The organism is Blautia sp. MSK17_66, assembly GCF_020538025.1.
In the GTDB taxonomy this organism is placed as follows: domain Bacteria; phylum Bacillota; class Clostridia; order Lachnospirales; family Lachnospiraceae; genus Blautia_A.
In genome coordinates this window covers 1-46,120 of the sequence record NZ_JAJBNQ010000032.1, presented here as the reverse complement: position 1 = coordinate 46,120, position 46,120 = coordinate 1, and the positions used below count along the sequence as shown (strand labels likewise).

Sequence of the window (46,120 nt, the reverse complement as noted above, 5' to 3'; positions counted from 1 at the left end):
CAATTCATCTCCCACCTGTAGAGGAAGGAGAATTCTTGCTATATATTATGTTAAAACCTGCAAGAAATTTAAACTTGACCAGGAAGCTTCTGTAAAAAATATAATGGAAGAGTTTTCCTTATCTGAAGAAGATGCCAGTAATTATGTGAAAAAATACTGGTAAGAAGGATATTAATACACAAATATGCCCCCTGAGGGATTTGTTTTATATTGCAGGTGAGTATCAGAAACTGGTGGATAATAAGTCTCTCTATTCCTCAGCATTGCAGAAAATACCGGCACCGAATTTTATTGTATTTTATAAAGGAAGAGGGAAATGCTATATCGGAAATGTAACGGGAAATAAAAAATATCAGATATCAGGTATTAGTGTTTCTTTTTTGCCGAGTTTGTAGTACAATTGAGACTAACTAATACAAAAGGAGGAAGGGTATGAAAAAGCTGATAACGATTACTCTGGCAGCAACGCTCAGTGTGGGAAGTGTAATGTCTGCATCGGCTGCGGATTTTACGGATTCTGCGGTTGTTACACAGGAGGAGACAGATTCCTGGTCAGAGGAGGGAGAAACAGATCTGAACTCTGAAATGGAAGCAGAGGAAACGGAGACAGAGGATCCTGCCACGGAAATTGAAGAGGATACGGAAGAGCCGGAAATTCTGGATGAGGACTTTGCATCAGAGGATGCACAGGCAGAGATTCAGGAGGAAGATGCAGATGAGACAGCGACTGAACTGGAATCAGGGGAAATTTCCGCGGAGGAGGAATTTACAGATTCCGAAGAAAGTATGGATGCTGTAGGGGCGTCTTCCGGAACCTGTGGAGACAATGTCAAATGGAAAATCAACGGAACGACTCTGACACTCAGTGGATCTGGTGCGATGTATAATTACTGGGGCAGTTCTTCTACTCCATGGAGTGATCAGAGAGAATATATTTCCAGGGTTGTGATCAGTGATAATATTACAACTATTGGAGATTGTGCATTCTATGAATTTAAAAATATTCGTTCCATCACAATTGGAAATAAGGTGACAACCATTGGCGAACGTGCATTTGAAGACTGCTATAATCTTCAGAGTGTTCGAATCGGAAATAAAGTTTCTATAATTAAACGTGCTGCATTCAGCGATTGTCAGAACTTATCTCAGCTTACTCTGGGAACATCCCTGGTCACTATTGAAAATTATGCGTTTGCAAATTGCAGTAATCTTCGGAAACTGACAATACCGGATAAGGTAGCAACGATTGGTTATGAAGCTTTTGCAGGTGCAACGAATCTGACATCTGTGAAACTGGGTGCATCTCTTAAAGAGATTGGAGGCTACGCTTTTGATGGATGTACTAATCTGGAAAGTCTTACGATGGGAAACAAACTAACAACCATCGGTTATCATGCTTTCAGAAACGCAGGTGCTTTGAAGTCTCTGACGATTCCGTCATCTGTTACAAGTATCGAATATGATGCATTTAGAAATTGTGTAGGTCTGGAAAAAGTAAGTATTTCTGGAGGCTGTGAAATCGGAAATCAAGCGTTTGAAGGCTGTATCTCATTAAAGACACTTTCTCTTGGAAGTAAAGTGACCAGTATTGGGAATTATGCGTTTAATGAATGTAATCTGACTTCTGTTACCATACCGAATAGCACTACGGTAATTGGAAATTATGCATTTGCAGAAAATGTGAATCTCAGTAAGCTTACGATCGGAAATAAAGTAGCAACGATTGGAAATTATGCATTCAATAATTGTAGTTCTCTTACAGAGGTAACAATCCCGGGCAGTGTGACAGAAATCGGAGAAGCTGCGTTCAGGGGTGCATCTAAGTTAAAAAAGGTATCTTTGAATTCCAGACTTGTAACGATTGGTTACAGTGCATTTCGCGAGTGCGTTTCACTTACATCGGTCAATATTCCGAGTAGAGTGAGCACTGTCAAGGATTCTGCGTTCCGTGACTGTAGTTCTCTTACATCTGTAAAGATTGGAAATTCCTGTACAAGCATTGGCGATTATGCATTTTCGGGAGACGCTGCACTGGAGAGTATAAGCTTTGGTGAGCACTTAAATTCTATTGGATATGAAGCGTTTTATAAATGTGCTTCACTGAAAACACTTTCTTTCAATGATAATCTTCTCAAAATAGGAAGCTATGCATTTCAGGACTGTAAAGGTATTACCAGTGTCCGTATGGGAAGTCATCTTACCAAGATAAGTGATGGTGCATTCCGGGGCTGTGATTCTCTTACGAAAGTTACGATCCATGCCAAAAATGTGGATATCAGTAATTACAATGTTTTTAACAAGGGTACGCAGCTTACTCTTCGTGGGTATGAGAATTCTACTGTGCAGAAGTATGCGGTTTCCAACAACAACCGTTTTGAGAAGATCACTACTTCTAAATTGGATGCGAAGGCCTTCTCGCTTAAGACTACTTCCTATACCTGGACGGGTGGATACTTCTATCCGCAGGTTGCCTGCACGAATGGTCTGCTTCAGAATGTAGATTATAAGGTGGAATACGATTACAACAGCAATGCGGGAACGCATACGATTGAGGTTTACGGAATCAATGATTATACGGGCAGTGTTTTTCTGAAGTATACAGTTGCCAAGTCAGGACAGACTCTGACGGGTTCGAATACAGCCAAAAAGACTGGCGCCACAAAGCCTTTTAAGCTGGATGTGAAACGTACCAAAGGTGATGGTAAACTCACGTATTCTTCCAGCAATACGAAGGTTGCAACAGTCGATAAAAATGGACAGGTTACGATCAAGGGCAGTGGCAAAACCATCATCACAGTCAAGGCAGCGGCTACCAGAAACTGCAATGCGGCAGCCAAAAAAGTGACTCTGACTGTGACGAAAGCATCTCAGAAGATTTCAGGGGTGGCATCTTCCTATACTAGAAGATATTCTTCCAAAAGTCTGACGATCAGACCAAAGGCAGCAGGAAAAATCACCTATGTTTCCAGCAACAAAAAAATTGCCCAGGTATCTTCCAAAGGAAAGATCACATTCCGAAGAAAAGGTACTGTAAAGATTAAAATTAAGGCGGCTGCAACTTCTAAGTACAATGCCACATCAAGAACCATCACAATAAAAATCAAATAACGTTTATAACGGAGACAGGTACCGGATTTTTTTCTTATGGAAGAATCCGGTACGCTTTTTTATTATTAAAAATCCAGTGAATTCCATTGACATTGCAGGATTAAACGACTATCATTAAAACAGTATGTTTTTCAGCAGGTACAATCCTATCACCGAAGGTGACATGGAATGGATTTTGACCAAGTTGTTGTGAACGGAGTGAACAGTAACGTAAATGAGGCTGTTTTTTGTAACAATATTGCAGAAAAAGATACAGGAGGAACACAAAGGAGTAAAATATCATGACAATATCCATGATAGGGATAGATCACGACAGAGCACCGGTAGACGTCCGTGCCCTGTTTGCATTTACAAAGAAAAATGCCGGAGAGGCAATGGAACAACTGAAAGAGAGAGCAGGCATTCATGGCTGCATTATTTTATCTACCTGTAACCGTCTGGAAATCTGGGCGAGTCATGAGGATGATCAGGAGTTTTCACTGTATCGGTGTCTTTGCGAACTCAAGAATATACAGGATCCTTCTTACGAAGAATATTTTATCTCAAGACAGGATAAAGAAGCAGTCGAGCATCTTTTTTATCTGGCAGGAGGTCTGAAGTCTCAGATTCTTGGCGAAGACCAGATCCTTACGCAGATCAAGGATGCCCTCAATCTGGCGAGAGAGCACTTTACGACAGACGGCGTTTTGGAAGTTCTTTTCCGTATGGCAGTAACAGCAGGGAAGAGGATCAAGACAGAGGCACCGATGGCACATGGAAATCCATCTGTGATCCATCAGGCGGTCAGTACTTTGAGAGAACAGGGATATGACATGCATGGAAAAACCTGCATGGTTATCGGAAACGGAGAAATGGGCAAGGTTGCGGCACAGACACTTCGGGATGCCGGAGCAAATGTCACAGTGACAGTCCGTCAGTACAGAAGCGGTATGGTGAGCATTCCGATCGGGTGCAGCCGGATCCATTATGGCGAGCGTATGGGATTTCTGCCGAAATGTGATGTGGTAGTCAGTGCGACAGCCAGTCCGAATTATACGCTGCGCAGGGAACTTTTTCAGGATATTACCCTGACGAAACCGCTGCTTCTTCTGGATCTTGCTGTGCCGAGAGATATTGAACCGGCACTTGCGAAGGAAGAGGGAATTACACTGTATGATATGGACAGTTTCCGCACAGAAAGGATTTCACCGGAATCTATGGAAAGCATCACAAAGGCCGGTGAGATCGTCAGAGAACAGATGGATGAATTTTTTCAGTGGCTGGATGGCAGGGATGTAATCCCGAGGATCCAGGAGATCAGAGAGGAAGCGGTGCAGGATCTGAACCTTCGTATCCACAAGATTCTTAAGAACACACCGATGGAGGATTCTGACCGTACAAATCTCTTAAATGCAGTAGATACTGCAGCAGGCAAGGTAGTCAATAAACTTATTTTTGGACTCCGGGACAGTCTGAATCAGGATACTTTTCTGGAGTGCGTGGCAGGACTGGAGAAATTATATGAAGAATAAGCGTTTTTTTCCAATGTTTGTAGATCTGTCAGATAAAAAGATTGTAGTAGTAGGTGGTGGAAATATAGCAACCAGAAGGATCAAGACTCTGCTGCAGTTTACCAGAAACATTACAGCAGTAGCTCCAAAGACAACGATGGAGCTCCATGAACTTGGCAAGGCGGGTTTTGTAAATCTGATCAACAGACCGGTGAAGCGTTCTGATTTCACTATGGCGTTTATGGTGATCGCTGCGACAAATGACTGGAAACTGAATGATGAGATCTACCGTGTCTGTAAGGAAGAGGGAATCTATGTCAACGTTGCAGATGACAAGAGTAAATGTGATTTTTATTTCCCGGGAATTTATATGCAGGACGAGGTTGTTGTGGGAATTACAGCAAGCGGACTGAATCACAAAAAAGCAAGGAAAGTCCGTGTGGCAATTCAGGAGGCAATGGAGGCATCTGATAATGAAGAATAAGATTACGATCGGAAGCAGAGAAAGCAAGCTCGCGGTACTGCAGAGCGAGATGGTCCGGGATTACATAAAAAACCATGATCCGGAACTTGAGGTAGAAATTCTGACCATGAAGACAACAGGGGATAAGATTCTTGACCGTACACTGGACAAAGTCGGCGGCAAGGGCCTTTTTGTAAAAGAACTTGATCATGCTCTTCTTGATGGAAGAACGGAGCTTTCCGTACACAGTCTGAAGGATATGCCGATGGAAGTTCCGGCAGAACTCCCGCTTCTGGCTTTTTCAAAAAGAGAGGATCCGAGAGATGTACTGGTGCTTCCAAAGGGGGTGACAGAACTGGACAGATCCAAACCTCTTGGCTGTTCCAGCCTCAGAAGAACCCTTCAGCTTCGGGAATTGTATCCGGATATGGAGATAAAGAGCATAAGGGGAAACCTTCAGACAAGACTTCGTAAACTGGATGAAGGACAGTATTCAGGACTGATCCTGGCAGCAGCAGGTCTGAAACGTCTCGGACTGGAAGAGAGGATCAGCCGGTATTTTACAGAAGAAGAAATGCTCCCGGCAGCAGGGCAGGGGATTCTGGCAGTGCAGGGACGGACCGGTGTGGACTATGCATTCCTGGATGGTTACTGTGATGCGGATGCGTGGAGTGCAGGATGTGCGGAGAGAGCCTTTGTACGTTGTCTGAATGGCGGCTGTTCTTCTCCGGTAGCTGCCTTTGGAACGGTTGAAGGAGAGATGCTGTTTCTCCGTGGGCTCTATTATAATGAAGAAACAGGAAACTGGTTTAAGGACAGTATCCTTGGAAACAGGAAGGATGCAGAGGAACTGGGAATTACACTTGCAGAACAAATGAAAGAATCCGACAGAACAAAGCAGGATAAAGGTGAGGCAGAATGAAACAGGGAAAAGTATGGCTTGTAGGAGCAGGGCCGGGAGATATCGGTCTTTTTACACTGAAGGGAATGGAAATCCTCTCCCAGGCAGATGTTGTTGTCTATGACAGTCTGGTGGGACAGGGTGTGCTTGCGAAAATACCTCCTTCTGCAAGACTCATTAATGTAGGGAAGCGTGCGGACAGGCATACCATGAAGCAGGAACAGATCAATCAGGTGCTTCTTGAGGAAGCGCAGAAGGGATACCGGGTAGTAAGGCTCAAAGGCGGAGATCCGTTTCTGTTCGGAAGAGGCGGAGAGGAACTGGAACTCCTGACTGCGAATGGGATTCCTTATGAAGTGGTCCCGGGAGTGACTTCCTCGATCGCTGTGCCGGCATACAACGGCATTCCGGTGACACACAGAGATTTCTGTTCCTCTGTCCATATCATTACAGGACACAGAAGAGCAGGACGAGAATATGATATTGATTTCCAGGCACTTGTCAATACCAGGGGTACTCTGGTATTTCTGATGGGAATCGCAGCACTGAACGATATCTGTCAGGGACTTCTAGATGCAGGAATGGATCCAAAGATGCCGGCGGCTGTGCTTCAGAAAGGGACGACCTCCGACCAGAAGCGGGTGGTTGCGACCGTTGCGACGCTTAAGGAAGAGGTGGAACGACAGGGAATCGAGACTCCGGCAATCATCGTGGTTGGCAGAGTGTGCCAGCTTTCTGAGGAGTTTGGCTGGTATGAAAGACTTCCGCTCGCGGGCTGGAAGGTTCTTGTGACACGACCGAAGGGGAGAAGTTCCCGCACGGCGGATGAACTCCGAAGAAAGGGAGCGGAGGTACTGGAGCTTCCGTCCATCCGGACAGTTCCTCTGGAGGACCAGAGCAGACTGCATCAGGCACTTGAGAAGATGGAGCAGTATCAGTGGCTGGTGTTCACAAGTCCGACAGGTGCAGAGGTTTTCTTTGAGAAAATGTTTGCAGAGAAAAAGGACATCCGTTGTCTTTCTTCTCTTAAAGTAGCTGCGATCGGACAGGGAACAGCCAAAACACTGGAGCAGAGAGGAATCCTGGCAGATTTGATCCCGGAGGTTTACGATGGAGATTCTCTGGGAGAAGCTCTGGCACAGAGGCTTGACGGTGGTGAAAACATCCTGATCCCGCGTGCCTCAAAGGGAAATGCGAATCTGGTTAAGATTCTCATGGAACGTGGAGCACAGGTGGATGATATTCCGACCTATGATACTGTATATGAGAAAAATCCGCTGATCGATGTGGCAGCAGAAATAAAAGCGGGCGGAATCGACTGTGTGGTATTTACCAGTGCATCCACGGTAAAAGGCTTTGTGGAAAGTACGGGACTTTCTGATTATTCACATGTGACAGCAGCATGTATCGGCAAGCAGACAAAAGCAGCGGCAGACAGCTATGGAATGAAGACATATATGGCTGCAAAGGCTACGATCGATGATTTGACGACACTTGTTGAAAAAATAAAGACAAACGTAACTGATTCTTCCACAGACTGAGTGTACAGAACAGTTACAGATAGGAGTGACAATAATGGATCTGATTCAAAGACCAAGAAGACTGCGTGGCAGTGAAACTCTGCGAAAAATGGTAAGGGAGACAAGAATTGATAAATCTTCTCTGATCTATCCTCTTTTTGTTAAGGATGGACAGAATATTGAGGAAGAAATTCCGTCCATGGAAGGACAGTTTCGATACAGTGTGGACCGTCTTCCATATGAACTGGAACGTCTGACAAAAGCCGGCGTCAGCAGTATCATGCTGTTTGGAATCCCGGATCATAAGGACGAGGTCGGAAGCGGAGCCTACGATGAGAATGGTATCGTGCAGAGAGCTCTTCGTGAAGCCAGAAAACAGTTTCCGGATCTCTATTATATCACAGATGTATGCATGTGTGAGTACACTTCTCATGGACACTGCGGTGTTCTCTGCGGACATGAAGTTGAGAACGATGCAACTCTGGAGCTGCTTGCCAAAACAGCTCTCTCCCATGTAGAGGCAGGTGCAGATATGGTAGCACCATCTGATATGATGGACGGACGTGTTCGTGCGATCCGTGAATGTCTGGATAGAGCAGGACATAAGGAAGCACCAATCATGTCCTATGCAGTGAAATATGCATCCGCTTTTTACGGACCGTTCCGTGATGCGGCAGGCTCTGCACCGTCTTTTGGAGACCGCAAGAGCTATCAGATGGATTATCATAACCGGAGAGAGGGAATGAAGGAAGCACTGACAGATATTGAGGAAGGTGCAGACATCATCATGATCAAGCCGGCAATGTCCTATCTTGACATGGTTTCAGAAGTATATAAGGCAACCAATGTCCCGATCGCAGCTTACAGTGTCAGCGGTGAATATGCGATGGTCAAAGCGGCAGCCAAGATGGGATGGATCGATGAAGACAAGATTGTCTGTGAGATGGCAGCAAGTGCTTATCGTGCAGGAGTTTCTATCTATCTGACCTACTATGCAAAAGAATTGGCACGTTTCATTGATGAAGGGAGAATTGGATGATGACGAAATCTGAATCTTTATTTGAGAGAGCGGTCAAAAGAATTCCGGGCGGTGTAAACAGTCCGGTAAGAGCATATGGAGCCATCGGTGAGGCACCTCGTTTTATTGAGCGTGCAGATGGATGTTATATTTATGATGTTGATGGCAATAAATATATCGATTACATAGATTCCTGGGGACCGATGATTCTTGGACATAACTTCCCGGCTGTACGTGAGAGCGTTCTGAAGGCCTGTGAGAAGGGGCTCAGCTTTGGCTGTGCAACAGAGATAGAAGTTGAGATGGCGGAATTTATCTGTGAGCGCATCTCTCATGTTGAAATGGTGCGTATGGTCAATTCCGGTACGGAGGCAGTTATGAGTGCGATCCGTACTGCAAGAGGATTCACAGGAAGAGATAAGATCATCAAATTTGCAGGATGCTATCACGGACACAGCGATGCGCTTCTGGTAAGTGCAGGTTCTGGTGTGATGACAAGTGGTGTTCCGGACAGTGCAGGAGTTCCGAAGGGATGTACTAGGGATACCATGACAGCTGTTTACAATGATCTTGACAGTGTCAGAGCTCTTCTTGAAGAGGCACCGGAGCAGGTTGCAGCGGTGATTGTGGAACCGGTCGGTGCAAATATGGGTGTGGTTCCGCCGAAGAAAGGATTCCTTGAGGGGCTTCGTACTCTGTGCGATCAGTATGGTGCACTTCTGATCTTTGATGAGGTGATCACAGGTTTCCGTCTTGCATTTGGCGGAGCGGCAGAATATTTCGGAGTAAGACCGGATATGGTGACCTATGGTAAGATCATCGGAGCCGGAATGCCGGTCGGTGCTTACGGTGGAAGAAAAGAGATCATGGAGATGGTTTCGCCGGCAGGCCCTGTATACCAGGCAGGTACCTTAAGTGGAAATCCGATTGCTATGGCAGCAGGACTGACTCAGCTTAAATACCTCTATGAGCATCAGGAAATTTACAAAGACCTGGAGGTTAAAGGACAGAAATTATATGGAGGTATCGAAGAAATCCTGAAAGAAACAAACAGTCCGTATCAGATAAACCATGTTTCTTCTCTTGGAAGTATTTTCTTTGCAACAGAAGAAGTCAAAGATTATGCATCTGCCAAAACTTCTGATACCAGGGCATTCTCAGAGTATTTTCTGTATATGCTCAAAAACGGAATCCATCTTGCACCGTCACAGTTTGAGGCAATGTTCCTTTCTGTGGCACATACGGATGCCGTCCTGGAAGAAACGCTGGATAAAGTAAGGGCATTTTTTGTAAAATAAATACATCAAGTATAGGATAAAATAAGCAAGCATTCGAAAACACACGCAAAATGCGGAAAAAGCCTGTAAAATCAATGGTTTGCAAGTGACTGATAGGACGATTTAGAGTGAATAAATGCAAGATAAACAGGAACGGTTAGTCACAGTTAGTCACAAAATGGAACCCTTATTTTTTCGATTTCCGTGCGGAGTTCTTCCAGAGTCCTATGCCCATATACGGCGTTTGTGATATCATTTCCAAAAGAATGCCCAAGCATTCGTTTACGATCATTTTCACGAACGCCGTATTTTTCACATAAAGCAGAAAAAGTGTGCCGGCAGTCATGAGGAGTGTGCTTCGGGTTTCCGACAATTCCCAATCGTTCCAATGTTGGATAGAAATGTGCACGCCGGTGATGCGTCTGTGTGTAAGGATAGAGTTTTCCATTTTGAGACAAAACTTTTTGCTTGGCAAAATCATAAATCGCAGGATGAATTGGAACAACTCTGTTTTTTCCAGACTTTGTCTTGATACCGCCCTGAAAATAATGTTCTTCAAGGTTAGTTGTTAATTTAAGGACTTCACCAATTCTCCAGCCAGAATAACACATAATGAGAATAAGCTGCACTTCTGGATCATCCGTATTGCACCACAGGATCTGCAGTTCCTGATCAGAAAAAGGCGTTCCGTGTTCCACGTCATCCTTTGAGTTTATAGTTACATACAATGCTTTATTTTCAGAGACGATTTCTGCATAGATGGCATATTTGTACATTTGCTTAAAAAGTATCAAGAGTGCGGAGAGACTCGACTTTTTCAGTGTGCAGTCATCAATCACCTTTTGCAGATCAGGGGCTTTCAGGTCTTCAAATATGCATTCGTGGATAGAGGCAGTTCTTTTGTATGCAGACTGGTAAGATGCTTTGGAACTACGGGATAATTCAGTATCTTCTGGAAATTTCCATGCCATAAACTGTTCGTATACTTCAGAGAATGTAAATTTATGTATTTCCGGATGCTTTTCTTCCACACCTTTAATTGTATTGTAATCTGAGATAATACGATGTATGAGAGAATCTACATCTGTTGTAGGAGATATTTCAAGGGTTTCTTCCATGCCTGGCTGATATGTTCCCGCTTTATAGGCAGTAAGAACCGTAAATCCTTTCAGATAATCATCCACATAACAGATTGCCGGTGGACGGACTGTTTTTCCGGTTTTATCAATGGTAGCTGGTGGATGCACGGCATAACAATTTCGCCGCCCTTTACCAAGATACCGGATGCTCCCGAAGTTATTTGGCAGTTTGGGATATTTCTTTCTTTTTGCCATAATATCATCTTCCTTTCTTAAAATTGGGTACAAAAATAGCAGACACACAAATGTTCTGGTTGTATGCCTGCTCCGAAGATGATACAATATGTTTGCGAAATGAGTATCTCTTCGGAGATCTGAGCCGGTTCCTGTTGGCGCGGGAGCCGGTTTTTTTCATTGCTTTTTATTTGACTGGAGCATTAAATATTGCTGAATATTTTTTATTATAGTCATTTCCAGCATACATATCCATATAGATTTTCAGATTACCTATGTGATCTACGCCGATACAAGATTGAGCATGACATTTAGCACCAACAGGAATCTCCTGAGGATAATAAGTTGGAGAATTCGGATATTCATATCCAATATATCCTTGAGAATCAATTATCTTGGAATCAATAGACCCTAAATCTATATACAAGCCATCCATAAAATTACTTGTATATCCAATATTTTCATAAGTGTAATCAATAAGATACACAGCAGCAGGATATAAATCAGAATAAGGGTTTCTTTCATCCATTTCAGAAACAGAATTAATGGTTAAACGCCATTGTCCAGGTACAGCCCAAGTTTGACCCAAGGTATATGTTTGGACAACCGGTTTTTGAGGTTGTGGTGTAGGAGTAGGAGATGGTTTAGGGACGGTTACTGATTGAGTAAATTTATAAGTAGAAACCCTGGCTGTGATAAAAACAGTACCAGATTTTTTAGCAGTAGCTTTACCACTAGAACTAATGGAAACTACAGATTTATTAGAAGAACTCCATCTTATTTTCTGTTTGGTTCCAGTTATTTTAAACTGAAAAGATTTTCCTTTAGTAATGAAACCAGTTTTACTAGATAATTTAGGAGTTTCTACAATTAATCTACATTTATATACGGTGCGTCCTTTTTGTGCAGTAATGGTAACTTTTCCATTTTTCTTGGCAGTTACGATGCCTGAGGAAGTAACTGTAGCTATTTTTTTATTCGAAGTTTTCCATTTGTATTTTGATCCGGATACTTTAAATTTTGCTCTTTCTGTTCTACATATATAGGCAGTAACGGTTTTCCCTCTTTTTAATGTGATAGCCGATCTGTAGCCTCCGGCTGAAAGAGAGCCGCTTGAGGAATAGTTTTGCGAATTGCCGCCTCCGTCACTGAAATCTGCATTCCCGGCGTAAACGGGGATGCATGATAAAATTATGCATAGAGTCAATAGTAACGAAAGACAAATACTTTTTCTTTTCATTGAAAATCCCTCCTAAGTATAGTGTTTTATTAAAACGCTGAAGCGAATTAATTTGTTGTAATCATTCGCATAACTGCGAACGGTTCAAAATAAATAACATAATTATCAATAGCAGTACACACGCCGTATTTAGATCTATAGCACTGTATAGCTTTTTTCAGATATTCTTCTGTAGCATCCAGAAAGTCTGCCATTTCATACAAATTCCTGCATCCAGCTTCATAAGCCCGGATAAGCCCGGCCAATCCAATTTTGAGGTTATAACCATATAATCTGGCACGATATTCCTGTTTCTGTTTCATAATATTATCCTGATCCAAAATATCCCCGGAACTGGTGTAATGGTGACCAAGTTCTTCAGCCAGAACACAGGATTTCTCGGCTTGTGTTTCTATATCTTTTCGGATTGCTATCCGTTTTCCTTTAAGCAGACCGTCATGATCTGTCAGAGGATGTTCTTTTACTGCCAGACCATTCTGATCGGCAGCAGTTAAAAGCTGTTCGTAGGTCAATAAGTATCACTCCTTAAGCTATTTGTTATAACAGATATCAGCAGAAAAAGCGAGTCTCCCCGAAACGTTCTATCCATTCATTGATAATTTCAGCACTGTTTGCCTCAACAACACGAATCAATCGTTTTAATACCTGTTCCGGAATTCGGGAATTGTTATTGCATACGATAACCTTGCCAGTACTTGTTATCCAGAATTTTGTAGCGGTAGGAGTAGCACGTCCTTCTGAAACGTGCACATGAACAGGTTCAAGAGGATCCCCTTCATTTGACCAAAAGTAGATACTATATGGACCGATTCTAAGAATTTGCGGCATTCAGAATTCCTCCCTCCTGAGAAAATTCAATAATAAGATGAGCGTTGTTTCGAATAAGCTGTTTAAAATATGTCATTTCCTGGTCGGAATATCCTTTTATATCTTCCCACTTATATTCTGGCAACCAGCAGGTGGCATTATGAAAACCACCAAAATCATCCGGCGTTTCAATATAAACTTTAACCTTGCCGTCTGGTTTCATTTCAGAATGCGTAATTTCTGTGTCATCATTAAGAGTCATAAATGGATACATCATAATAATATTCTCCTTCCTTTTAATCCCATCGGGAATCATCATTCATAATATCAATATCATGCTGTACACCCTCCGGTGTCTGCTCAACGTCTGTACGGGCATGGGCGGCGAGAACATCTTCCTCCATTTGCTGAGCGGAGAGAAGACTTTTTGAATAGGTGAGGACCTTACCTTGATTATGCGGAGATAATTGTTCATATACTGCAGTGAGTTCCCGCGTTTTTGAATAGGCACCTATAGTTTCTGGCAATAAAGTTGTTTGGCTGGTTCGACCAAGTAAAAAATCTGTATCTACATTGAAATAGTCAGCTATCTTTTCGAGAGTTTCAAAATCAGGTTCCCTTGCACCGGTTTCATACATTCCGATAGTGCTGCGAGAAATACCTATCTTTTCAGCCATTTCATTTTGCGTCAGGTTAGATGAAAGACGCAACTGACGGAATACGTTTTGGAAGTTTCCCATAATGCCCCTCCTGTGTAGTTTCTAAAATCATGTTATCACAGAACGTGATAAAAGTAAATACAAAAATGTCACGAATAGTGATTGACAAAAGACACAGATGGTGATATATTTCAATTAGTCACAAAACGTGACAGAAAGGAGGGGTAATGGTGATTCCATACGGAAAAAGGTTGATAGAATTACGGGGGAATAAAAGCCAGGCGGAAGTGGCAAAAGGCATAGGAATTGCTACATCTACGCTTGGAATGTATGAAACACAGCAAAGAACTCCTAGAGATTCTATTAAAATTGCAATTGCAAATTATTATGGAAAAACTGTGCAAGATATTTTTTTTACTCCGTAATGTCACGAAAAAGGACAAATAAATTTAATACCAGAAAGGAGTGAAATGAAAACGAATAAGGTAAGATACCAAGACATGACAGAAAGTGAGAGAAACGAGCTTATTGCCTACACAGCAGGAATGGAAGCGCATTCCAGTGAGAATATTGAGAAATTACGGAAGGCGCAGACATCCCTACAGGCTATTGTAGTTCTGGACACAGTGTTGTTATTAATTATTTTAACAATGATATTACTGCACATATAGCAGAAGTTCCAGCGAAAATAGTGTTGAGTATTAATAATCCTTTGATCCAGAACCATTCTGAGCGTTTTTGCCTTTTTAATTGTTTTTCACGTTCAAGAGTAGGAAGTACATATTTTTTGTAAGCTTCGGATTTTTCAAATTCTTTTAATGATTCTTTTGAAATTCCAGCGATTGAGGATGGATCAGGAAAATCGGGAAACTCAGGGATGAAATTAAAATGTTCAAAAGTTTTTTTATCCATGGACATTCTCCTTAGGTTAAGTATTAGGCATACCAATGCCTATATCACAAGAGTAGGAAAGTTGTGGTGAAATGTCAATAGTTTAATACCAGAAAGGAGTGAACAAAATGGACAGAGCAACACTGCGGGTTTCTACGTATATAAGACAAAAAGGATTTAATTTGTCGGATATATCACGGAAAACGAAAATTCCGTATATGGCATTATATGACAGCCTTTTTAATGAAAAAAGAAATCGCGATTTACGAGCGGACGAATTTCTGACACTGTGCAAACATCTTGATGTCAATCCGATAAGTTTTGCGGATAATTCGTACGAAAGAAGGGCAGTTTAGATGGACAATACGAAGAAAGAAATAGATCACCTGCGTAAGCAAATAAGAAGTTTGGGGACTGCTTTAGTGCTTACACAGGTGACTATGATAACTTTACTTATTATTTGGAGCTGTCAGTATCTTCAGCTTCTTCGGAACTATCAAGATCTTTTGCAGTCGATGCAGTTGTGTCTTGAATCTGTGAAAACTGTTTATTCTGTTCTTCAACAGCTTCTTTTAACTCCTTGATGGATTCGGCTTCACTGGAAGAAGAAACATCTACATTATGGAGAAGCTGCTGTAATAACTCGTTCTGGGAGCGTTGAAGCTGAAGCTGGGCTTCTTCGATTTGCATTTGCTTAGTCTGCGTTGCTTGTGATGACTTTGATTGGATAATAGAAAGCGAAATCGAGACCATTGCACTGAGGATTATTCCTATAATAGCAACGAAAGTGGATGTAGGAATTTTTATTCTATGATTTCCAAGAGGAATGTAAACAGAATCGGGTAATTCATATGTTTTGATGACAGATTCATCGGCGATTACAAAATCGTCTTCGGATAAATCGCTAAAATTATCAGGGCAGTTTGATTCCGGTGCGCTGTCTGCAAGCTGTTGTTGAAGATCTTGGAGTGAAATTATAGCTTTTAGAGATTCATTCAAACTGTTGTACATACCGGCTGTTATATTATCGCGTACACTGGCCGTTATAGCTTCGGACATTTGGGAAAGAGAGTCGGCAAGTGATGAAAACATAGCAGGCGTGTACGACTGAAGAAATTGCTTGTAAGGTTTGACTATTTCTTCTTGAAGCTGTTGTATTTGAGCAGTTAACACTTCAGGAGAAAAAACAGTTTGCAAATATTCAGAATATACACTTGAAAGTCTGTTCAAAGAATCTTGTAGTTCTGAACATATGAAAGGGTTGAATTTTTGAGAGTTTCCCATAGATACCTCCTAGAGTAAATATTCAGGCATGCCAGTGCCTGTGATTAAAAGATAGGAGATAAGCAAGAAAAAGTCAATGGTTTAAGACCAGAAAGGAGTGAGATGAAATGATGAGTGAAAAAACAATGGTACCTAAGTTAATGATTGCAGCAGTTGAACGTTCAACTTATGTATTTCTGGAAGGGAAATGTATTAGCGAAGGAGTTGAAGATCTAAAATACTCAGCGAGGGACGAAAAAGGAAACCTTTGTCCAACCTTAGATCTGAAGCTTGATGTTAAAAATTTTTCTTTTGAATCAGGAATGAGTATTGAAGAATTTATGAAAAAAAGTACAGAATTTCAGGAAATGTTCCAGCAGTCCGATCAGGAAAAGAAGGAACTGCTGGAACCAAAGGAAGAGGTTTAATCTTCTTCTTTCAGGACATCAAGGTTAATGGTTATAGTGCCGAGGATATTCTGAAAATCATCTTTCCAGGACACATATCCTTTAGCCATCAATTCTTCGAGCGCAGCTGAGTGATTAGGAACGCTCATGTATTCAATAAAATCGAAAGAATTGTTGCCGGTTGTTTTATACAATTCGGCAAGATGTTTCATGAAAGCCATAGCATCTGGACTTAACATACGTATTCTCCTTTCATATGTACTTGGGTATGCCAGTACCCTGTATTTGTAGGATAGAAGCAATGAAGAGGAGAGTCAATAAAGTTCATTCGACAATCTAATTAAATCTTTATAAAACCGCGAGAATCATGTCGTAAAACGAAAGGAGTGAGAGTACATGAGCGCAGTAGATGACTATATCAAACAGAATGCAGAACTTCACCAGTTTGCAGCAGAAGTCGCGAGAATCATTTCAGGAATCCCGCCGATGCCAGAATTTTCGACAGAACGTCTGACTGTAGATGATGTAAGCAAGATGATAGGGATTCCGACATCATCAGTTCGAGCAGGGATCGTATATGGATGGCTTCCGATCGGAACTGCCACTCGAAACAACAAGGTTGTAAAAAGTCTTACCGGAGAAAAAACATCTTTTTTTATATCGCCACGGAAGTTGTATGAAGAAACCGGCTATGTATGGAAAGGTAAGGCCGCATTATCAGGAAAGGAGACAACATGAAAGATTTAATGGATTCCGTTCTGATCGGAACCTTGACTACATACTTGCCCTTCTGGATCATCGACAGCACCGTCCAGAGAATCGTTTTGGCAATAGGGGTGTCCATGATGATCTATGCAGGAAAGTTATGGCAGATGGAGAGAAGGGAAAAACGGAAATGAAGCAGGGAAGACTTACCGTAAAGAATCCGAATGGCAAAACTTATCGTATCCCCGCCAGCAGAGCCGGATCAGTCAGAATGGAGTGGCAGCAGGACCAGACCGTTTTATACGGGAACATTGCTGACAGACTGGGGGCTTATGAAGATCTGGGATCACCGGAAGAATTTGCTGAATTGTTGAAACTTTACAGAAAATAAAAAATGGTTCGTGCATAGGCAGTGCACGAACCAAGGCTGTGTCCTCCGGACAAACAAAAAACCTAAATACACTATAGCATCCGGAGGTCATAGCGTCAAGAGTCTGCAGGAGAAATCCTGTTTTTATTTTACTTCATAACGGGGGATGAACCGCCGTATTACAACTCGATTAAGATATTAAAGTTAGGACATAAGCTATGGCGATAAAGAGGAAAGAGTATAAGTTCCAGAGAGGACGGATTGTTGAGATACAGGAGTTCCATGATGGGAATTATGGTGGACCCGGAAAGAAGAGAATAAAGAGGAAAAAGCCAACCGAAGAACAGATGCGTCTGGTGAATGCAAAGAATAAAGCTATGAGATGCCGGCACAAGATGCTGGAGTATCTGGATCAGGGAGATTGCTTTGGCGACTGGACATATGCGATAACAAATCGTCCTCTGGACATGAAAGCCGCACTGAAAGATTTTCAGAAAGCAATCCGGATAGTAAGAGATGAATATCACAAAAGAGGATATGAGCTCTTCTGGTTCCGGAATATTGAAAGAGGCACCAAGGGAGCATGGCATATCCACTTTGTAGTAAATGAGATCGGAGATACTGCAAGTATCATGAAGAAAGCATGGAACAAAGGCGGTACATATACAGTGGCAATCAAAAATGAGCCGAAAGTATACGATGAAGATTTTACGAAGCTGGCGGAATATATGACGAAGGATGAGCATACCAGGGAAGAAAAGAAAGACGGAACCCCGGGCAAACCGCGGATCCGTGAAGCAAGTTATAACACAAGCCGTAATATGCCTTTAAAGAAACCTCATGTGGACAAGCTGCAAAGATGGAAACGAGAGGTAAAGCCAAGAAAAGGATATTATATCATATCCGCTTATGAGGGAATCAATCCGGCTACGGGATATAAATACCGGAGATACGTCATGGCACGTTTTCCGGAAAAAGTAAAGCTGAACAGGAGGATTTAAAATTGCAGGAGGTACATATTTTCTTGGTCGTGTCTTCACACGCTCCCAGAATGAAGAGAGGCTCCTATCATTACATGCTGTGCTGCCCTGGAAGCAGTAAGCCTCCACTTGAGGGCAGGGGACAGGAAAAGAACATCACAGGACATCGGCTGATTCTGAAATGTGCGGTTGCAGCGATGGATCGCATGACCAGATCAGCAGTGATCACAATCCATACAGATAGTGAATACCTTGCAGAAGGTCATGGAAGGCTTGCTTCCTGGCGGGAAAATGACTGGAAGAAGTCTAATGGACAGAAGATCCGGAACAGCGACTTATGGAAGCTGCTGGAAGAGAAGTTCAAGACCCATGCAGTACGCTTCCGTGTGGAGTCGATGCTCCCATATACAAAAAGCCCGCCTATTTGAAAGAAATAAGGCTTTTGGGGACTTTCAACATAAAAATGTGGATAAAAAACCAAAAGACATGCTCTATTTGAAAGAAATCAGGGAAAAAGCATGTGGAAAAGCCGAAATCGAAAACAGAATTTGAAGATTGTTTGCGATTTTGCAGGAAAAATCCAGGCAAAACCGGAAGGCTTCCGAATAGGACGTGTCCGCGAGAGGAGAAAAAAGAAATGTATGACAAATTTGGAGAAATGAGCAGCTACAAGGAAATCAATGAGCTTGCAGAAAACCTGGCCAATGAGGGCGATATCGAGAGCCTGCACGAAATGGCAAAGGAGAACGGGATCCCGGAGGACTTTGTAGACCTGTATCTGGAAGGTGAGATTCCAAAGCTCTGCGATGCTCTTATTGCAGCTGTGGGGAAATTAGAAGTTGAGGCAGGAGACCTGAAATTAACGGGACTCATGAAGGATTGGGTGGAATACATCAAAGGGCTGTGCATGGAAAATGAGATGATCGCTCATCAGATCCGCAAAGCAGGGAAAAGTCTGAAAGGATGCATGGCAGTGCTCCTGAAATATTCATTTGAGAACAGAACGAGTGTGCCCAAAGAGATTGTCAAGGAGGCAAAGATCAGTGCGAGCAGAGTGGATTTTGGAGTTCCAGGCATGGCAGAAGCCAAAAAGATGATCAAAGACTATTATCTTGGAGGCGTGAAATGAAAAAGAAAGCAATTGAGAGAATTCCTTATCTGGGCTTGAAGAAGAAACTCAGACAGAAAGACGCCAAGTATATCGGCATAACAGCGATCAGGATCGTAGGACATGAAAAGCATCTTTTCCTGGAAATGTACCGTAATGCAAAGAATCAGGCAGAACCGCTGGTACGGGTTGTCCTGAACAAGAAAGAATTTGGAACATACATTCCGGAGAATGGGGAGTGGAACAGACGGAAGATCATGCCGGATGAATATTATGATGCATACTTTATCTGGGAAACTCCGGGAGAACGTGGGTGTACGCAGAAAGAACTGGAGAAGCAGAACATTCTTCAGAACCCGGAAGATCTGGAAAGGATCAAAAAATTCTGCAAGGGCGTGGAGGTCTGGGATGACCATAAATGGTGGAAGTACATATACCGTTATGAGCAGAATATATCGATCACTGCCAGACCCAAAACAGAAGAAAGAAGATACGAACGTCGCCAGAATGCCCTCAATGACCGGATCAGCCACACAAAAGAACTGCCGGAGAAGAAAATCCTGGAAACGGCAGACAGTCTTTATTTTCATCATGCCCATTACCTGTACTACAAGAAACGGGGATGCTTTGCACAGATAGCCTGCAGTAAATGTGGTGGAGTAATGACTGCCAGATGGAAAGAGGGAATTTCTTTTGAGAGTCAGTTACAGTGCGGCATAGAAGAACCAAGAGAAGGAAAAGCTGGAACCTGCCCGTTATGCGGAGCACATGGCGAATACAAATGCCAGGGCAAGGTGAAAGGATATCACAGCAAGAGCATTCATCTGTTCCTTGGGCAGAAGTACAAAGATCGAGGAATGGTTCTGCGTTATATAAAAGTGACGAAAAAATGGTGTTTAGGGATGATCGGAGGCGAGAACGGCCCGGAAATGTTCAATTCCAGCGAAGAACTGGCTGGAGTGGAGATTGCCAGGGCATATTTTGAGCCAGGTAAGAAGCTCCAGATCGATTATCACAAGCATAACTGGTATGACGGGAAAGACTTCTGGGATGACTGCAATCTGTACGGAAATGCCAATATTACGATCGGGGAAGCCCCGATCCTGAAAGAAACTTATCAGGAGATGGAAGGAACAATCTTTCAATACAGTGCACTGAAAGAATATACGGCAGCAGTAAGGGAAGCTGTTAATCCGATCAGCTATTTTGAACGGTATCAGCAGACACCACAGATAGAAGTTCTGGTAAAGCTGGGACTGATCGGAGTGGTAAAAGAACTGATCAGATATCGATATGGTATTGTGACAGACCAGGACGCAAGGCGGCCGGATAAATTCCTGGGAATCCGGAAAGAAAGTGTAAAACAGCTGATTGCTGCCGAAGGCGATCCTGGACTTTTGAATACGATGCAGATGGAAAAACGCATGCAGCAGGTCTGGACAGGAGAGCAGATCGAGCATCTGACAGAAACAGGATTGGGAAGGGGACAGATTGAAACGGCAATAAGATATATGAGCCTGCAGAAATTGCTGAACCGGATAGAGAAATATTCCGGATGCGAGTACGGGACAAAATGCAGTGGTGCTGAACAGAAGATCAGGAGTACTGCGACAACCTACGCAGACTATCTGAATATGAGGCAGTCTCTGGGATATGATCTGAACAATACAATCTATCAGCATCCGAGAAATCTGGAAGAAGCCCATGATGAAATGGTGAGGGAAAGCCACAAGGAAGAAATTGATAAGCGTCTGAATGAAGTAGCTATAAGATTTCCAGACATACAGTCCAGATACCGAGAACTCCGGAAGAAATATTTTTACGAAGATGATGAGTACCTTATTCGTCCGGCAATGGGTGTTGCAATTTATGCAAATGCCATCGATGTCCTGAAAAGCCTGGATATAAAGTATGATTCCTACTCCAATGAGTTTGAACTGGGAAGAAAGCGTATCTTTGTGGCTCCGGAAATGATGAAGAATGTAAATGGTTCTATCGCGTTTGATCCGGAAGATGTGACTTTTTACATGATGCCGGATGAGTACGATAAGTCTCAGGAAGGACTGATCAAAGAAGTGAACATGGACCTTCGATCAGAACAGCACTCAGGAGCGATTAATGATGATCTGAATTATCTTTCCCTGAAGTGCGGCTTCGGAACGGAAAGATACAAGTTTGACTGTTCTGGTGTAAAGACTGCCACTGAGGTTATATCAGAAAACTCTGATATGTACCGGATGATCAAGAAACATGAGGTTATTCTGGAAGATGTTCTGAAGGAACTGGTGCAGATCATTATCCGCCTTGGAATTGTTCTGGGAAATCCGCTAAATTCAGAGTCAGAAGTAACGATAGACTTTGATGATTCCATTATTGAGGATAAGGAAGCGGAAAGGCAGTCGGACCGTCAGGATGTCAGTATGGGAGCAATGGGATTATGGGAGTACCGTGCAAAATATTATGGAGAAACCGAAGAACAGGCAAAGGCAGCAGTACAGCAGCCGGAAGATACGGTGATTGAATGACACAGGGAGAGATTGAGAAACTGACGGTAAAAACCGAGAATATCTTTTCTGAACTGGAAGTCCGGATCATGTCAGACATTGTCCGCAGGATAAAAGAGAACGGAGTATCTACAGCCTCAGCGGACTGGCAGATCAGCCGATTGCAACAGTTGGGAGTATCGGAACAGAGAATACGTATCTGGATCCAGAAGGCGCTGGAAGCATCAGAAAAGGAAATGAACCGCATATTTTCCGATGAGGCATACAGGGAGTATTACGGACATACCCGTGCATATAAGCTGGCAGATCTGCAGCAGATACCGTTTGAACAGAATGTGTTTCTTCAACACCTGATTGAAGCCACGAAGCAGCAGTTAAAGGGAGAATATAAAAACATTTCCGGCTCCATGGGATTTGCAATCAAAGATCCCGCAACCGGAAAGATACGATCAGCTCCATTGATGGAATATTACAGATCCACACTGGACAATGCAGTGATGGACATTCAATCGGGAGCTTTTGACTACAACACAGTCCTGAGACGGACAATTAATCAGATGACAGCATCCGGGATTCGGTACATAGAATATGATTCCGGGCATCGGGACAGGGTGAATGTGGCAGTCAGAAGGGCTGTACTGACAGGGTTCCGTCAGGTACAGGGAAAAATCAATGAGCAGATGGCTGCAGATCTTAATACAGATCAGTATGAGGTAAGCTATCATGTAGGTGCACGTCCAACACATCAGCCCTGGCAGGGTAAAGTCTGGAGCATGCAGCAGTTAAAAGAGATATGTGGTTTGGGTGAGGTAACAGGACTGAAAGGAATCAACTGTTATCATGATTTCAAACCATTTCCACCAGGATCTGTAAGGACTTATACGGACAAACAGCTCACTCAAATGATCAAAGAGGAAAATACCCCAAGAGAATACAATGGAAAGCAGTATACCACTTACGAAGCTCTGCAACAGCAGAGAAAGATGGAACGGGGAATGCGGGCACAGCGTCAAAGAATCAAACTTCTTCAGGAAGGCGGCGCGGATCCGGACGATATCATTCTTGCAAAAGCAAAATATCAGGGACAGATGCAGACCTATAAAGACTTTTCCGAGAAGATGAAGCTTCCGGAGCAGAAAGCTAGGATCATGCAGGATGGACTGTGGGGACATTTCATGCCGACAAAAGCAGAACAGAAAGTCCTTGAAGAATCTGTGATAAATGATAAAATAAAAGCAGAATTATCGGAGGCAAAGATAAAGGGTATACCTAAAATAAACCCAGAGAAAATAGATGTTTCGGAATTTACATTTGATCATAGCCATATTAATGCGGAAAGAGAACATGGAGTTACCAGATCAGAAGCAGAACAATTTATTAAAGAATCTGATATTTCATTGACACGGTGGAATGGACGCTTTGTTAACTATTATGGCCCAAATGGAGTCACATATGTAGATACGGAAAATAATAATATCCGAACAGCTTTTAAGAAAGAACAGTTTGATGCACCAACACTAAAGATTAGGGAGGTGGCAGAAAAATATGGCATCAAAAAAGATTAACTGTCCTTTAATGGAAACAGAAATTGATGATGGAATATGCTTTGACATTCACATGAATGTTGAAGGCCTGGCACCAGACTGGACGATTCCGGATAAGGTGCTGAAGAAGCATGATTATAAGCAGATATGCTTAAACTGCTCAAATCATAGAGAGGATTGAATAAAATGACTGTAAGAGAATCACGAGACAGAATTGAAAACTCCTTTCTTTGCGGGAAAAGCTCTGGAGGATATTGTTGATCAGCTTGAAAATGTGGAGGGTATGTAAAATTATGAATCCATACGAAATGAATGAAGTGATAAAGCGGCTAAGAAATGGAGAAAAAGTACTTTGCCACCATTGTAAAAGAGGATATTTTGAGACAAAAGGAGATTGCAAGACATCACCGGGATTTCAGTGTAATTACTGCAAGGCAAGAATAAATATTAATTAATACCACCGTCAGAAATGGCAGGTGGTATTTTTACACCCATTTTTAATCAGTTGCGCCGGCGCAACAGGGAGGTAATGATGATACAGGTAAGAATTTCATCCAGAGGAATTCAAATGAACGGTCACGCAGACAGATCAGTGAATGGACAGGATATCGTATGTTCTGCTATTTCAGCACTGACCTGTAATCTGATCAATTCTCTGGAAGAACTGACAGATAACAGAATCAGAGCAGAGACAGCTTCAGGAAAGACAATAATTGAATGGGAGCAGTTGGACGATAAAGGTCAGCTCCTGATAGATTCCTGGTTTCTTGGGCTTACTGCCATTAACCAGGAATACAACTGCATAGAGTTTATTTAACCGTCTGGGATTGCAGGCGGTTTTATTATGCCCAAAACATGAAGGCAGTAAAAGCTGTGGGACCTGACAAGGTGATGGAGGTAAAGATGAAAAACAAGTTTATGAATTTACACATTTTCGAAGAAGGCGGTAACGGTGGAGAAGGAAACACGGCCGGTCAGAATGGAAATAGTGGGAATGGTAACGGCAGCCAGAGTGGAAATGCCGGGTATACATTTGAACAGGCAGAAGAGATTGCCAATAACAGAGCAGAAAAAGCATCAAGAGCGGCACTTGCGAGTTTTTACAGGCAGCAGGGCTTAAGCGAAGAACAGATCACAACTGCTATTGCAGATTTTAAGGAAAAGCAGAAAGCCCAGCAGCCAGATGTGGACACAATCACAAGAGAACGCGATGCGGCACAGAAAGAGCTGCAGGAGCTGAAGAACGAAAAGATTCTTACAGGTAAAGGCGTAAAAGCAGATGATCTGGATTATGTAATGTTTAAAGTAAGTAAACTGGTTGATGATAAGACTGATTTTACGAAAGCAGCTGAAAAGTTCCTGAAAGAGAATCCGAAATATACAGGAGCTGGTACTTACAGGGTATCTACTTCTACCGGATCTGATAATCAGGATACCGGCGGAAGTGTAAACATGAACATTAATGATCGGATCCGTGCAGCCGCCAGAAGATGATGGAGGAAAATTCAGATATGAAAAACAAATACGTGATGAATTTACACATTTTTGAGAATGATGTGAATATTATTGACCGTACCGGTGCAGAATCCCTGATCCCGGTTCAGGAGTCTAATGAAATTATTCAGGGAATTATCACACAGTCGGCAGTGCTTCAGAGAGGACGCAAACTGCCAAATATGACTTCAAAACAGTATAAGATGCCAGTACTTGATATGCTTCCGATCGCATACTTCGTCAATGGCGATAGTGGTCAGAAAAAGACAACCAAGATGGCATGGGATAAGAAATTTATTATTGCAGAAGAGATCGCTGTTATCGTTCCAATTCCAGAAGCGGTTCTGGATGATTCGGAATATGATATCTGGGCAGAAACCAAGCCGAGGATCATTGAAGCATTCGGAAAGAAGATTGATGGAGCGATTCTGTTTGGTGACGATAAACCGGCATCATGGAGAGATGACGTTGTGACTACTGCGAACACAGCTAAGTCTGTGGTTACGCTGGGAGCAGGAGATAACTTGTATGACAAGATCATGGGCGAGGAAGGTTCCATTGCACTGATCGAGAACAGCGGTTATTTTGTGAATGGCCACATGGCAGATATTTCTATGAGAGCTAAGCTGAGAGGCCTGAAGAATGCCAACGGTGATCCGCTGTTCAAGAGCGATATGCAGAGCGGTACCACGTATTCACTGGATGGAAGTCCAATGAATTTCCCGAACAATGGCTCCTTTGATAAAAGTAAGGCACTTATGATTTCCGGTGACTTTTCTCAGCTTGTTTATTCTATTCGTCAGGATATCACCTTTAAACTGTTTACGGAAGGGGTTGTTCAGAACACAGACGGCTCTATTGCATATAACCTGATGCAGAATGATATGGTGGCTCTTAGAGCTGTTATGAGACTTGGATGGGAAATCCCGAATCCGATCAACAGTATTCAGAAAGATAAAACAAAGAGATGTCCGTTCGCTGTCCTGAAAGCAGGAGAATGACAAAAGAGGTGAAACCTGATGTATGTGAATTACGGATATTACGAATCAAAATATCTTCTGGGCAGGGAACTAACTGTCCCGGAAGATGATTTTTTGTTCTGGGAAAAGCAGACAGAGAGGGTACTGAATCAGTACACATTCGGCCGCCTGAACGCCGATACGGGGCTTTTGAGTGATGAGGTGAAAGATTGTGCATGTGAACTCACAGAACTTTTATATCAGGCAGATAAGAGTACACAGCAGGTCATAGCACAGGGTGGTGTACTGCAGTCATATTCTAATGATGGAGAATCCGGAACCTTTGATCTGTCACAGTCTACTTTTACAGAAGGAGGCAAGGCAAAGAAGATCAGAGAAATCATTCATCGGCATCTTGGAAATACAGGACTCTTATATCGGGGAGTGTGATCATGAATCAGAATTACATCCACACGATCACTTTATATAATCGTCTCCAGGCAGCAGACAGCGAAGACAAAAGGGAGCACTGGCAAAGAACCGTGATCTATAATTGTTTCTGGAAATCTGAGGTAAAGACCAGCTTTAGCGGAACACAGGCAAGTGTACAGAATACTTATGTTGTCAGGATCCCGGACGACGAAAGGTATCTTCCATATGCAGAATATGCCAAAAATCCGGAAGGGCATTTTACCATGTCACAGGGAGATATCGTGATTTACGGTGAATGCACAGAAGAAATCACAGGAGTTTCCGGACAGACTGCCGCTCAGATTTTGAACCGTTATAAGCCGAACGCTTTTAAAGTGACTGCATCTGCAGATAATACGAAGTTTCCTGTTGCGAAGCATTACCGCCTGGGAGGATAAGGCATGAAGATAAAATTTGACTGGAAGAAATCCCCCCGGGAGATTGCAAAAGAAAAGGTTGACGGGCGGGATAATATGTTGTTCTTGGCGAATCAGGCAGCAGAATTTATGGATCCGTACGTGCCGGCAGATAATCTGGTACTTGCACAGAATATATCCATTACTGCAGATGATGACTGTGGACATATTACGTATAATAGCCCATATGCCCATTACCAGTGGGAAGGTGAACTGTATGGACCAAACTATCCTATCATGGATGGAGGAGAAATTGTTGGTTTCTATTCCCCGCCACACAAGACTCCGACTGGAAAAAGACTGCAGTACAGTGATTTCCGGCATCCTCTGGCAACAGATCACTGGGACAAGGCAATGATGACTGCGAGAAAAGGTGATCTTGCAAGAGCCTATGAGAATCATCTGAAAGGAAAAACGTAATGACAAAACATGAGGCAGTAAAAGCGTACTTTGAACCAAAAGTGGAAGAACTGGCGGGGACTCTGCTGAATTTCAACTTTTCTCCGGAAGCACCGGACAGCATCTCTCTGATCACAAATTATTCTGACAAAGTCAGAAAGAAGTACATCACTGGAGATGTACAGAAAGAATATGGATTTTCTATTATCATCGTAAAACCGTATTCATCTGAGCAGGATGATCTTAATCTGGAAGCCATGAATTTTGCACAGGCATTCATGGACTGGATGGATGAACAGAATGAAAAGAAAGAATATCCGGATATGGGCGGAAACTGTACGGTGGAAAAAATGGAAAATCTTCAGAACATGCCGAACCTGTCGGGGGTAAATTACGAACAGGGGCTGGCACGTTATATGATACAGGCAAGGGTTATCTACACAGAAAGGAAGACGAAAGCATGAAATTAGAAAGAGAAGCGTTACGTCACTATCTGGATTATAGCTTCAAGGGAGAAGTGAAAACAGCAACATGGGAAGTCCTGGGGGATGACATCGAGGAGATGTCCATGGAACTGAATCCGGATACTGAACAGAAAAGAAATATTCTTGGGAAGTCCAAGGTGAATGACAAGGGATATGATCCATCGATGAGCGCGGATCCATACTATGCAGATCCATCAAAGAAGATTTATCCGAAGCTCAGGGAGATTGCAATGAAACGGCTGAAGGGCGATAAATGCAAGACCCTGATGCTGGAGGTTATCGTGGAAGATACAAGTGCTGCCAAACATCTTGCATATGTTCAGGAGGTCATGGTAAAACCACAGTCTTATGGTGGAGGTACAGAAGGAGTGAATTTTCCGTTCAATGTACTGGAAGACGGGACAAGAATCGAAGGATATGTTACTTCTGAATCGCTGAAAACAGATGCTCCGGTATTTACAGAAGGTTCTATTGATTCAGTGTAAGAAGCAAAAGATTATAGGGATGCCGGATATGGCATCCCGTGTTTTTTATAGCAAAATGCAAGGAGGAATAGAATGGCTTCATTAGAAGAAAAAACAAATGAGATTATCATCGAGGATGGTAGTAAAACTTATGAGATTAAGAATCGGCAGGGAAAGAAACTGGCAGAGTTTTGTTTCCGCCCGGCAGATACCAACATCCTTGCCAGATACGAGGATGTCAGAAAATTCTTTAATGAGTTTAAGCTTCAGGATGAGGATGACATTGTAGAATGCCAGCAGAAAGTAATTGAACAGCTGGATTATCTGACAGATGCAGACACAGGAAACACATTCTTCAGTATCATGGGACCATTTTCACCGATGCCGGATGGTTCTTTGTTCTGCGAAACGTGTCTTGATACGGTATGCAGCGTCATCAGTAAAGAATTTGATGTACGTCTGGAGAAAGCAAAAAGCCGCGTAAACAAATACACAGCGAAGTACCATTCTTCCGGAAGAAGATACACGAAAAAGAAACGCCGTCATGGATGATCAGTGGAGACTTCCAGAAACTATTGAGTTAGGCGGCGAAGAATATGACATCCGGACAGATTTCAGGGTGATCCTGGATATTTTAAAGGCAATGGCAGATCCGGAACTGTCAGATCAGGAAAAGTCGCAGGTGATGCTTGAAATCCTGTACTGGGATCCAGAAGAAATTCCAATTGAATATTTAAATGAAGCCCTTGAAAAAGGGAAAGAATTCATTGACTGCGGAATTACCGGCGAAGGTAAAAGCAAAGTTCAGTTAATGGATTGGGAGCAGGATTCACCCATCATTGCACCTGCAGTCAATAAAAATATCGGAAAAGACATCCGTTCTCTGGAATACATGCACTGGTGGACGTTTCTTGGAGCTTATATGGAGATTGCGGACGGGCTGTTCAGCCAGGTGCTCTATATTCGCCAGAAGAAAGCCAAAGGAAAGAAACTGGAAAAATGGGAGATGGAATTCTACCGAAACAATAAGAAATTGATTGATCTGAAACAGACAGTGAGGAAACGGTCAGCTGAGGAAGAGGCAGCTCTGAATGAACTGTTTGGAATCAAGAAGTAGCGAGGTGGTTGCGTGGCAGATGGAACAATAACAATTGATACAGCAGTAAATGAAAAAGGCATCGAAGTTGGAGTAAAGGATATTGAAGCTTCTGCGAAACGCATGGCATCTACTGTTGGAAACGCCAGTGAAAAAACCAGGATTGCTATCCAGAAGCAGGTGGACTCAATTTCAAAATTGAATAATCAATATGTGCAGCAGGAGAAGAAAGTAGATTCTTTAAAACAGAAGTTAAAGGACATTTCCAGGCAGAAAGTAGAAACAGATGAGTATAAACGTCTCGGTAAAGAGATTGACAATACTTACGAAAAAACCGCGAAACTCGAAAGTGAATTGAGAGAGTGGAGTAAGCTTGGATTTTCAGATGATTCAGGCGGTTTCAGGGAGAAAGAAAAAGAACTCCAGAAAATGCTTGAAACAATAGAAAGCCTCGAAGGAAAACAGAAGGAAATGAGAAAATCCGGTACAGCTTATGTTGCCCCGGAAGGTCTTTCTGAGTACCGGAATACAGCGTCCAGGCTCACAACGGAAGAAATGCGGTTAGATGATATGAATAATCGTCTGGTAACGTCTTTTGCATCCGTAAAGGAAAAAGTGCGTGAATGCGGAGGCGTTGTCGATGAAATCGGAAACAAGGCACCTGCATTACAGAAACTGCAGAATGCATTGGAAAAGCTTTCGCCGAAACTGGCACAAAACGGTATGAAACAGCTTAAATCTAGTATGAAGAGCCTGATCCGTACAGTGGAGAAGCTGAGTATGAAGCTCCTGAAACTGTCGGCAAGTTCCGTTGCAGGCGGCATCAGGAAGATATCTTCAGGTATCTTCAGCATCCATAAGTCGGCAAACAAGAGCACCTCATCACTTGGCACAATGACCAAGGCGATACGGACATTGCTGAAATACACAATTGGAATCCGCAGTTTCTATGTGCTGATGAATAAGCTGCGAAGTGCAGTGGTCGATGGATTTAAAAATCTCGCGCAGTACAGTGGTACAACTAACAATAGCATTTCTATGTTGATGTCGGCTCTTACACAGCTGAAAAATGCCCTTGCGACTGCATTCAATCCAATTCTGACAGCAGCAGCACCGGCACTGACGAAATTTATCAACCTGCTTTCTCAGGCATTTACCTATATTGGAATGTTTTTCGGAGCTCTGACCGGACAGAAGACCTTTACGAAGGCGGTGGCTGTTCAGCAGGATTATGCAGCAAGCCTTGACAAGACGGCGGACAGTGCCAAGAAAGCGGCGAAAGCTCTGGAAGGGTATCTGAGTCCGGTTGATGAGATTAATAATTATGATGATGGCAGTGACAGTTCCTCGACAGATGGAACCGGCGGTGGTTATACAGGCCTGACACCGGATCAGATGTTTGAAGAGGTTCCGATTAAGAATTCCATCCGGGGAATTGCCGATAAAATTCGGAAGCTTATAAAACAGGAGAACTGGGAGGGACTTGGAAAATTTATGGCCCAGTGCATTAACAAGGGACTGAAACACGTCTATGATACAATCAGCTGGAAAAAGGTCGGGCCGAAGATCACAGAGTTCTGTGATGCATTCACTGGAACTTTTAACAGTCTGACTGACAATATAGACTGGGACCTCTTGGGGCGTACCATCGGTGCAGGGATCACAACGCTGATCAAGACGTTCAACCGTCTTACCGATCCAGGCACAGGCATCAACTTCGAGAGGCTTGGAAGCGGAATCTCCCAGGGATTACGAGGAATGATCAATGAGATTCCTTGGAGAGAGTTTGGAAATGCTCTCGGAAACAAATTTATGATCGCATGGCGGATGTTTGATGGCTTTGTACAGGATATGGCCAGAAAAAACGATGCCGGGATTACAGGCTGGCAGGAACTTGGAAATGCAGTGGCAGAAGCCCTGAATGGTATGTCTGACAAGGTAGACTTCTCAGATATCGCAGATTCCCTGACGGCAGGAATCAATGGTGCATTTGAGAGCCTGGCACAGTTCACAGAAGATTTTGACTGGGACGAAGTAGCGGAAAATATCGGCAACGGAATCGCGACTTTCATAAAGAATTTCAAATGGAAAGAAAATGGAGAAGCATTTGGAGATTTCCTTTCCCATCTGTGCACAGCACTTACAGATGCTCTGACACCGGAAACTTTTCATGACTTGGGCAAAGGAATTGGAGAGTTTCTTGGACAGATGCCATGGGGAACTTTACTCAAAACAGCAGCTAAACTGCTGATTAGTGGATTTGCCGGAATTTTCAATGGTCTGGATGAAAGCGGAACAGCAGGAAAGATAGCTTCTTTTCTGGGGAAAGCATTTCTCGCAATAAAGATCGGACAGATTACAGGGCTTAGTTCGTTTGTGGCTTCTCTTGTTGCGTGGATTGGAAAGAAGCTGATCAGCACGGAAGCAGTTGCTGTTTTATCCGGAAGCCTTTCAAATCTTGTAAGCAGCGGACTTGGTGGTGCAGCAGGAGCGTTTAATACGTTTGCATCTTCTATAATTCCGTTAGTTGGTACTGCTGGCCTGATCGCGGCGGCAACAGCAGGAACTGTGACTCTGACAAAGAAGATCGCAGAACTGGTAGAATCAGCACAGGGTGGAAATGGCATCCTTTCTCAGACAGGAGGCTATCTTCATGATTATACGGGTGCAATGAGCAATGCACATGCGATTACACAGGAGCAGACCGAAGAGCTTTGGAAACTGATAGAGGCAGACGAATCAGCCGGAAAAGCAAACAATGAGATGTACGATGACATGATCCAGAAGTTCGCAGAGTATGGCGTATCTGCAGATAAGGCAAGAGGAATCCTTGAGCAGTACGGATCACAGGCAGGAGTTTCTACAGAATTCGTGGAAGACATGACTGCAAAGGTGGAAGCTCTTGGAACTGGATTTTCCGAAACAACAGGCAAGATTGATACCTCTTCTATTACAGTTAAGGATGCAATTAAGGGAGTCCGGGATGTTTTATACGATCTGAGCATGACTTCGAGTGATTATGCCGGTACTTACCAGGGCATCTTGAGCAGCTTTAATAATACAAGTGGTTCAGCAGCAACAGCACAGGAAGCGTTTGATATGGTATACAATTCGCTGAAAGATGCAGGTGTACCTCTGGATGAACTGAACCAGGCACTTGAAAAGAAATTCCCAAGTGCTACTGTTGCTGTGAGAAATAGTGTAAGCAAAAATATTGTCGGGGCACAGGAAACAGTAAGTACTGCTACAGGTAAGATGAAGACAGATGCAGAGGCGAATCTCGCAGATGTTCAAAAGGCAGCAGAAGATGCTACTGGTGGTGTAAATACAGCGACGGTTACTAATTGGGGAAATTCTGCAGAAGAGGTCTCCAAAAATCTGGATCGCATGAAACAGACAGCTAACCTGAAGCTTGGAGAAATGCAGAAAACAGTAAATTCCCATTTTAGCGGCCAGTACAATACAATGACATTCAAATGGCAAAAAGCTAGTGAACGAATCAGCCAGATTATAGCAGATATGATTGGAATGATAAATCGAAAAATGAACAGTCTGTCTTCTTCTATGGAGTACGCAGGAACCAGGATGGGAAACGGACTGGCACAGGGGATTGCTAACGGCACAACAGGAATCACAAGAGTACTCAATAATATGATTTCAGAAGTGAACCGGACGATAGGAAATATCAATAATGCAATCTCAGGTGTGGAGCATGCATTTACATTTTCCTATGATGTCGTAGGTCCGACAGGAGTACACAGATGGGGGAATTATTGGATGAATCTGCCGAGAGTAAGTTCTGTTCCGTATCTTGCAAGTGGAGCTGTTATTCCACCAAGATCTGAATTTCTGGCAGTCCTGGGTGATCAGAAAACCGGAAATAACATCGAAGCTCCGGAGGGACTTCTGAGAAAGATTGTTCGGGAAGAAAGCCCGCAGAAACAGGATGGAAATACCTATAATGTATCTGTGACAGCTTCCGGAAGAAAATTGTTGAATATTATTTTGGAAGAGGGAGAACTTCAGAGAAGCAGAAATGGAGGAAAGAATCCATTTAAACTGGGAGAGGAGTGGTAAGATGTCCGGCCTGAAAAAGGAAGAAAGTTTTACGGTAGATGGGGTTGCAATCGCAGCTCCGTCTACATATAAGCCGGTATTTGCAACTACAAGTACCAAGAGCTCCAAAAGAGATCAGGAGCTGTCCATGCATAACAGTCCGATGGGCACGATCGGAGGATACGATCTAACCTGGGATGTTTTGAGCTGGGAGGAAATTGCAGTAATCCTGAACGGAATGATCAACAAATCAGAATTCACTTTCCACCATAAGGATCCTACAATCCCAGGTAAATGGATTGACCGGACGTTCTATGCGTCGAACTACAATATGACAGCCCAGAATCTGGAAGAAAACGAAGAAAGCTGGACGGATCTGGTCATCAATATAAGGAGGATAGAAAAGATTTGATCAACGTTTCAGAACAATTAAAAGAAGAATCAAAAAAGAATCATAATTATTATGTGACAGCAAATGTGACTCTGGCAGACGGGACAAAACTTTCACTGGAAAAGAAAGACTTCTATCTGGACGGGAACGTGATTATTGATGCTGCCGACAGCTCTGACTTTCCGATCGGAGTGGCAATCGAAAAGACAGCCACACTTTCTCTTGTTAATGACAAAGGACAGTTTGACGAGTACAGCTTTAATGGAGCAGTGTTTACGATTTTTATGAATTTGCAGTTATCGGATCGCCTGGAAACCTTTAAAAGAGGTAGTTTTATCGTATGCAGGAAACCAGCAATTGACGGTGAGATTAACCTGACATTATTGGATTACATGAGCAAAGCAGACCGTACATATAAAACGAATCTTAGCTTTCCATGTACTGCAGGTGAAGTCCTGCGGGATGCCTGCCGGCAGTGCGGGCTTGTGATGGGGGATGCGGATTTCAAGAATTCTGACTTTCAGGTACAGAAAGCACCGGAAGGTACGACCTGTCGTGCGGTGATTGGCATGACTGCGGCACTGGCCGGTGGCAACGCAAGGATAGATGAAAATGATCTGCTGAGAATCGTCACATTTGACAAGGAAGACAATGTGGTTCTGATGGAAGAAATTCCATGGCCGGATGTCAGTGGTCAGTCAATCTTGGATACAGAAGACGAAGAAATTATTACTGTATACGAAAAAGTTGTAGCAGAACATGAACTGCCAGTAGTTGGTGATGCAGAAAATGACGTAGATCCGATTATAGTGACCGGCGTGAAGTATACAGACGGTGACGAGGAATATTTGTATGGAACGGAAGGGTATGTTATTGATATCAGTGATAATCAGCTTCTGGCAGGAAATGAGGAAGAGGGCGTGAGCCGCATCGGACAGATTCTGGAGGGCTTCGAACTTCTTCCATTTTCCCTGAGCAGCATCCTGGTAGGTTACGCGACTTTTGGTGATGCCATACAGTTTAAAGACGGCAGGGGCAATCTGCACAGATCCTACGCTACAGACATAGAGTTTAATTTCGCAGACGGTACAGAGTTCTCCTGCAAAGCAAAGAGCCTGGAAACACAAGGATTAGAGTATCCCAGTGGCATGAGAGCACAGGTGGAACAGGTGCTTGGGAAGGTAGAAGAAAAGATATCTGCATATGATACAAAATTAAAGCAGATGAATGATCTGGCAGCAAATGCACTGGGATTTTATTATACAGAGATTGTGCAGCCGGACGGATCCGTGATTGCATACAGGCACAACAAACTGCGTCTTGCAGAATCAAAGATCGTATATAAGACTGCAGCTGACGGTTTCTTTGTGACCTCTGATTATCAGGGGACAGATGAAGCAACCACAGCGGCAGGAAAGTGGACTTCCGGATTCGACAGCAATGGTGATGCGGTCCTGAATATCTTATATGCGATTGGGATTCAGGCAAAATGGATTAATACCAGGGGGCTTACTGCAGAAGACAATGATGGGAAGGTTACATTCCGGATAAATGCAGATACGGGAGAGGTAGAAATAGACCCAAACAGTTTTATACTGGGAAAGAAAAATTTACAGGAGAAATTCAGTGAAATAGACAACTCCATTGCATCCTCCCGCAATATGACTATGCAGCTGGACAATGATTATCAGAGCATTTCCGTGTATAACGATGGAAGTATTATAGGCGCTTTTCCAACAGTTACTACAACAGTAACGGTATTGTATAATTCAACAGATATTACAAATGACTGTTCTTTTACCATAACTACATCTGACAGCATAACTGGCTCCTGGAATAACTCTACACATACATATACGGTAAAGTCTCTGTCAGCGAACAGTGGCTGGGTGAGCATCCGGGCAACTTATCTGAACAAACTGAATCTTACGAGAAAATTCACAGTTGCAAAATTGTATGCCGGTCAGAGAGGACTTCAGGGGCTGCAGGGTGAAGATGGAACAGATGGTATTCCCGGTAAAGATGGAGCGGACGGGAAAGACGGTGCAGATGGAAGAACTTCTTATTTTCACATTAAATACAGCGCAGTTGCAAATCCAACTTCTGCTTCTCAGATGTCGGAGACACCGGACACTTATATAGGCACTTATGTGGATTTTACAGAGAAAGACAGTACTGACCCAACGAAATATACCTGGAGCAAATTTGAAGGGAGGGATGGGGCAAAAGGAATCCCTGGTACAAACGGAATTGATGGAAAAACTTCTTACCTTCATATAGCATATGCAAATAGTGCGGATGGAAAAACAGGATTTTCTGTATCTGACAGTTCAGATAAGCTCTATATTGGGCAGTATACAGATTATTTGGAAGACGACAGTACAGATCCGGCAAAATATCAGTGGAGCAGGATTAAGGGTGATGATGGAAGAGTGTATTATCTGGACTGCCCGGTTGCAATCGTAAAAAGAATGGCAGACGGAACGATGTCCCCGGAGAATCTTACATTTTCGGGATTTTACAGAGAGGGTGATTCTGTTGAAAGAACGGAATATAAAGGCAGATTCAAGGTTGAAGAAACTTCCGATGGAAAAACCTGGATGACAGTTTATAACAGTCCGGCAGGCGGTGAGAATTCCATAACCTGGTCCATGATGTCTTCTGGAAGCCCAAAAGAAATTTCAGCAGTACGTTGCACTTTATACGCTCTGGATGGGGTGACAGTGATAGATTATCAGACGGTAGAAGTTGTCCTGGATGCAGAAGCCCTGACTCAGGAACAGGTTTTGAATATTCTGACTAATAATGGTGAGTGGAAAGGAATTCGTTATCTGGATGGACATTTGTACTTTTCATTTGATGCTGCAAGAGGAGGGACGTTGTTGTTGGGGGGAGAAAATAACGAAAACGGAATTCAGAAGATTTGTGATGGAGCTGGGAACGTAATTGTCACGGCAGATGCAAAGGGCGTTACGCTGTACAATGAAAACGGTACTCCGAAAGCCAGGATGTCACAAGGCGGGATGGCGTATTTCAAAGAATACCAGGAAGATAAGAAACATACCCACTATAAGGGTATTGTGATTGGGGATATGAGTGATTTTACAGAAGGAAATCGGAAAGAATATGGCATCAAAATACTTGATTATGATTATACGTATGGTGACGTTGATATTTCAATTGAAGGTGATACGCAGGGTTTCACATATACATCAGATGGTGGATCAGATGTTCTGAATGGAAATCTGAATAAATTGGAACTATATCAATTGGATGTAGCTGAGATTGTTAATGCGACAGAATTTCAAAAACCTCCTAAAATATTGAACTGTAAGCATGTCACTACAGGCGGACATCTGGTGTTTGCAAACGACGGAGCAACACTGGCTTATCTGTCGTCATCATCAGAACGTTATAAAGATGTTCAGGAAGATTTACAGTGCATGGAGCAGTGGTACAATATCCAGCCGGTTTGGGCGAAATACAAAGATGGTTATCTTACTGAAGATGATACTTTTAATGGAAAAGATATGCCGATGTTTCTGGCGGAAGACGTAGAAAAGCATATGCCGGAGGCGGCAGTATATAACAAAGATGGAAAGATCGAGGACTGGAATTATCGTGTGGTAATCCCGGCAATGTTCGTCATGCTGAAAAAACAACGTCTGGAGATTGAGAAACTCAAGAAACGATTGAAAGGAGTATAAAAACAGATGGCACGATGGAAAGATTATACCAGAAAACAGACTCCGTCAGAGGCTGATGAAGTTATGCTCCTGGATACGGATGGAAAGGCGAATAAACGAACCACACTGAAAGAGCTGGCAAGGACAATAGGAAACAACGGGGGATTTCCAGATGTGGATGATACACTTACAAAGCCGGGAATGGCAGCAGATGCAAAAACAGTCGGCGATCAGATAAAACAGATCACACAGCAGATGGAAGATCTGCAGTACGTTCCCATTGAGATTCTTTCATTTTCCAATAATGTTGGTATTGCCGAACTGGGCAGTGTAATCAACGAGATTACTTTGAGCTGGGAATTAAATAAAACTCCGGAAACAGTGATATTGAATGGGCAGATCATGAGCAGTCGGAATTCTGTTCAGTCAGTAATCCTGAAAGATGCGGCATTGAAAGAAAATAAGACGTTTACACTCCTGGCTGTAGATGACAGAGATAATTCAGCACAGAAGAACACAGGGATTACATTTTATAACGGCATTTATTATGGTGTGGCCGGTATTCCTACAGAACTGGACAGTGCTTTTATTCGAAGTTTATCCAGATCTCTGCAGGCGAATCGGACAAAAATATTCACTATAGACAGTGGAGCAGATCAGTATGTATGGTACGCTCTTCCGACCAGATACGGGGCTCCAGTGTTTAATGTTGGCGGTTTCGATGGAGGCTTTGCTAAAGTAAGCGCACTCAGTTTCATGAATTTGAGCGGTTATACAGAAGAATATATAGTCTACCGATCAGATAATAGCAGCATAGGAAAGAAAACAGTTAAGGTAACATAGGAGGGAAGACATGGCAAAATACAACGGATCCGTAGAACTGATCTCAGGTATTACTCCGGCAAACGGACAGGACTTCCCGCTTGTGGCCGCACATGCTGTCCAGGTAGACGATGATGGAACCAGACTGGATGAAGCTCTGAAGAATGTGAGTACAGATATCCGAAAAGGAAAACACAGACAGGTGGGAAAAGCATGTTTGTGGTATCACAATCTATATGAATTTGGAAATACGGACGATGAGGCAGCAGCACGAATTGCTCAGAACGAGATTGTAGTGGCAGGTGGAAGCTTGTATGCAGGATCTTTTTCAGAAGCAGACAAAGAACGTCAACTTGCCATTATCGCAAAAGCCAGAAAACTCAATCCGAAATTAAAGATATTTTATTACATAACTATTGCCTCATGGAGAAAAGACGGGAACTGGAGTCATATCCTTGAAAAAGGTGGTTACTGGGATGCCGAGGAAGCTGCGAAACATCCTGGAGCAGTCAGAATCCATACGAAATGGGAAATATTCCAGCTACTTGAGTACGCTGCACATGTTGGTGGCAGTAAAAATGGTAAAAAACAGTTTATTGAGACGTATACATGGGTGGATGATAATGGTATTACTCATACCGAAGATAAGTATATAGATCTATATGAGGGTGGTATATCGTTAGATGGATGTTTTTATGACGATGCCGGCATGGAAACAGAAGAAGGTCGAGTTAACCAGGGATTCCCCTCTGTATTGAGAGAGAAATATATTCAGCTGGTTGACTTCACGCATTCGAAAGGACTGGCAGCATTTCCAAATCAGTTGTCAGAAGATTGGTATGCAGATACCGTCAGTACAGCTAATCCAAATGGGATTCCTTCTTCTATCGGGGCAGATGATTATATGCTGTTGGAAAGCTGTCACTCACAGGTTGGATCTAATGGACGGCCATTATGGAGACACGTAAATGGCACAGAGGGCGTATGGAATTATTATCAGAACTGGTACGATAAGGTTGGAGCGAAAGTTGTAGTAAATGATTACTTATATGGCACGGGAACCGGTGAGAAACTTTCTGATGAAGAATTCTATGGATTGGCAACTTATCTGGTATGCGACACACTGTGCAGTGGTGCCCACTATATTGATCTAAACGGACTGTTGACATGGGAACTTCCGGATTTTTTTGATAAAATCCTAATTCCGGAAACGGAAGAATATGATATTACAAGAAAAAATAAAGGTCATTATATCCTTCATGCCAATGGACACACATTAGAAGTGGTAAGAGGAGATAATCTCACACAGGGGGAGACGGTAAGCGAAAAGACATTGAAAAAGATTTATATTTATTTTGATGGAGTCAGAATAAATAACGCTTTTAAAAAACTGTCTCAATATGCATATGAAACAGATCAGAGACTGGATAATCTTGAAAAAGATGTAAACACAATTCAGACATCTTATAAATCAACTGCAAACATCTATCACCGCATGATGATTGATGATTGGGGTAAGGAATTGATTTTGACAAATTTTGTGTCAACAACTAATTTTATAAAGAGACTTGAAGATACGGCAAAAAACGGAATCGCGACAGTTAATACAGTAGATTACGATACGAATAGTATTCGCCTCACTCGACTGAATAATACGCAGATAAATATGTATGTGGAAGTTGATATAACAAATAAAAAGGGACATACTCTGGAACTTGGTTTTACGGTAAAAGAAGTTACGAATTGGGTCAGTTGGGGATTTAATGCATATGCACCAGCCGCTTTTGGCTGGACCAATATTAAAACATCTCTGAATGCAACGCAGAAATCATCTTTCTACGGAGATAATTTTTATGGATATGTAAGAACTATAACAATTCCAGAAGATACAGAAGAAGAAAAATGGTCAATGCGAATTTGTTATAACGGTTCGGCAGGAGAAGTCTTTGATTTGGCCAATTTTTACGTGGTTGATGTGGATAAATATGGTGAGGATATTACAAAAGACTGGTATACAAATCTAATTCCTAAACTAGATGCGGCCACAAACAATAACAATCTTAAAATCTGCTATACTGTGGATAAAATTGATGATTATGATTTCGATATTATCTGGGATAAGCCAAATGATTTTGCCAACTGGTCAGGCTTATGTTGGACATTTCAGAATGGCACTTTCAAAGCGGGTCATACTTATGAGTTAGGTTTTGATTCTTATGAGAACAATTCAGGCGGTGCGAATGTTGCGTTTCGTATCTATTTTCCAGGAGGCAACAAATGGATACCAAAAACATATAAAATAAAATCCTCTATTTATGGAGATGATAGACCCGGATATATTTTTACAATACCAGAGTCAGCAACAGGAACAGACGGTTATATAAACCTCACAAATACAGCAAATGGATGTCAGACCAGTACGGGAGAATATTACAAGACATCTATCCGAGGTATGTATCTTTACGATGTTAATGAGGAAAACATTGTAATCCGTGGAGAAGAACCGTCCAATAGTTTCCTGCAAATCTGCCGGGTAACTGAAGCAAAACTTGCAAAAGATAAAAAGCTGATCGGTAATGCTTTATATATTACAGATTCTGGAACGATAATGATAACAGATTTTAATGGTGTGAAAGTAGATATTGCTGGAAGCATCTACATTGGTGCTGCCAAGGCAGGTTATACCGGATCCCCAGAAGAATTTGGAAATGCCCTGTACCAATTAATCCAAAAAATAGATTTGTAGAGGAAAAATATGAAGAAAATCAGAGCAGAGCCGTAAGGCTCTTATTTTTATACAAAATTGCGCCGGCGCAACCGGAGAAAGAGTGGAATAGTGAAAGAAATACTTATCCAGACATATACTATTGTATTACCGGTACTCTTAGGCTACATCGTCTGGCTCCTGAAAAATCAGAAAAAAGACAGAGACGCTAACAGCAAAGGAACGATGCTTCTGCTTCGCGTCCAACTCATAGAGTATCACGCAAAGTATACAGCCCTTGGAACCATCCCGTCATATGCTTATCAGAATTACTGCGAGATGTATGCAGCATATCACGAACTAGGCGGAAACGGCATGGTGACCAAAATGAAGCAGGAAATTGAAGAGCTACATATTAAAAGAAAAGGAGAATGATTATGGAACAGATTGTAAATTATGTAAAACCAGAACTCATCGTAGTAGCCATTGCCCTGTATTTTGTGGGAATGGCACTTAAGCAGGCACAGGCAGTAAAAGATAAGTACATCCCGCTTATCCTTGGCGGGATCAGCGTCGTGATTTGTGCAATGTATGTATTTGCTACAACCACGCTGGGGACACCACAGGATATTGTGATGGCAATCTTCACAGCTATTGTGCAGGGAATCCTGGTAGCTGGACTCTCTACATACGTGAACCAGCTGATAAAACAGACACACAAAGACGAGTGACTTGGGGATGAGCAATCATCCCCTGTCTCATTATGAAAGCGGGAGGTAAACATGGAAATAAAAGGTATTGATGTGTCCAGTTATCAGGAAAAACCAGACTGGGCAAAAGTAAAAAAGGCAGGAATTAACTTTGCAATCCTCCGGATCCATCAGAAGAATGGACCGGATACCAGTTTCGAACATAATTATAGAGGATGCAGGACAAATGCAATCTCTATAGGCGGATACAAATACAGTTACGCACTGACGGAGGCACAGGCATTAGAGGAGGCAGAAGAAACACTCGCAGTTCTCGCCGGACGTGGCCTGGACCTTCCGGTGTTTTATGACTTGGAATGGGAAAAACAGAAAAAACTTGGAAAGGCAGCAGTCGAAAAAATTGCAGAGACCTTTTTGAACAGAATTAAAAAGGCTGGTTATAAAGTTGGAATCTATTGCAATGTAGACTGGTATCAGAATATCCTGACTGCAAAATTGAAATCCTATGATCTGTGGCTTGCCAGATATCCAGCAAATGATAATGGAACCATGCAGACACGCCTTAAGCCGACTGCAGGGATCGGCTGGCAGTATTCCAGTAAAGGAAAAGTAGTGGGGATTAGCGGTAATGTGGACATGAACGTATTTTATAAGGATTATACTACGGACGAAAACACAAAAACCGATACAAAAGGAGAAAATAAAGTGAAATTCACAAAAGAACAGATCATTCAGAACGTCCGGAACGATGCGGTGAGCTTTGCGGTTAGGATTGCCAATGATAACAGTCATGGCTACAGTCAGGCAGTGAGAAGCCTGTACAATACAGCAAATCCAAAATCTTTCGACTGTTCCAGCTTAGTACTGACAGCGTATTATTACGCATTCTTGAAAAACGGTTTGACGGATCAGGCAAATTATCTTAAAAGAAACTGCAGCTACACTGGAAATATGCTCCGGATGCTGAATGCTGGATTTGAGGCAGTGGCATGTAATCAGACTGCTCATGCACAGATGATCAGAGGAGATATTGAACTCAACACAACATATCATACAGCCCTGGCAGTTGGTAAGGACATTATTGTCCATGCCAGAAGTTCAGAAGGAACCACTGACACAAAGGATAACTCCGGAAACGAGATCCGGACACAGCCGTGGTACCTGTACAGTCATGGATGGACACACCGTCTCAGATTTACAGGAAGAGGAATTGATTTCAGCAAACTGACAAACACATCCGAAAGCAAGCCAACTACAACAACCGCGAAAGGAGACAGATATATGTTTGAACCAAAAATTGTAAAACTGGGAAGCAAGGGAACATCTGTGCTTTTATTACAGGAGATTTTAGTAGCAAGAGATTTCAGGGGAGCTGACAATCAGATCCTGAGCCTTGACAGGGTGGCGGGTGAGAATACCATTCGTGCTCTCAACAGCTACAAGAAATCCAGAAACATGAAGCAGGATGGAATCTGTGATGCATCAGTCTGGAAAGACCTGCTTGCTATCTGAGAAAAAAATCCCGGCAGGTACCCACTGCCGGGAGCATATTGTATCATCTGTTTCACCATTATATAGAACGATGTAGATTATTACCGTTAGTCACAGGTTAGTCACAAAGCAATTATGATGCAAGTCTCGAACCCCGCAAAAAACAAAGGATTCCATCAAAAGTGAAGAATAAATACATCAAGTATAGGATAAAATACATTTCCTCCTGAATGGAAACTTGTTCTTATACATGCTTTGTGGTATAATAAGGGCACTTGAGTTCATGCAGAGTGTTAGTTCTGCATGGACAGACAGGTTACTGCGAACGGAAAAACAGTAACAAAACAACGCGCGATTTTAGGAGGCAATATCATGGGGAACAAGAAATACGTAGCCTATGTGGGAACATATACCCACGGCAACAGTAAAGGTATTCAGGTTTATGATGTAGATGTTGAGAAGGGAACACTGAGAGAACGAAGCGAAGTACAGGTCAGCAATGCATCTCATACAGCAATCTCTAAGAATGGCAAGTTTTTGTATTCGATTGAAGACGAAGGTGTGGCAGTGTTCAGACGTGATGAGAACGGAGATCTGACCCGCATCAACAGAGTCAGCATTGACGGTATGCGAGGCTGCTTCCTTGCTACAGATGTAGATGGTAAATATCTGTATGTGGCAGGATATCATGATGGTAAGGTGACAGTTGTACATACACGCCGCGACGGAAGCCTTGGACGTATTATGGATGGCGTTTACCACAAGGGACTTGGAAGCGTTGCAGAGCGTAACTTCCGCCCACATGTAAACTGTGTGCGTCCTACACCGGACAATAAATACCTGTGTGCAGTTGATAACGGAATCGATCAGGTTAAACTCTATCGTATCAATAAGAGACAGCATAAGCTGGAACTGGTTGATATTCTTCGCTGTCCGAGAGAGAGCGGCCCAAGGATCATTCGTTTCAGTGCTGATGGCAGATTCGCCTATATCCTGTTCGAGCTGAGTAATGAGATTAAGGTTTACAGCTATGACGGAAGTGGTCATACTCCTGAGTTCGAACTGCTTCAGAGTATCAGCACACTTACGAAAGAGAAGGATGAGGATGCATTCCATAATGCAGCATCTGGTCTTGCACTTGCACCGGATGGAAGGCATCTGTTCTGCACAACCGCAGGTGAGAATACGGTTTCCATGTATGAGATTGACACAGAGACAGGACTTCTTGATAAGAAATTCACTCTTCCGATTAGCGGTGACTATCCGAAGGATCTTGTGATTTTCCCGGACAATAAGCACATTGCTGTTGCAAACCATGCAAGCAATACTGTTACAACATTTACAGTAGATTATGACAAGAATATCATCGTGATGAATGATAAACCCCATCATATTGAAACTCCAAACTCCATTCATATCTGGCCGGTACCGGATGAGGTAGCACCAGAGGGAGATCAGTCTGAAGAGCAAGAAGAATTTGAATAAAAAATAAAATGAAATCCCCTGCCGGCTGTCGTATGACTGCTGACAGGGGATTTCGTTTTATTTCATTGAGAGAAAAAATTATTTCTGATAAAATTTCTGGATGGAATCCATTCGGGAGGTCATATTGGAGAAGAGCGCATCTGTGATCGCCAGAGCACACATGGATTCAACGACCACAACGGCTCTTGGCACGATAACAGGATCGTGGCGGCCGTGGATTTCCAGGGATAATTCGCTTCCGTCCTTTGTTACAGTATTCTGAGGCTGGCTGATGGAAGGGGTTGGTTTGACCGCAGCACGGAGAACGATCTCGCTTCCATCACTTATGCCGCCCATAATGCCTCCGGCGTGGTTGCTGGTTTTCGTGATCTGTCCGTTTTCTGTGTGGAAACCGTCATTGTCCTCGGATCCCTTCATCCTGGAAACCTGAAAACCATCACCGATCTCAACCGCCTTTACAGCACCTATGGACATAACTGCCTGTGCAAGAACCGCATCGAGCTTCTCAAAAACAGGATTTCCGAGACCGGCAGGAACGTTTTTGATCCGGCATTCGATGATACCGCCGGCACTGTCCTGATTCTTCATGCATTCCTCCAGATAGGCTCCGGCAGCAGAGGCTGCACTGGCATCCGGCATATAAAAGGCATTTCTCGTGATTTCTTCTGCGTCAAAATCCGTGATCTCTACAGGACCGATGGATTTGGTGTAAGTGCAGAACGAAATGCCAAGAGTTTCAAGAATCCTGGATGCGATTGCACCTGCTGCCACGCGGCCGATGGTTTCACGCCCAGAGGAACGGCCGCCTCCACGGTAATCACGGAAGCCATATTTGGCATCAAAGGTAAAGTCGGCATGACCCGGGCGGTAGGAGTAAGCAAGATTTCCATAATCCCTGGAACGCTGGTCTGTGTTGCGTACCATGAGCGAGATCGGAGTTCCGGTGGTTTTTCCCTCAAAAACTCCGGAGAGGATTTCTACCAGATCCCCTTCCTTGCGGGCAGTTGTATAACGACTCTGGCCGGGTTTGCGCCGATCGAGAAATTTCTGGATATCTTCTTCATTAAGAGAAAGACCGGCTGGGCATCCGTCTATGACAGCTCCAAGAGCTTTGCCGTGAGATTCGCCCCAGGTCGTGACAGTAAAGTGATTTCCAAAGCTTGATTTATTCATCTGAATCTGATTCCTTCCTGAAAATTAGAGTGTGAATATACGCATAATGTACAGAATGAGTATATTTTAGCACGGTAATGCTCGAAAAACAACAAAAAACATGAGGTTTTAGGATAATAAGCGGGAATCCTTGGCAATTCAATTACCGAGATGAAAGTGCAGGATTGTGCGTATCCGCACAAAAAATATAACAACAAAAATTGATTTCTTATATCTCCTGATTCTTGTATTTGTTTTCAAAAGAAAGTAG

Annotated in this window: 47 protein-coding genes; 37 read left to right on the top strand and 10 right to left on the bottom strand. The window is 42.9% G+C overall.

Annotated features, from left to right (window positions below; all coding sequences use genetic code 11):
- Positions 1 to 432: 432 nt before the first annotated feature.
- The 7 genes from LIR34_RS15465 (at position 433) to hemL (ending at position 9,798) form a co-directional block, all read left to right on the top strand.
- Entirely contained in the window at positions 433 to 3,108 is a 2,676-nt protein-coding gene (locus tag LIR34_RS15465) for a leucine-rich repeat protein (protein WP_173903171.1), read from the top strand.
- A 281-nt stretch (positions 3,109 to 3,389) separates the two neighbouring features.
- Entirely contained in the window at positions 3,390 to 4,619 is a 1,230-nt protein-coding gene (gene hemA / locus LIR34_RS15460; RefSeq protein WP_161284477.1) for a glutamyl-tRNA reductase, read from the top strand.
- A complete protein-coding gene (locus tag LIR34_RS15455; protein WP_161284478.1) occupies positions 4,609 to 5,082 on the top strand; it encodes a precorrin-2 dehydrogenase/sirohydrochlorin ferrochelatase family protein in 474 nt (157 codons plus the stop codon). The genes hemA and LIR34_RS15455 overlap by 11 nt, the downstream gene beginning before the upstream one ends.
- Positions 5,072 to 5,983: a hydroxymethylbilane synthase gene (gene hemC, locus LIR34_RS15450; RefSeq protein WP_161284479.1), complete on the top strand. Its 912-nt coding sequence runs from the start codon at positions 5,072 to 5,074 to the stop codon at positions 5,981 to 5,983. The genes LIR34_RS15455 and hemC overlap by 11 nt, the downstream gene beginning before the upstream one ends.
- Positions 5,980 to 7,503 (top strand): uroporphyrinogen-III C-methyltransferase, encoded by a 1,524-nt coding sequence (gene cobA, locus LIR34_RS15445; protein ID WP_173903170.1) that lies wholly within the window; start codon positions 5,980 to 5,982, stop codon positions 7,501 to 7,503. The genes hemC and cobA overlap by 4 nt, the downstream gene beginning before the upstream one ends.
- 34 nt (positions 7,504 to 7,537) lie before the next feature.
- Positions 7,538 to 8,521 (top strand): porphobilinogen synthase, encoded by a 984-nt coding sequence (gene hemB, locus LIR34_RS15440; RefSeq protein WP_161284481.1) that lies wholly within the window; start codon positions 7,538 to 7,540, stop codon positions 8,519 to 8,521.
- Entirely contained in the window at positions 8,521 to 9,798 is a 1,278-nt protein-coding gene (hemL, locus tag LIR34_RS15435) for a glutamate-1-semialdehyde 2,1-aminomutase (RefSeq protein WP_173903176.1), read from the top strand. The genes hemB and hemL overlap by 1 nt, the downstream gene beginning before the upstream one ends.
- A gap of 146 nt (positions 9,799 to 9,944) precedes the next feature.
- Here hemL and LIR34_RS15430 read toward each other — a convergent pair whose 3' ends face one another.
- The 6 genes from LIR34_RS15430 to LIR34_RS15405 all read right to left on the bottom strand — a co-directional run bounded on the left by LIR34_RS15430 (position 9,945) and on the right by LIR34_RS15405 (position 13,877).
- Positions 9,945 to 11,111, bottom strand: a complete 1,167-nt coding sequence (locus LIR34_RS15430) for a tyrosine-type recombinase/integrase (RefSeq protein WP_173903169.1) — start codon at positions 11,109 to 11,111, stop codon at positions 9,945 to 9,947.
- A 166-nt stretch (positions 11,112 to 11,277) separates the two neighbouring features.
- Complete coding sequence (locus LIR34_RS15425; protein ID WP_173903168.1) at positions 11,278 to 12,330, bottom strand: Ig-like domain-containing protein; 1,053 nt, start codon at positions 12,328 to 12,330, stop codon at positions 11,278 to 11,280.
- A gap of 47 nt (positions 12,331 to 12,377) precedes the next feature.
- The gene (locus LIR34_RS15420) at positions 12,378 to 12,842 is read right to left on the bottom strand and encodes a hypothetical protein (protein WP_173903167.1); all 465 of its coding nucleotides are present in this window, start codon (positions 12,840 to 12,842) and stop codon (positions 12,378 to 12,380) included.
- Between the two features lie 37 nt (positions 12,843 to 12,879).
- Positions 12,880 to 13,158 carry a DUF4160 domain-containing protein gene (locus tag LIR34_RS15415; protein WP_173903166.1) on the bottom strand — a complete coding sequence of 93 codons (279 nt, stop codon included), beginning with the start codon at positions 13,156 to 13,158 and terminating at the stop codon, positions 12,880 to 12,882.
- Positions 13,142 to 13,414, bottom strand: coding sequence for a hypothetical protein (locus LIR34_RS15410; protein ID WP_173903165.1), 273 nt, complete (start codon positions 13,412 to 13,414; stop codon positions 13,142 to 13,144). The genes LIR34_RS15415 and LIR34_RS15410 overlap by 17 nt, the downstream gene beginning before the upstream one ends.
- A gap of 19 nt (positions 13,415 to 13,433) precedes the next feature.
- Positions 13,434 to 13,877, bottom strand: a complete 444-nt coding sequence (locus tag LIR34_RS15405) for a helix-turn-helix domain-containing protein (protein ID WP_173903164.1) — start codon at positions 13,875 to 13,877, stop codon at positions 13,434 to 13,436.
- Positions 13,878 to 14,023: 146 nt separating this feature from the next.
- Here LIR34_RS15405 and LIR34_RS15400 point away from each other — a divergent pair, with 146 nt between their 5' ends.
- Complete coding sequence (locus LIR34_RS15400; RefSeq protein ID WP_022214626.1) at positions 14,024 to 14,221, top strand: helix-turn-helix transcriptional regulator; 198 nt, start codon at positions 14,024 to 14,026, stop codon at positions 14,219 to 14,221.
- Positions 14,222 to 14,435: 214 nt separating this feature from the next.
- Here LIR34_RS15400 and LIR34_RS15395 read toward each other — a convergent pair whose 3' ends face one another.
- A complete protein-coding gene (locus tag LIR34_RS15395; protein WP_161286623.1) occupies positions 14,436 to 14,708 on the bottom strand; it encodes a hypothetical protein in 273 nt (90 codons plus the stop codon).
- A gap of 435 nt (positions 14,709 to 15,143) precedes the next feature.
- A complete protein-coding gene (locus tag LIR34_RS15390) occupies positions 15,144 to 15,971 on the bottom strand; it encodes a hypothetical protein (RefSeq protein WP_173903163.1) in 828 nt (275 codons plus the stop codon).
- 107 nt (positions 15,972 to 16,078) lie between these two features.
- Here LIR34_RS15390 and LIR34_RS15385 point away from each other — a divergent pair, with 107 nt between their 5' ends.
- Positions 16,079 to 16,378: a hypothetical protein gene (locus tag LIR34_RS15385; protein WP_173903162.1), complete on the top strand. Its 300-nt coding sequence runs from the start codon at positions 16,079 to 16,081 to the stop codon at positions 16,376 to 16,378.
- On the opposite strand, the gene LIR34_RS15380 is transcribed toward LIR34_RS15385, so the two are convergent.
- Positions 16,375 to 16,596, bottom strand: a complete 222-nt coding sequence (locus LIR34_RS15380) for a hypothetical protein (RefSeq protein ID WP_022214622.1) — start codon at positions 16,594 to 16,596, stop codon at positions 16,375 to 16,377. The two genes, LIR34_RS15385 and LIR34_RS15380, sit on opposite strands and share 4 nt — an antisense overlap.
- 157 nt (positions 16,597 to 16,753) lie before the next feature.
- Here LIR34_RS15380 and LIR34_RS15375 point away from each other — a divergent pair, with 157 nt between their 5' ends.
- From LIR34_RS15375 to LIR34_RS15240, 28 genes are all read left to right on the top strand, one after another.
- The gene (locus tag LIR34_RS15375) at positions 16,754 to 17,095 is read left to right on the top strand and encodes a hypothetical protein (protein WP_244092344.1); all 342 of its coding nucleotides are present in this window, start codon (positions 16,754 to 16,756) and stop codon (positions 17,093 to 17,095) included.
- Entirely contained in the window at positions 17,092 to 17,256 is a 165-nt protein-coding gene (locus tag LIR34_RS15370; RefSeq protein ID WP_173903161.1) for a hypothetical protein, read from the top strand. The genes LIR34_RS15375 and LIR34_RS15370 overlap by 4 nt, the downstream gene beginning before the upstream one ends.
- On the top strand, positions 17,253 to 17,453 hold the full coding sequence (locus tag LIR34_RS15365) for a hypothetical protein (RefSeq protein WP_173903160.1): 201 nt from the start codon (positions 17,253 to 17,255) through the stop codon (positions 17,451 to 17,453). Before LIR34_RS15370 ends, LIR34_RS15365 begins: the two co-directional genes overlap by 4 nt.
- Positions 17,454 to 17,650: 197 nt before the next feature.
- A complete protein-coding gene (locus LIR34_RS15360) occupies positions 17,651 to 18,433 on the top strand; it encodes a rolling circle replication-associated protein (RefSeq protein ID WP_173903159.1) in 783 nt (260 codons plus the stop codon).
- 2 nt (positions 18,434 to 18,435) lie between these two features.
- A complete protein-coding gene (locus LIR34_RS15355) occupies positions 18,436 to 18,840 on the top strand; it encodes an RNase H family protein (protein ID WP_173903158.1) in 405 nt (134 codons plus the stop codon).
- A 209-nt stretch (positions 18,841 to 19,049) separates the two neighbouring features.
- The gene (locus LIR34_RS15350; protein WP_173903157.1) at positions 19,050 to 19,541 is read left to right on the top strand and encodes a hypothetical protein; all 492 of its coding nucleotides are present in this window, start codon (positions 19,050 to 19,052) and stop codon (positions 19,539 to 19,541) included.
- A complete protein-coding gene (locus tag LIR34_RS15345; RefSeq protein ID WP_244092343.1) occupies positions 19,538 to 22,045 on the top strand; it encodes a phage portal protein in 2,508 nt (835 codons plus the stop codon). The genes LIR34_RS15350 and LIR34_RS15345 overlap by 4 nt, the downstream gene beginning before the upstream one ends.
- The gene (locus LIR34_RS15340; protein WP_173903156.1) at positions 22,042 to 23,589 is read left to right on the top strand and encodes a phage minor capsid protein; all 1,548 of its coding nucleotides are present in this window, start codon (positions 22,042 to 22,044) and stop codon (positions 23,587 to 23,589) included. The genes LIR34_RS15345 and LIR34_RS15340 overlap by 4 nt, the downstream gene beginning before the upstream one ends.
- Positions 23,570 to 23,749 carry a hypothetical protein gene (locus LIR34_RS15335; RefSeq protein WP_173903155.1) on the top strand — a complete coding sequence of 60 codons (180 nt, stop codon included), beginning with the start codon at positions 23,570 to 23,572 and terminating at the stop codon, positions 23,747 to 23,749. The genes LIR34_RS15340 and LIR34_RS15335 overlap by 20 nt, the downstream gene beginning before the upstream one ends.
- 348 nt (positions 23,750 to 24,097) lie before the next feature.
- Positions 24,098 to 24,385 (top strand): ribosomal-processing cysteine protease Prp, encoded by a 288-nt coding sequence (locus LIR34_RS15330; protein WP_244092341.1) that lies wholly within the window; start codon positions 24,098 to 24,100, stop codon positions 24,383 to 24,385.
- Positions 24,386 to 24,486: 101 nt separating this feature from the next.
- Positions 24,487 to 25,062 (top strand): hypothetical protein, encoded by a 576-nt coding sequence (locus tag LIR34_RS15325; protein WP_244092340.1) that lies wholly within the window; start codon positions 24,487 to 24,489, stop codon positions 25,060 to 25,062.
- 17 nt (positions 25,063 to 25,079) lie between these two features.
- The gene (locus LIR34_RS15320) at positions 25,080 to 26,063 is read left to right on the top strand and encodes a phage major capsid protein (RefSeq protein WP_173903154.1); all 984 of its coding nucleotides are present in this window, start codon (positions 25,080 to 25,082) and stop codon (positions 26,061 to 26,063) included.
- 24 nt (positions 26,064 to 26,087) lie between these two features.
- Positions 26,088 to 26,471 carry a hypothetical protein gene (locus tag LIR34_RS15315; RefSeq protein ID WP_173903153.1) on the top strand — a complete coding sequence of 128 codons (384 nt, stop codon included), beginning with the start codon at positions 26,088 to 26,090 and terminating at the stop codon, positions 26,469 to 26,471.
- A 2-nt stretch (positions 26,472 to 26,473) separates the two neighbouring features.
- Positions 26,474 to 26,890 (top strand): DUF6751 family protein, encoded by a 417-nt coding sequence (locus LIR34_RS15310; RefSeq protein ID WP_173903152.1) that lies wholly within the window; start codon positions 26,474 to 26,476, stop codon positions 26,888 to 26,890.
- Positions 26,891 to 26,893: 3 nt separating this feature from the next.
- Entirely contained in the window at positions 26,894 to 27,328 is a 435-nt protein-coding gene (locus LIR34_RS15305; RefSeq protein WP_173903151.1) for a minor capsid protein, read from the top strand.
- On the top strand, positions 27,328 to 27,771 hold the full coding sequence (locus LIR34_RS15300) for a hypothetical protein (RefSeq protein ID WP_173903150.1): 444 nt from the start codon (positions 27,328 to 27,330) through the stop codon (positions 27,769 to 27,771). Before LIR34_RS15305 ends, LIR34_RS15300 begins: the two co-directional genes overlap by 1 nt.
- Complete coding sequence (locus tag LIR34_RS15295) at positions 27,768 to 28,277, top strand: hypothetical protein (RefSeq protein WP_173903149.1); 510 nt, start codon at positions 27,768 to 27,770, stop codon at positions 28,275 to 28,277. Before LIR34_RS15300 ends, LIR34_RS15295 begins: the two co-directional genes overlap by 4 nt.
- Before the next feature lie 72 nt (positions 28,278 to 28,349).
- On the top strand, positions 28,350 to 28,808 hold the full coding sequence (locus LIR34_RS15290) for a hypothetical protein (RefSeq protein WP_173903148.1): 459 nt from the start codon (positions 28,350 to 28,352) through the stop codon (positions 28,806 to 28,808).
- Positions 28,801 to 29,373 (top strand): Gp15 family bacteriophage protein, encoded by a 573-nt coding sequence (locus tag LIR34_RS15285; protein WP_173903147.1) that lies wholly within the window; start codon positions 28,801 to 28,803, stop codon positions 29,371 to 29,373. Before LIR34_RS15290 ends, LIR34_RS15285 begins: the two co-directional genes overlap by 8 nt.
- Positions 29,374 to 29,385: 12 nt before the next feature.
- Entirely contained in the window at positions 29,386 to 33,429 is a 4,044-nt protein-coding gene (locus tag LIR34_RS15280) for a hypothetical protein (RefSeq protein ID WP_173903146.1), read from the top strand.
- Positions 33,389 to 33,820, top strand: coding sequence for a hypothetical protein (locus tag LIR34_RS15275; protein ID WP_173903145.1), 432 nt, complete (start codon positions 33,389 to 33,391; stop codon positions 33,818 to 33,820). The genes LIR34_RS15280 and LIR34_RS15275 overlap by 41 nt, the downstream gene beginning before the upstream one ends.
- On the top strand, positions 33,817 to 37,506 hold the full coding sequence (locus LIR34_RS15270; protein WP_173903144.1) for a collagen-like protein: 3,690 nt from the start codon (positions 33,817 to 33,819) through the stop codon (positions 37,504 to 37,506). The genes LIR34_RS15275 and LIR34_RS15270 overlap by 4 nt, the downstream gene beginning before the upstream one ends.
- A gap of 6 nt (positions 37,507 to 37,512) precedes the next feature.
- Positions 37,513 to 38,328: a hypothetical protein gene (locus tag LIR34_RS15265; RefSeq protein WP_173903143.1), complete on the top strand. Its 816-nt coding sequence runs from the start codon at positions 37,513 to 37,515 to the stop codon at positions 38,326 to 38,328.
- Positions 38,329 to 38,338: 10 nt separating this feature from the next.
- Positions 38,339 to 41,053 (top strand): hypothetical protein, encoded by a 2,715-nt coding sequence (locus tag LIR34_RS15260; protein ID WP_173903142.1) that lies wholly within the window; start codon positions 38,339 to 38,341, stop codon positions 41,051 to 41,053.
- A 90-nt stretch (positions 41,054 to 41,143) separates the two neighbouring features.
- Positions 41,144 to 41,446, top strand: a complete 303-nt coding sequence (locus tag LIR34_RS15255; protein WP_173903141.1) for a hypothetical protein — start codon at positions 41,144 to 41,146, stop codon at positions 41,444 to 41,446.
- Between the two features lie 2 nt (positions 41,447 to 41,448).
- A complete protein-coding gene (locus LIR34_RS15250; protein ID WP_173903140.1) occupies positions 41,449 to 41,742 on the top strand; it encodes a phage holin family protein in 294 nt (97 codons plus the stop codon).
- Positions 41,743 to 41,793: 51 nt separating this feature from the next.
- A complete protein-coding gene (locus LIR34_RS15245) occupies positions 41,794 to 43,233 on the top strand; it encodes a GH25 family lysozyme (protein WP_173903139.1) in 1,440 nt (479 codons plus the stop codon).
- 351 nt (positions 43,234 to 43,584) lie between these two features.
- Complete coding sequence (locus tag LIR34_RS15240; protein ID WP_161284483.1) at positions 43,585 to 44,697, top strand: lactonase family protein; 1,113 nt, start codon at positions 43,585 to 43,587, stop codon at positions 44,695 to 44,697.
- Between the two features lie 78 nt (positions 44,698 to 44,775).
- On the opposite strand, the gene aroC is transcribed toward LIR34_RS15240, so the two are convergent.
- A complete protein-coding gene (gene aroC / locus LIR34_RS15235) occupies positions 44,776 to 45,870 on the bottom strand; it encodes a chorismate synthase (protein ID WP_161284484.1) in 1,095 nt (364 codons plus the stop codon).
- Positions 45,871 to 46,120 lie beyond the last annotated feature (250 nt).

Bases quoted from the DNA above. Each gene is read 5' to 3' on its own strand.
- LIR34_RS15465 (WP_173903171.1), top strand. From the start codon at position 433: ATGAAAAAGCTGATAACGATTACTCTGGCAGCAACGCTCAGTGTGGGA.
- hemA (WP_161284477.1), top strand. From the start codon at position 3,390: ATGACAATATCCATGATAGGGATAGATCACGACAGAGCACCGGTAGAC.
- LIR34_RS15455 (WP_161284478.1), top strand. From the start codon at position 4,609: ATGAAGAATAAGCGTTTTTTTCCAATGTTTGTAGATCTGTCAGATAAA.
- hemC (WP_161284479.1), top strand. From the start codon at position 5,072: ATGAAGAATAAGATTACGATCGGAAGCAGAGAAAGCAAGCTCGCGGTA.
- cobA (WP_173903170.1), top strand. From the start codon at position 5,980: ATGAAACAGGGAAAAGTATGGCTTGTAGGAGCAGGGCCGGGAGATATC.
- hemB (WP_161284481.1), top strand. From the start codon at position 7,538: ATGGATCTGATTCAAAGACCAAGAAGACTGCGTGGCAGTGAAACTCTG.
- hemL (WP_173903176.1), top strand. From the start codon at position 8,521: ATGACGAAATCTGAATCTTTATTTGAGAGAGCGGTCAAAAGAATTCCG.
- LIR34_RS15430 (WP_173903169.1), bottom strand. From the start codon at position 11,111: ATGGCAAAAAGAAAGAAATATCCCAAACTGCCAAATAACTTCGGGAGC.
- LIR34_RS15425 (WP_173903168.1), bottom strand. From the start codon at position 12,330: ATGAAAAGAAAAAGTATTTGTCTTTCGTTACTATTGACTCTATGCATA.
- LIR34_RS15415 (WP_173903166.1), bottom strand. From the start codon at position 13,158: ATGCCGCAAATTCTTAGAATCGGTCCATATAGTATCTACTTTTGGTCA.
- LIR34_RS15410 (WP_173903165.1), bottom strand. From the start codon at position 13,414: ATGATGTATCCATTTATGACTCTTAATGATGACACAGAAATTACGCAT.
- LIR34_RS15405 (WP_173903164.1), bottom strand. From the start codon at position 13,877: ATGGGAAACTTCCAAAACGTATTCCGTCAGTTGCGTCTTTCATCTAAC.
- LIR34_RS15400 (WP_022214626.1), top strand. From the start codon at position 14,024: ATGGTGATTCCATACGGAAAAAGGTTGATAGAATTACGGGGGAATAAA.
- LIR34_RS15395 (WP_161286623.1), bottom strand. From the start codon at position 14,708: ATGGATAAAAAAACTTTTGAACATTTTAATTTCATCCCTGAGTTTCCC.
- LIR34_RS15390 (WP_173903163.1), bottom strand. From the start codon at position 15,971: ATGGGAAACTCTCAAAAATTCAACCCTTTCATATGTTCAGAACTACAA.
- LIR34_RS15385 (WP_173903162.1), top strand. From the start codon at position 16,079: ATGATGAGTGAAAAAACAATGGTACCTAAGTTAATGATTGCAGCAGTT.
- LIR34_RS15380 (WP_022214622.1), bottom strand. From the start codon at position 16,596: ATGTTAAGTCCAGATGCTATGGCTTTCATGAAACATCTTGCCGAATTG.
- LIR34_RS15375 (WP_244092344.1), top strand. From the start codon at position 16,754: ATGAGCGCAGTAGATGACTATATCAAACAGAATGCAGAACTTCACCAG.
- LIR34_RS15370 (WP_173903161.1), top strand. From the start codon at position 17,092: ATGAAAGATTTAATGGATTCCGTTCTGATCGGAACCTTGACTACATAC.
- LIR34_RS15365 (WP_173903160.1), top strand. From the start codon at position 17,253: ATGAAGCAGGGAAGACTTACCGTAAAGAATCCGAATGGCAAAACTTAT.
- LIR34_RS15360 (WP_173903159.1), top strand. From the start codon at position 17,651: ATGGCGATAAAGAGGAAAGAGTATAAGTTCCAGAGAGGACGGATTGTT.
- LIR34_RS15350 (WP_173903157.1), top strand. From the start codon at position 19,050: ATGTATGACAAATTTGGAGAAATGAGCAGCTACAAGGAAATCAATGAG.
- LIR34_RS15345 (WP_244092343.1), top strand. From the start codon at position 19,538: ATGAAAAAGAAAGCAATTGAGAGAATTCCTTATCTGGGCTTGAAGAAG.
- LIR34_RS15340 (WP_173903156.1), top strand. From the start codon at position 22,042: ATGACACAGGGAGAGATTGAGAAACTGACGGTAAAAACCGAGAATATC.
- LIR34_RS15335 (WP_173903155.1), top strand. From the start codon at position 23,570: ATGGCATCAAAAAAGATTAACTGTCCTTTAATGGAAACAGAAATTGAT.
- LIR34_RS15330 (WP_244092341.1), top strand. From the start codon at position 24,098: ATGATGATACAGGTAAGAATTTCATCCAGAGGAATTCAAATGAACGGT.
- LIR34_RS15325 (WP_244092340.1), top strand. From the start codon at position 24,487: ATGAATTTACACATTTTCGAAGAAGGCGGTAACGGTGGAGAAGGAAAC.
- LIR34_RS15320 (WP_173903154.1), top strand. From the start codon at position 25,080: ATGAAAAACAAATACGTGATGAATTTACACATTTTTGAGAATGATGTG.
- LIR34_RS15310 (WP_173903152.1), top strand. From the start codon at position 26,474: ATGAATCAGAATTACATCCACACGATCACTTTATATAATCGTCTCCAG.
- LIR34_RS15305 (WP_173903151.1), top strand. From the start codon at position 26,894: ATGAAGATAAAATTTGACTGGAAGAAATCCCCCCGGGAGATTGCAAAA.
- LIR34_RS15300 (WP_173903150.1), top strand. From the start codon at position 27,328: ATGACAAAACATGAGGCAGTAAAAGCGTACTTTGAACCAAAAGTGGAA.
- LIR34_RS15295 (WP_173903149.1), top strand. From the start codon at position 27,768: ATGAAATTAGAAAGAGAAGCGTTACGTCACTATCTGGATTATAGCTTC.
- LIR34_RS15290 (WP_173903148.1), top strand. From the start codon at position 28,350: ATGGCTTCATTAGAAGAAAAAACAAATGAGATTATCATCGAGGATGGT.
- LIR34_RS15285 (WP_173903147.1), top strand. From the start codon at position 28,801: ATGGATGATCAGTGGAGACTTCCAGAAACTATTGAGTTAGGCGGCGAA.
- LIR34_RS15275 (WP_173903145.1), top strand. From the start codon at position 33,389: ATGGAGGAAAGAATCCATTTAAACTGGGAGAGGAGTGGTAAGATGTCC.
- LIR34_RS15265 (WP_173903143.1), top strand. From the start codon at position 37,513: ATGGCACGATGGAAAGATTATACCAGAAAACAGACTCCGTCAGAGGCT.
- LIR34_RS15260 (WP_173903142.1), top strand. From the start codon at position 38,339: ATGGCAAAATACAACGGATCCGTAGAACTGATCTCAGGTATTACTCCG.
- LIR34_RS15250 (WP_173903140.1), top strand. From the start codon at position 41,449: ATGGAACAGATTGTAAATTATGTAAAACCAGAACTCATCGTAGTAGCC.
- LIR34_RS15245 (WP_173903139.1), top strand. From the start codon at position 41,794: ATGGAAATAAAAGGTATTGATGTGTCCAGTTATCAGGAAAAACCAGAC.
- LIR34_RS15240 (WP_161284483.1), top strand. From the start codon at position 43,585: ATGGGGAACAAGAAATACGTAGCCTATGTGGGAACATATACCCACGGC.
- aroC (WP_161284484.1), bottom strand. From the start codon at position 45,870: ATGAATAAATCAAGCTTTGGAAATCACTTTACTGTCACGACCTGGGGC.